Origin of the sequence: Allobosea lupini, assembly GCF_900109525.1 — a bacterium.
GTDB lineage: Bacteria > Pseudomonadota > Alphaproteobacteria > Rhizobiales > Beijerinckiaceae > Allobosea > Allobosea lupini.
In genome coordinates this window covers 1-55916 of sequence record NZ_FOAN01000015.1, presented here as the reverse complement: position 1 = coordinate 55916, position 55916 = coordinate 1, and the positions used below count along the sequence as shown (strand labels likewise).

General features: G+C 65.0%; 56 protein-coding genes and 3 pseudogenes (1 of these 59 running past the window's edge). 34 read left to right on the top strand and 25 right to left on the bottom strand.

All coding sequences use genetic code 11. The features are described 5' to 3' along the window. The 4 genes and pseudogenes from BMZ21_RS28055 to BMZ21_RS28040 form a co-directional block, all read right to left on the bottom strand. Window positions 1–677: the 5' portion of a DUF6282 family protein gene (locus BMZ21_RS28055; RefSeq protein WP_091842682.1), read on the bottom strand. 361 nt of this gene lie to the left of the window's left edge; the window shows 677 of its 1038 coding nt (coding positions 1–677); the start codon lies at window positions 675–677; the stop codon falls past the left edge of the window. A 162-nt stretch (window positions 678–839) separates the two neighbouring features. Then, on the bottom strand, window positions 840–1682 hold the full coding sequence (locus BMZ21_RS28050; protein WP_091842679.1) for a MurR/RpiR family transcriptional regulator: 843 nt from the start codon (window positions 1680–1682) through the stop codon (window positions 840–842). Between the two features lie 239 nt (window positions 1683–1921). Then, window positions 1922–2601: pseudogene (locus BMZ21_RS28045) on the bottom strand (nucleotidyl transferase AbiEii/AbiGii toxin family protein). 108 nt (window positions 2602–2709) lie between these two features. Continuing rightward, entirely contained in the window at window positions 2710–3555 is an 846-nt protein-coding gene (locus BMZ21_RS28040) for a type IV toxin-antitoxin system AbiEi family antitoxin domain-containing protein (protein WP_091842676.1), read from the bottom strand. A gap of 242 nt (window positions 3556–3797) precedes the next feature. Here BMZ21_RS28040 and BMZ21_RS28035 point away from each other — a divergent pair, with 242 nt between their 5' ends. From BMZ21_RS28035 to BMZ21_RS27980, 12 genes are all read left to right on the top strand, one after another. Further along, window positions 3798–4076 carry a hypothetical protein gene (locus tag BMZ21_RS28035; RefSeq protein WP_091842674.1) on the top strand — a complete coding sequence of 93 codons (279 nt, stop codon included), beginning with the start codon at window positions 3798–3800 and terminating at the stop codon, window positions 4074–4076. A 289-nt stretch (window positions 4077–4365) separates the two neighbouring features. Next, window positions 4366–4551 (top strand): hypothetical protein, encoded by a 186-nt coding sequence (locus BMZ21_RS28030; protein WP_091842672.1) that lies wholly within the window; start codon window positions 4366–4368, stop codon window positions 4549–4551. Between the two features lie 219 nt (window positions 4552–4770). Next, complete coding sequence (locus tag BMZ21_RS28025; RefSeq protein ID WP_091842669.1) at window positions 4771–5730, top strand: DUF3991 and toprim domain-containing protein; 960 nt, start codon at window positions 4771–4773, stop codon at window positions 5728–5730. Window positions 5731–5869: 139 nt separating this feature from the next. Continuing rightward, window positions 5870–6478, top strand: coding sequence for a DUF1419 domain-containing protein (locus tag BMZ21_RS28020; protein WP_091842667.1), 609 nt, complete (start codon window positions 5870–5872; stop codon window positions 6476–6478). Window positions 6479–6489: 11 nt separating this feature from the next. Continuing rightward, complete coding sequence (locus BMZ21_RS28015; protein ID WP_091842664.1) at window positions 6490–6888, top strand: DUF3085 domain-containing protein; 399 nt, start codon at window positions 6490–6492, stop codon at window positions 6886–6888. Window positions 6889–6986: 98 nt separating this feature from the next. Beyond that, window positions 6987–12104: a DEAD/DEAH box helicase family protein gene (locus BMZ21_RS28010; RefSeq protein WP_091842662.1), complete on the top strand. Its 5118-nt coding sequence runs from the start codon at window positions 6987–6989 to the stop codon at window positions 12102–12104. A 271-nt stretch (window positions 12105–12375) separates the two neighbouring features. Next, window positions 12376–14091, top strand: a complete 1716-nt coding sequence (locus BMZ21_RS28005) for a ParB/RepB/Spo0J family partition protein (RefSeq protein WP_091842659.1) — start codon at window positions 12376–12378, stop codon at window positions 14089–14091. 90 nt (window positions 14092–14181) lie between these two features. Next, window positions 14182–14652, top strand: coding sequence for a hypothetical protein (locus BMZ21_RS28000; RefSeq protein ID WP_091842657.1), 471 nt, complete (start codon window positions 14182–14184; stop codon window positions 14650–14652). Further along, window positions 14649–15536, top strand: coding sequence for a DUF7007 domain-containing protein (locus BMZ21_RS27995; RefSeq protein ID WP_091842654.1), 888 nt, complete (start codon window positions 14649–14651; stop codon window positions 15534–15536). The genes BMZ21_RS28000 and BMZ21_RS27995 overlap by 4 nt, the downstream gene beginning before the upstream one ends. Next, the gene (locus BMZ21_RS27990) at window positions 15536–15862 is read left to right on the top strand and encodes a hypothetical protein (RefSeq protein ID WP_091842651.1); all 327 of its coding nucleotides are present in this window, start codon (window positions 15536–15538) and stop codon (window positions 15860–15862) included. The genes BMZ21_RS27995 and BMZ21_RS27990 overlap by 1 nt, the downstream gene beginning before the upstream one ends. A 399-nt stretch (window positions 15863–16261) precedes the next feature. Continuing rightward, window positions 16262–16849, top strand: a complete 588-nt coding sequence (locus BMZ21_RS27985; RefSeq protein ID WP_091842648.1) for a hypothetical protein — start codon at window positions 16262–16264, stop codon at window positions 16847–16849. 107 nt (window positions 16850–16956) lie between these two features. Then, window positions 16957–17202, top strand: coding sequence for a type II toxin-antitoxin system VapB family antitoxin (locus BMZ21_RS27980; protein ID WP_091842737.1), 246 nt, complete (start codon window positions 16957–16959; stop codon window positions 17200–17202). 49 nt (window positions 17203–17251) lie between these two features. Here BMZ21_RS27980 and BMZ21_RS27975 read toward each other — a convergent pair whose 3' ends face one another. Together BMZ21_RS27975 and BMZ21_RS27970 are read right to left on the bottom strand one after the other, a co-directional pair. After that, the gene (locus BMZ21_RS27975; RefSeq protein ID WP_091842645.1) at window positions 17252–17728 is read right to left on the bottom strand and encodes a type II toxin-antitoxin system VapC family toxin; all 477 of its coding nucleotides are present in this window, start codon (window positions 17726–17728) and stop codon (window positions 17252–17254) included. Further along, a complete protein-coding gene (locus BMZ21_RS27970) occupies window positions 17725–17991 on the bottom strand; it encodes a type II toxin-antitoxin system Phd/YefM family antitoxin (protein ID WP_091842642.1) in 267 nt (88 codons plus the stop codon). Before BMZ21_RS27970 ends, BMZ21_RS27975 begins: the two co-directional genes overlap by 4 nt. Before the next feature lie 287 nt (window positions 17992–18278). On the opposite strand from BMZ21_RS27970, the gene BMZ21_RS27965 reads away from it, so the two are divergent. The 7 genes from BMZ21_RS27965 (at window position 18279) to BMZ21_RS27935 (ending at window position 24340) form a co-directional block, all read left to right on the top strand. Continuing rightward, complete coding sequence (locus tag BMZ21_RS27965; protein WP_091842640.1) at window positions 18279–19205, top strand: ArdC family protein; 927 nt, start codon at window positions 18279–18281, stop codon at window positions 19203–19205. Between the two features lie 351 nt (window positions 19206–19556). Continuing rightward, on the top strand, window positions 19557–19865 hold the full coding sequence (locus tag BMZ21_RS27960) for a DUF736 domain-containing protein (RefSeq protein ID WP_091842637.1): 309 nt from the start codon (window positions 19557–19559) through the stop codon (window positions 19863–19865). Window positions 19866–20345: 480 nt separating this feature from the next. Further along, window positions 20346–20552, top strand: a complete 207-nt coding sequence (locus tag BMZ21_RS27955) for a hypothetical protein (protein WP_091842635.1) — start codon at window positions 20346–20348, stop codon at window positions 20550–20552. 209 nt (window positions 20553–20761) lie between these two features. Continuing rightward, on the top strand, window positions 20762–21505 hold the full coding sequence (locus BMZ21_RS27950) for a ParA family protein (protein WP_091842632.1): 744 nt from the start codon (window positions 20762–20764) through the stop codon (window positions 21503–21505). Window positions 21506–21509: 4 nt separating this feature from the next. Next, window positions 21510–22460 (top strand): ParB/RepB/Spo0J family partition protein, encoded by a 951-nt coding sequence (locus BMZ21_RS27945; RefSeq protein ID WP_091842630.1) that lies wholly within the window; start codon window positions 21510–21512, stop codon window positions 22458–22460. Window positions 22461–22772: 312 nt separating this feature from the next. Next, complete coding sequence (locus BMZ21_RS27940; protein WP_091842628.1) at window positions 22773–23282, top strand: plasmid mobilization protein; 510 nt, start codon at window positions 22773–22775, stop codon at window positions 23280–23282. Further along, window positions 23282–24340, top strand: a complete 1059-nt coding sequence (locus BMZ21_RS27935) for a relaxase/mobilization nuclease domain-containing protein (RefSeq protein ID WP_091842626.1) — start codon at window positions 23282–23284, stop codon at window positions 24338–24340. The genes BMZ21_RS27940 and BMZ21_RS27935 overlap by 1 nt, the downstream gene beginning before the upstream one ends. A gap of 12 nt (window positions 24341–24352) precedes the next feature. Here BMZ21_RS27935 and BMZ21_RS27930 read toward each other — a convergent pair whose 3' ends face one another. The 3 genes from BMZ21_RS27930 to BMZ21_RS27920 are packed head-to-tail and all read right to left on the bottom strand — an operon-like array spanning window position 24353 to window position 25098. Further along, a complete protein-coding gene (locus tag BMZ21_RS27930) occupies window positions 24353–24598 on the bottom strand; it encodes a hypothetical protein (RefSeq protein ID WP_143079835.1) in 246 nt (81 codons plus the stop codon). Next, a complete protein-coding gene (locus BMZ21_RS27925; protein WP_091842620.1) occupies window positions 24573–24773 on the bottom strand; it encodes a hypothetical protein in 201 nt (66 codons plus the stop codon). Before BMZ21_RS27925 ends, BMZ21_RS27930 begins: the two co-directional genes overlap by 26 nt. Next, complete coding sequence (locus BMZ21_RS27920) at window positions 24763–25098, bottom strand: helix-turn-helix transcriptional regulator (protein WP_091842617.1); 336 nt, start codon at window positions 25096–25098, stop codon at window positions 24763–24765. The genes BMZ21_RS27925 and BMZ21_RS27920 overlap by 11 nt, the downstream gene beginning before the upstream one ends. A 438-nt stretch (window positions 25099–25536) precedes the next feature. Here BMZ21_RS27920 and BMZ21_RS27915 point away from each other — a divergent pair, with 438 nt between their 5' ends. Then, entirely contained in the window at window positions 25537–26214 is a 678-nt protein-coding gene (locus BMZ21_RS27915; RefSeq protein ID WP_244544058.1) for a GntR family transcriptional regulator, read from the top strand. Window positions 26215–26228: 14 nt separating this feature from the next. Here BMZ21_RS27915 and BMZ21_RS27910 read toward each other — a convergent pair whose 3' ends face one another. After that, a complete protein-coding gene (locus tag BMZ21_RS27910; protein WP_143079834.1) occupies window positions 26229–26819 on the bottom strand; it encodes a type III secretion protein in 591 nt (196 codons plus the stop codon). A gap of 347 nt (window positions 26820–27166) precedes the next feature. Here BMZ21_RS27910 and BMZ21_RS27905 point away from each other — a divergent pair, with 347 nt between their 5' ends. The 6 genes from BMZ21_RS27905 to BMZ21_RS27880 all read left to right on the top strand — a co-directional run bounded on the left by BMZ21_RS27905 (window position 27167) and on the right by BMZ21_RS27880 (window position 32812). Beyond that, window positions 27167–28087 (top strand): SctD/MshK family protein, encoded by a 921-nt coding sequence (locus BMZ21_RS27905; protein ID WP_091842612.1) that lies wholly within the window; start codon window positions 27167–27169, stop codon window positions 28085–28087. Window positions 28088–28105: 18 nt separating this feature from the next. Next, a complete protein-coding gene (locus BMZ21_RS27900; RefSeq protein WP_091842610.1) occupies window positions 28106–28480 on the top strand; it encodes a CRISPR-associated endonuclease Cas1 in 375 nt (124 codons plus the stop codon). Then, window positions 28477–28821 carry a type III secretion apparatus assembly chaperone SctY gene (gene sctY / locus BMZ21_RS27895; protein WP_244544057.1) on the top strand — a complete coding sequence of 115 codons (345 nt, stop codon included), beginning with the start codon at window positions 28477–28479 and terminating at the stop codon, window positions 28819–28821. The genes BMZ21_RS27900 and sctY overlap by 4 nt, the downstream gene beginning before the upstream one ends. Continuing rightward, complete coding sequence (gene sctV, locus BMZ21_RS27890) at window positions 28805–30955, top strand: type III secretion system export apparatus subunit SctV (protein ID WP_091842607.1); 2151 nt, start codon at window positions 28805–28807, stop codon at window positions 30953–30955. The genes sctY and sctV overlap by 17 nt, the downstream gene beginning before the upstream one ends. A gap of 89 nt (window positions 30956–31044) precedes the next feature. Continuing rightward, window positions 31045–32361, top strand: a complete 1317-nt coding sequence (locus BMZ21_RS27885; RefSeq protein WP_167561792.1) for a type II and III secretion system protein family protein — start codon at window positions 31045–31047, stop codon at window positions 32359–32361. Between the two features lie 16 nt (window positions 32362–32377). After that, window positions 32378–32812, top strand: coding sequence for a hypothetical protein (locus tag BMZ21_RS27880; protein ID WP_208862391.1), 435 nt, complete (start codon window positions 32378–32380; stop codon window positions 32810–32812). 20 nt (window positions 32813–32832) lie between these two features. Here BMZ21_RS27880 and BMZ21_RS27875 read toward each other — a convergent pair whose 3' ends face one another. Then, the gene (locus tag BMZ21_RS27875) at window positions 32833–33627 is read right to left on the bottom strand and encodes a tetratricopeptide repeat protein (RefSeq protein ID WP_167561791.1); all 795 of its coding nucleotides are present in this window, start codon (window positions 33625–33627) and stop codon (window positions 32833–32835) included. Window positions 33628–33683: 56 nt separating this feature from the next. On the opposite strand from BMZ21_RS27875, the gene BMZ21_RS27870 reads away from it, so the two are divergent. Further along, window positions 33684–34721, top strand: coding sequence for an EscU/YscU/HrcU family type III secretion system export apparatus switch protein (locus tag BMZ21_RS27870; protein WP_167561790.1), 1038 nt, complete (start codon window positions 33684–33686; stop codon window positions 34719–34721). An 11-nt stretch (window positions 34722–34732) separates the two neighbouring features. On the opposite strand, the gene sctT is transcribed toward BMZ21_RS27870, so the two are convergent. The 11 genes from sctT to BMZ21_RS27815 all read right to left on the bottom strand — a co-directional run bounded on the left by sctT (window position 34733) and on the right by BMZ21_RS27815 (window position 42095). Further along, on the bottom strand, window positions 34733–35539 hold the full coding sequence (gene sctT, locus BMZ21_RS27865) for a type III secretion system export apparatus subunit SctT (protein WP_091842597.1): 807 nt from the start codon (window positions 35537–35539) through the stop codon (window positions 34733–34735). Window positions 35540–35548: 9 nt separating this feature from the next. Next, the gene (locus BMZ21_RS27860; RefSeq protein ID WP_091842595.1) at window positions 35549–35821 is read right to left on the bottom strand and encodes an EscS/YscS/HrcS family type III secretion system export apparatus protein; all 273 of its coding nucleotides are present in this window, start codon (window positions 35819–35821) and stop codon (window positions 35549–35551) included. Between the two features lie 38 nt (window positions 35822–35859). Next, on the bottom strand, window positions 35860–36513 hold the full coding sequence (gene sctR, locus BMZ21_RS27855) for a type III secretion system export apparatus subunit SctR (RefSeq protein ID WP_091842592.1): 654 nt from the start codon (window positions 36511–36513) through the stop codon (window positions 35860–35862). Beyond that, the gene (gene sctQ / locus BMZ21_RS27850) at window positions 36506–37534 is read right to left on the bottom strand and encodes a type III secretion system cytoplasmic ring protein SctQ (protein ID WP_167561789.1); all 1029 of its coding nucleotides are present in this window, start codon (window positions 37532–37534) and stop codon (window positions 36506–36508) included. The genes sctR and sctQ overlap by 8 nt, the downstream gene beginning before the upstream one ends. A 32-nt stretch (window positions 37535–37566) precedes the next feature. Then, entirely contained in the window at window positions 37567–38040 is a 474-nt protein-coding gene (locus tag BMZ21_RS27845; RefSeq protein WP_091842587.1) for a hypothetical protein, read from the bottom strand. After that, entirely contained in the window at window positions 38037–39386 is a 1350-nt protein-coding gene (locus tag BMZ21_RS27840; RefSeq protein ID WP_091842584.1) for a FliI/YscN family ATPase, read from the bottom strand. Before BMZ21_RS27840 ends, BMZ21_RS27845 begins: the two co-directional genes overlap by 4 nt. Further along, window positions 39383–39985: a type III secretion system stator protein SctL gene (gene sctL, locus BMZ21_RS27835; protein WP_091842581.1), complete on the bottom strand. Its 603-nt coding sequence runs from the start codon at window positions 39983–39985 to the stop codon at window positions 39383–39385. Before sctL ends, BMZ21_RS27840 begins: the two co-directional genes overlap by 4 nt. After that, window positions 39982–40470, bottom strand: a complete 489-nt coding sequence (locus BMZ21_RS27830; RefSeq protein ID WP_143079832.1) for a hypothetical protein — start codon at window positions 40468–40470, stop codon at window positions 39982–39984. Before BMZ21_RS27830 ends, sctL begins: the two co-directional genes overlap by 4 nt. Window positions 40471–40613: 143 nt before the next feature. Next, window positions 40614–41369, bottom strand: a complete 756-nt coding sequence (sctJ, locus tag BMZ21_RS27825; protein ID WP_091842577.1) for a type III secretion system inner membrane ring lipoprotein SctJ — start codon at window positions 41367–41369, stop codon at window positions 40614–40616. A 17-nt stretch (window positions 41370–41386) separates the two neighbouring features. Beyond that, window positions 41387–41797 (bottom strand): hypothetical protein, encoded by a 411-nt coding sequence (locus BMZ21_RS27820; RefSeq protein ID WP_091842574.1) that lies wholly within the window; start codon window positions 41795–41797, stop codon window positions 41387–41389. Window positions 41798–41837: 40 nt separating this feature from the next. Next, complete coding sequence (locus tag BMZ21_RS27815; protein WP_091842571.1) at window positions 41838–42095, bottom strand: hypothetical protein; 258 nt, start codon at window positions 42093–42095, stop codon at window positions 41838–41840. Window positions 42096–42507: 412 nt separating this feature from the next. On the opposite strand from BMZ21_RS27815, the gene BMZ21_RS30525 reads away from it, so the two are divergent. Continuing rightward, a complete protein-coding gene (locus BMZ21_RS30525; RefSeq protein WP_167561788.1) occupies window positions 42508–42672 on the top strand; it encodes a hypothetical protein in 165 nt (54 codons plus the stop codon). Between the two features lie 665 nt (window positions 42673–43337). Here BMZ21_RS30525 and BMZ21_RS30520 read toward each other — a convergent pair. Both BMZ21_RS30520 and BMZ21_RS30515 read right to left on the bottom strand, forming a co-directional pair. Then, window positions 43338–43991, bottom strand: a complete 654-nt coding sequence (locus BMZ21_RS30520) for a hypothetical protein (protein ID WP_167561787.1) — start codon at window positions 43989–43991, stop codon at window positions 43338–43340. Window positions 43992–44099: 108 nt separating this feature from the next. Then, entirely contained in the window at window positions 44100–44672 is a 573-nt protein-coding gene (locus BMZ21_RS30515) for a hypothetical protein (RefSeq protein ID WP_208862390.1), read from the bottom strand. A 24-nt stretch (window positions 44673–44696) separates the two neighbouring features. On the opposite strand from BMZ21_RS30515, the gene BMZ21_RS30510 reads away from it, so the two are divergent. From BMZ21_RS30510 to BMZ21_RS30905, 6 genes and pseudogenes are all read left to right on the top strand, one after another. After that, a complete protein-coding gene (locus BMZ21_RS30510; RefSeq protein ID WP_208862389.1) occupies window positions 44697–52061 on the top strand; it encodes a hypothetical protein in 7365 nt (2454 codons plus the stop codon). Between the two features lie 528 nt (window positions 52062–52589). Next, a complete protein-coding gene (locus BMZ21_RS27805; protein WP_091842564.1) occupies window positions 52590–53402 on the top strand; it encodes a helix-turn-helix domain-containing protein in 813 nt (270 codons plus the stop codon). Window positions 53403–53430: 28 nt separating this feature from the next. After that, window positions 53431–53622, top strand: a complete 192-nt coding sequence (locus tag BMZ21_RS31185) for a DUF3224 domain-containing protein (RefSeq protein WP_208862388.1) — start codon at window positions 53431–53433, stop codon at window positions 53620–53622. Window positions 53623–53835: 213 nt separating this feature from the next. Beyond that, window positions 53836–54456: a GNAT family N-acetyltransferase gene (locus BMZ21_RS27795; protein WP_167561784.1), complete on the top strand. Its 621-nt coding sequence runs from the start codon at window positions 53836–53838 to the stop codon at window positions 54454–54456. 84 nt (window positions 54457–54540) lie between these two features. Beyond that, window positions 54541–55020 (top strand): annotated as a pseudogene (locus tag BMZ21_RS30910) (zeta toxin family protein). Between the two features lie 69 nt (window positions 55021–55089). After that, window positions 55090–55460, top strand: a pseudogene (locus BMZ21_RS30905) (DDE-type integrase/transposase/recombinase); the annotation flags it as partial. On the opposite strand, the gene BMZ21_RS27780 reads toward BMZ21_RS30905, so the two are convergent. After that, a complete protein-coding gene (locus BMZ21_RS27780) occupies window positions 55363–55878 on the bottom strand; it encodes a MarR family winged helix-turn-helix transcriptional regulator (RefSeq protein WP_091842554.1) in 516 nt (171 codons plus the stop codon). The pseudogene BMZ21_RS30905 and the gene BMZ21_RS27780 sit on opposite strands and share 98 nt — an antisense overlap. Between the last annotated feature and the right edge of the window lie 38 nt (window positions 55879–55916).

Sequence of the window (55916 nt, the reverse complement as noted above, 5' to 3'; positions counted from 1 at the left end):
AGGCTCAGAAGAGCCCGCGCCGGATGGGCCACGACTAGGCGACGAATGCCGAAGTGCTCGGCGAGGTCGGCCAGCCGCATCACCTCGTCCGGCGAGACATGGCCGGTGTTCATGTAGACGTGGGGGTGGTCCGCAATCAGCGCGAGGATCTCCTCGAGCTCGGCCGGAATCGGATCGACCAACGGAATGCGGATGGCGCGCGACAGTTCTTCTTCCGCGAAGCGGGGATAGAGGTCCTTGAACGGCACCGGCCTGCCGTCGACCATCGCGCCTTCGCGGCTCGCCATGTGATGGGTGCAATGTGCGCCGAAATGCACGAACTTGGCCCCTGCCCCGTAATGCAGCGCGGTCTTGACCGCGCGCGGGTTCAACCCGCCCTGCACCGACGTCAGGATGATACCGCCGAAGATGTCGATGTCGGGCACGGCGCGCGCGGCGAGCCAGGCGGTGCCGCAGCTATTGCCGAGCGTGTGGTCGTAGAAGACGACGCCGGCCATCCCTGCAGCCTTGGCCTGCTCCGCGATCTGGAACGGGTCGACGCGCGCCGGGCAGGAGGTCAGCCAGGGGCCGCTATGGATATGCGTGTCGATCGTGCCGACGAGAAGCTCGTCAGGCAGCTCGATGGTACGCCGGATCGGTCGGCCGGAGACGGCCGGAACGGGTTCGTAGCGGTTCATGACAAGAAGTGATCTCTTCTTATTCTGAGAATCACGGAAACATCGTTTCATATCGCACGCAAGCGCAGCCCACGGCGCTGCAAATAATTTGCGCGCCGACCCCATCGAAAGCACAAACAATGATCGGCCCACCGGCCAGAACAGCCTTATTTTTTAGCAGACTTAGGCGTCGTCGAGCGCCTCGTTAATGGCTTCGAAAGCTCTCAGCCGCGCGGCCGCATCCGGCCCTGCCTTCTCGATCACGCCTTCGGCGATGGCATGGCAGGCGGCCAGCACCCCGACATGGCTGAACAGCGGACCGGGCGACGTGGTGGAGCAGCGGACATGCCAGGTCGCGTCCTGATGAAAAGCGACGCCCTCATCGGTGATGTAGAGGATGCGGCAACCGCGCTTGCGGATGGAAGCCAGGATAGCATCCGTCGCGACGACGCGGCGGCGCAGGCCGAAGACGATCGCGACATCGTCCGGCGTGAAGCCCACGACATGCTCGCCCAGCGTCTGGCCGGCAGCCGGGAGAAGTGCGACCTGCTCGACGACCTGCAGGAGCTGCCAGTGCATGTAGGCAGCGAAAGCCTGGCCGGCGCGCAGGCCGATCGTCCAGACGCGCCGCGCCGACAGAAGCGCGCTCGTGACCGAATCCAGCAGCGCCGGGTCGAGCCATTGCAGCGTGCCGTCGAGATTGGCGCGATAGTGGTCGAAGCGATCGTTGAGCGAGGGACCGGCGCCGCTGCGCGTCCGGCTGCCGAGATAGAGACGTGAGCCGCTCTCGCGCTCGAGCCGGACCTGAACCCGCGCCTCTTCATAGGATGCGTAGCCCAATCGCCTGATGAAGCGGGAAACCGTCGGCGTCGAGACATTGGCGAGTTTCGCCAGCTCTACGGTCGAATAGCTGGCGAGGTCGCCCGGGAAATCGCAGAGCATCAGCCCGAGCTTGCGCTCGGCTGGGTGAAGCGTCGGGAGCGCCTCCTGTACCCGGGCAAGAAAGGACGCTTCGCGCGGACTCATGCTGATCCATGGGGGCCTGACTGGGCACGGTCTTACTAGATAGCAGGAGCCCAGCCGATGTCAGCCTGTTGCGGCGGCGGCATTCCAGGTCCGGTTCCTGACAGCAGCCCAATGTCCGGAGCTGGCGCATTTCGCGAACTGCTAGCGAGTTTGGCCCATAGCGAACCTGCAGAACGTCCGCTTTCCGGCCTCCTATTCAGGCGGATTGCTCGCCCGAGGTTCCTCATCAGCGAATTGAATCACCCTCCCGGTCCACAGCCACAAAGGAGTGGATGTTCGCAGGGAGGTAACGCCCATCCTTCGGAGAGTAGCCGAGCCGTGCGAGCAGGTCTTTGGTTAGCCGCGCGCGCGTCCTTCAACTCGCTCAGGCTCACAGGCCTGACAGTCATACCCTCGAACTCCTTGGCAAAGGTGTCGTCGATCTCCGAAATGGACGGCTTGATCAGCTCGTGCGGCGGCCGGCCGGAACTTGCAACATAGATCAGGAAGGTCCGAAACAGAGCGTCGGTCAGCCCCTCGTTCTCATAGCGAAGCTTGACATCGAACAGATCGCGCGGGTGCTGGCGATCGACTGTCGCATGGAGCTTGCCGCCGAACAGATCCTCGAAGGCGACGACCTGCATCTTGGCGAAGCCGAATGTGTCGGCGACGGCGTCGGTGACCGGCCGAAGTTCTATAGGATCCACTGTCCCGCGCGAGACTGGCGAAGTCTCAATCTTGACCTCGGTGCTTCCCTGGCGGACTAGCACGCGTGTGTCGTTGTTGCCGCCGCCGGCGATGCGCTGGACCGTCACGCCTCGGAGGTTTCGCAGAAGGTCCTCGCGGATGCGATCGAGCGCCGCGTCGATACCGGCAAGTGTCGCATCACGATCTCGACCGGGAGATAGGTGAAGTCGATGTCGACCGAGAGGCGAGGCATGTCGCGATAGAACAGACTGATGGCGGTGCCGTCCCTGAGCACAAACACGTCCAGGCGCGCTATAAAGGCAGTGTCGGGACCAGGAGTTCGACCTACCGCATGTATTGCTCACGCGCCATTGGCAGCCTCCTGCGGCAACAGGTCGGCCGGCACGGTGATCCGATAGGTTGGGTGCAGCCGCCCGTTCGCGGCGAGAGCGCGATCGCCTCGCCCCATGTCGATTCGCGACATGTCTATATGCTTGCGCCAGGCGTGAGCGTGTTTGTCGGCATAGACGAAGAACAGGCGTTTGACCTTCACGCTCTGGCATTGGGCGAGCAGCGCCGTTAGCAATTTCGGGCGCATATTGACCAAGCTCTCAAACGTCACGTCGAGGGTGTGAAAGCTCTCTTTGTTTGGCAGTTCATCAAGGGCCTCGAGGATCGCGCGCTCCGCCGACGACATCCGAATCGGCCAACGCCAGGGGCTGAGGGGGAGCTCCGCATCCGGGCCGTCGGACAGGCTGAATTCGCTATCTTCAACACCGGTCAGCTGCTCACCGAACAGCGCGTCGCTTCGCCGGACGAGCCGTGCATCGGTTTGCAGCTCGACCAGCCATGTCGGTATGTCTGAGCCATAGAGATAGATCGCCACGTTGCCGCGCAACTGCAGATAGTGCGAATGACCGTGAAGGCTGAGGGCGCTTGTCCCTCCGACATGGAAGCTATGTCCCATGATCCATTGCGCGGAGAGCAATGGGATTTTCCATCCCGTCGCGGCTTCTCGACTGGCGCCGGTGGAAAAGGGGCGGCGGTAGACGCCTTGTCTCACCCGCTCCAGCCAGCGCTGCTTTACATAGGCTGAAACCGATTGTCGCGAGATGGCGTGGCGCCTCATCCAGGCCATATCCACCAGAAAGCCTGGCGGGATGGCTTGGAGGAGTTGCTTCAGCTTTGATGCACCTTGTCTATTCATATTTGACAATATGATACGCATTCAAAGTGATTGCGAGAGCCGCTTTTGGACTCCAGGCTGATGTCAAATTAAAGTTGACAAATGGATCTATTTTCGAAGCAGGCTGGGATTGCTATCTCAAGGGCCCAGACGGCGTCGCCCTGCGGGCCGGGCTGCCGGCAAAGCTGAAGCCCCTTAGGGTCTTCACCCATGGGGGCTTCCATCCCTGACGCTGGGCCGGCTCCGCCGGAGAGGAAAGCGGGATGATTGGTATGCTCAAATCCTGGCTGGAGCGCCGCCGCGCCATTCGCCGACGTTGGCAGGCCGAAGCGCGTCGCCTCGTGCGAGAGGATGAGCGGTGCGCCTATGATCAGGCGCAGCGCCTGGCGGCTCGGGCGCGAGCCGAAGACAGCGGCAGCAAGTTCGCCCATTGGGCCAAGGCCGCGGCGGAGGTGGCGCGGATCTCGCCGCGGGCGGAGATGGATCTCGCGACCGTGCAGGCGATCGTCGACGCGGAGCTGCGGCGAGGCGGCAGATCGTAGCGGCGTCACGCCGGGCGGCGCGACAGGACCATCAGGGTCGATGCCGCGGCAGCGCCGGGCGAGAATGGTTCGTTCGGGAGAGGCAGGGGACCAACGGAAGCAGCCCAATCCCGCTCTTCTGCGATGTCTCCTGGTCCGGTCCCGGCTCTTCCACGATCAACCCGCTGCGGGGTCGGCTACGCGGAGCGTGCCGCCGCTTTCGTCTTGACTTCGCGGTGATCGCGACCGTGACCGGCCCTTCTGGGGAGCCATCGAGCGGGATTGGCCCGCTCCCGATGGAGCCTCACCCATGTCGAACGACCTTGATCTCGCTCAGAACGCCGCCTTCCAGCTCGCCCGCACGCTGATGGTCCCGGTCTCCCTGTTCGAGGTCGACGGCTCCTATGGTGTCTTGCCGGCCGACGAGCTCGACGGCGACGATGTCACCGTGCTGTTCGAATACGATCCCTTCTCGTGTGGCCGGCCGGTTCATTGAACCGGCCTTTGCCATGCGGGGCGCCGCTTGCGAGCTGGCGCCCGCAAGGGAAGCTGACGCCGCGGGCCGGATCACCCGCAACGACGCTGATGATTTCTCCGGTTACCGGCCCGCGCCCTTGCGGGCTTGGCTCTTCGCAGCCGTTGGGAGCGATCCCGCGAGATGCGGGGATAAGGAAGACGAAGAAAGGGCCGGACGAGAGCGTCCTGGGAGAACGAGATGGTGACGAGCGAGGTCGAATATCTGAAGGAACGCGTATCCTGCGCGGCCGTGCTGGAGAAGGCCGGCTTCGCGATCGACGTGAAGGAGAGCACGCGCCGCGCGGTGAAGCACCGGCGCGGCGATGAGATCGTCATCGTGATCCATGACGGCAAGGGCTGGTTCGACCCGCAGTCGGACGCGAAGGGCGACGTATTCTTGCTGATCCGCCATCTCGACGGCGGCGGCTTCGCTGATGCGCTGGCGTCGGCTGCCGAATTGGTCGGGTTCACGCCGGCAGAACCGGTCTGGACGCGCGCCCCGCGTCAGCAGGCGCCTGTGGCTTCTCTTTCCGAACGCTGGGCCGCCCGCCGCAAGCCGTGGCCGGGTTCCGCGACCTGGCGCTATCTGCGCGACGAACGCTGCCTGCCCGACATCATCATCCGCGCCGCTATCCGGCAAGAACGGCTGCGGGAAGGCCCGTATGGCAGCATGTGGGCCGCTCATGCCGACGACACGGGCGACATCACCGGCTGGGAGGAGCGCGGTCCCGACTGGCGCGGCTTTTCGACGGGAGGTGCGAAGATGCTGTTCCGGCTAGGTGCGCCCGAGTCCTCACGCCTCTGCGTCACCGAGGCGGCGATCGACGCCATGAGCCTAGCCGCCTTCGAGGGGCTGCGCGAGGGCAGCCTCTATCTCAGCACCGGCGGCGGCTGGTCGCCGGCAACGCAAGCGGCGGTGCGGGTGCTCGCCGCGCGTCCCGGAGCGCAACTGGCCGCCGCGACCGATGCCAATGCTCAGGGACAAGCCTTCGCAGCGCGGCTTCGCGATATCGCCGAGGAGACCGGCTGCGACTGGTTCCGGCTGACTCCTCCGGCCGACGACTGGAACGACGCGCTGCGCGCAAAGGGTGCGGAGAAAATGGAGAATGGAAAGGGGAGGCGGGGTCTGCCGCATGCCCGCCGGCCGCGTCAAGGGTGAAGCTTCGCCCGGCTGCGCCGGCCCTTGACCCGTCCGGACGGAGAGGCGGCGGCGGGGAGGGGTCTGAAGGGCTGAAGAGAAGATGGCGACCCGGTGGGTTAGCCGCGCTCCGGCCCGGACGAGGCCAAAGGAGCCCATCATGCGCCTCTCCGCCAATCCCGTCCGCAAGGTCTATCAGGGCGTCGCCGATCGCCGGCAGATGTTCCGCCTGTTCGATCGACATGCCCAGCGCCCCAACCGCTTTGAGGACGGCGACGGCGCGCTCTTCCGCGGTGAATGGTTCGAGATCAGCAAGGCCGAGCATGATTATATGTTCGAGATCCTGCCGCCGCTGTGGATGCGGGCCGGACTGTTCGCCATGCGCGAATACCTTACCGGCTCGATCACCTCGATCTTCTTCGAACTGTCGCTCCACGGGCGCATCCGCCATTTCCACGGCTATTGCGACCTGGGCGACAGGGGCTCGCCCAAGCGCATGCGCGCCGCGATCGTCGAACGGGAATCCCGCGCCGTTCGGGCGATGACACGGGAGGAGCGTCTCGATCATATCTGGAGCGCAACCGAGGACGCCTATCGCGGCTATGCCGACGGGCGCTTCCCCTCGTCCCATCGCGGCAAGCGCATCGTGATGATGTGCGTGTTCTGGCAGGCGCGGGCCTTCGGGCTGCTCGACCAGCTTTCGGATGCGGAAATCTCGGCGAAGCTGCCGGTGCATCTGCGCTACCTGCCCGATGCGGTGGCAGCGTGAGGACGGCGGCGATGTTCACCTTCTCCGTGACGCATGTCCACGCCGTCATCACGCGCGGGCGGATCGACGCCTTCCTCAATGGCGGCTTCTGCAATCCCTATTACGGCATCCGTCCGGGCGAGGGCGAACAGCCCGGCGCCTGGCTGGTCGGTGACGAGGGCGTATCCCTGATGGCCAACGGCAAGCTCGCCGATGGGCAGCGTCCCTTCGTGATTTACGCCGAGGAGTGCGATCTGAAGACCAATCCGGCTCATTGGCACTACAAGCGCCGGCACTTTGGGGCCGATGACGGGATCGAGTTCCTTGATGCCGCGATGCTGGTCCGGCTGATCAAGACCGCTCCAGCGGCCACGCACATTACCATCGCAACGACCGACCACAGCATGTCGATCACGCCGTTCCGCCGCTGACTCTCGCGGTCATCCCTTCCACCACATAGCGCCCTTCCGACCGCCTGGCTCGCCCAGCGGGCCGATGGCGCGCGCCTTCAGCACAGGAGCACGTCGCAGTGGCGCATGACGACCCCTTCACAGTCGACCTGTTTGGCAATACCGCGCTCTCGTCCGGCCTCGGGCTTGGCGTGACCGCTTTCGCCGGCGATTTCGATGCCGGTCCCGGGAATGATGACGATCCCGATCCGACCACGCCGGCGCCAGCCCAGGCGCCGGCGCCCCGCGCGGCCCGGCCCATCGCTCGCGCGAAGCCGCCGCGTGAGCCTCAACGCGATTTCCATCTCGATGGCGACCGTGACCTCGCCCGCGGCTGGAAGGAGCGCGCCCGCGACAATATCGCGGCAATCCGCCTGGCGGCGGCGATCGAGGCCGAGGAGCGCCCGGCCACGCGGGCGGAGCAGCACACGCTGATCCGCTTCACCGGCTTCGGCGCGTCAGGTCTGGCGAACGGCGTCTTCCGCCATCCGGGCGAGGCGACCTTCCGCGCTGGCTGGGAGGAGATCGGCGCTGACTTGCAGGATGCCGTCGACGAGGCCGCTTACGCCTCGCTGGCGCGATGCACACAGTATGCCCATTTCACGCCGGAGTTCATCATCCGGGCGATCTGGTCAGGGCTGCAACGCCTCGGCTGGCGCGGCGGCCGGGTGCTGGAACCGGGCATCGGCACGGGGCTGTTTCCGGCACTGATGCCAGGATGTTTGCGCGACGTCGCCCACGTCACCGGGGTCGAGCTCGATCCGGTGACGGCACGCATCGCCCGCCTGCTGCAGCCGCAGGGGCGGATCGTCACCGGGGACTTCGCCCGCACCGAGCTGCCGGCGAGTTTCGACCTCGCGATCGGCAATCCGCCCTTTTCCGACCGCACGGTCCGCTCGGACCGGGCCTATCGTGCGCTGGGCCTGTGCCTGCACGACTATTTTCTGGCGCGGTCGATCGATCTGCTGAAGCCCGGGGCGCTCGCGGCCTTCGTGACCTCGCACGGCACGATGGACAAGGCTGACAGTTCTGCCCGCGAGTATATCGCGAAGTCGGCCGACCTGATTGCAGCGATCCGCCTGCCCGAGGGCAGCTTCCGCACTGACGCCGGCACGGATGCGGTCGTTGACATCCTGTTCTTCCGGAAGCGCAAGGTCGGCGAGCCCGAAGGCGGCCAGAGCTGGCTCGACCTCGACGATATCCGCCCTGCCGATGGCGAAAGCGTCGCCATTCGCGTAAACCGCTGGTTCGCACGCCATCCGGCGTTCGTGCTGGGCGAGCACGCCACGACCTCGGGTCCGTTCGGCGAGACCTATACCTGCCTGCCGCGCGTGGGCGCGGATCTCGCCCCCGCGCTCGACGCCGCCATCTCCCTTCTTCCGGAAGCCCTCTATGATGGCGAGCCTACCGTCATCGACTCCGACATGGCGGATGAGGCGGGCGGCCCGGTAGTCGATCTCCCATCGCATCGCCATGTTCGCGAGGGCAGCTTCATCTTCGACGCTTCGCATGGCTTGATGCAGGTCATCGACGGTGTGCCCGTTGCAGTGAAGGTCCGACAGGGTCGCAGCGCGGAAGGCATGCCGGAGAAGCATGTCCGGATCATCCGCAAGCTGATCCCGGTCCGCGACGCCCTGCGCGAGGTGTTGAAGAGCCAAGAGCAGGACCGCCCTTGGAAGGACGCGCAGGTGAAGCTGCGCATCGCCTGGTCGAGCTTCATCCGCGACTTCGGGCCCATCAACCACACGACGGTCTCGATCAGCGAGGACGAGGAAAGCGGCGAGGTGCGCGAGACGCATCGCCGGCCGAATCTGCTTCCCTTCCTCGACGATCCCGACTGCTGGCTCGTCGCCTCTATCGAGGATTACGACCTCGAGACCGATACGGCGAAGCCTGGTCCAATCTTTTCCGAGCGCGTGATCGCACCGCCGTCGGCGCCGGTGATTGCTAGCGGCCCGGATGCGCTAGCCGTGGTGCTGAACGAGCGCGGCCATGTCGATCTCGACCACATCGCCGAGCTGCTGCACGCAAATACCGACGCCGTCATCGCTGAGCTTGGCGACGCAATCTTCCGTGATCCCGAGACCGGCGCCTGGCAGATGGCGGACGCTTATCTCTCCGGTCATGTTCGCGACAAGTTGAAGGCGGCGGAAGCCGCCGCCGCTCTCGATCCCGCGTTCGAACGCAATGTCCGCGCCCTGGTCGAGGTCCAGCCCGCCGACCTGCGCCCCCCCGACATCACGGCTCGTCTGGGCGCACCATGGATCCCGGCATCGGATGTGGTCGCGTTCGTCACGGAAACGATGGGCGCGGAGATCCGCATCCACCATATGCCGGAACTGGCCTCCTGGACGGTCGAGGCCCGTCAACTCGGCTGGATTGCCGCCGGCACGTCGGAATGGGGCACAGAACGCCGGGATGCCGGCGAGCTGCTCGCCGATGCCTTGAACAGCCGCGTGCCGCAGATATTCGACACCTTCGAGGAGGACGGCAGGGAACGCCGCGTGCTCAACGTTGTCGACACCGAAGCTGCGAAGGAGAAGCTCCAGAAGATCAAGACCGCCTTCCAGGCCTGGGTCTGGTCCGACCCCGACCGGACCGACCGGCTGGCGCGCTTCTATAACGACCGCTTCAACAACATCGCCCCGCGAGGCTTCAACGGCGATCATCTCCAGCTTCCGGGCGCCTCAGGCGCCTTTTCGCTTTATAGCCACCAAAAGCGCGGCATTTGGCGCATCGTCTCGGCCGGCTCGACCTATCTCGCCCACGCCGTCGGCGCGGGAAAGACCATGACCATGGCCGCCGCCGTCATGGAACAACGCCGGCTCGGCCTGATCGCCAAGGCGATGATGGTCGTCCCCGGCCATTGCCTGGCACAGGCGGCGCGCGAGTTCCTGGCGCTCTACCCGAACGCCCGCATCCTCGTCGCCGACGAGACCAATTTCGTGAAAGAGAAGCGGGCTCGCTTTCTGTCGCGCGCGGCGACAGCGACCTGGGATGCGATCATCATCACGCATTCGGCCTTCCGGTTCATCGGCATCCCCTCGGCCTTCGAGCAGCAGATGATCCAGGACGAGCTCGAGCTCTACGAGACCCTGCTGACCAAGGTGGAGAGCGACGACCGCGTCTCGCGCAAGCGGCTCAAGCGGTTGAAAGAGGGGCTCAAGGAACGGCTGGAAGCGTTGTCGACGCGCAAGGACGATCTGCTGACCATCGCCGAGATCGGTGTCGACCAGATCATCGTCGATGAGGCGCAGGAGTTCAGGAAGCTCTCCTTCGCCACTAACATGTCGACGCTGAAGGGCGTCGATCCGAACGGGTCGCAGCGGGCATGGGACCTCTATGTCAAATCCCGCTTCGTCGAGACGAGGAATCCCGGCAGGGCGCTCGTGCTTGCGTCGGGTACGCCGATCACCAACACGCTCGGCGAGATGTTCTCGGTGCAGCGGCTCATGGGCCATGCCGCGCTGACGGAGCGAGGCCTGCACGAGTTCGACGCTTGGGCCTCGACCTTCGGCGACACCACGAGCGAGCTCGAGCTTCAGCCGTCTGGAAAATACAAGCCGGTCAGCCGGTTTGCGTCCTTCGTCAATGTGCCGGAGCTGATCGCGATGTTCCGCTCGTTCGCGGACGTCGTGATGCCGGAGGATCTGCGGCGCTATGCGAAGGTGCCGGCGATCGCGACGGGGCGTCGCCAGATCGTTACGGCGAAGCCGACAGCGGCCTTCAAGCGCTACCAGATGGTGCTGGACGCCCGCATCAAGGCAATCGAGGAGCGTGAACGGCCGGTGGAGCCGGGTGACGACATCCTGCTCTCGATCATCACCGATGGCCGCCATGCGGCGATCGACTTGCGCCTGGTCGATGCGGACAACGACAACGAGCCCGACAACAAGCTGAACCTGCTCGTTCGCAACGCCTTCCGTATCTGGGAGGCGACGGCCGGCAACAGCTACATCCGCCCGGACGGCAAGCCGTTCGAGTTGGAGGGCGCCGCGCAGATGATCTTTTCCGACCTTGGCACGATCAATGTCGAGAAGAGCCGCGGCTTCTCGGCTTATCGCTGGATCCGTGATGAGTTGATCCGCATGGGCGTGCCGGCCTCCGAGATCACCTTCATGCAAGACTTCAAGAAATCCGAGGCGAAGCAGCGCCTGTTCGGCGATGTCCGCGCGGGCAAGGTACGGTTTCTGATCGGCTCGTCCGAGACGATGGGCACCGGCGTCAACGCGCAGCTCCGGCTGAAAGCGCTGCATCATCTCGATGTGCCCTGGCTGCCCTCGCACATCGAGCAGCGGGAAGGCCGGATCGTCCGGCAGGGGAACCAGCATGATGAGGTCGACATCTACGCCTACGCTACCGAAGGCAGTCTCGACGCCACGATGTGGCAGAACAACGAGCGCAAGGCCCGCTTCATTGCGGCGGCGCTCTCCGGCGACACCTCGATCCGCAGGCTGGAAGATCTCGGCGAGGGGCAGGCCAATCAGTTCGCTATGGCCAAGGCGATCGCGTCCGGCGACCAGCGCCTGGTGCAAAAGGCGGGACTGGAGGCCGATGTCGCCCGGTTGGAGCGCCTGCGCGCCGCGCATGAGGACGACCAGTTCGCCATCCGTCGGCAGATTCGCGATGCCGAGCGCGACATCGCGCATGTGACCCGTCGCATCGAGGAAATCGGACAGGACCTCGCTCGCCTCGTGCCGACCGCAGGCGAGGCCTTCGCATTGACCATAGGCGGCATGTCCCATTCCGAACGAAAGGCCGCCGGCCGAGCGCTTATGAAGGAGATCCTGACCCTGGTTCAGCTACAGCACGAGGGCGAGGCCGTGATCGCCTCGATCGGCGGCTTTGATCTGGAGTATTCCGGAGAGCGGTTTGGCAAGGACGGCTATCGCTACGACACCGGCCTGCGACGCACCGGCACCGATCATGAAATCGAGCTGTCGGTCACGGTGACGCCACTCGGCGCGGTTGCACGCCTCGAGCATGCGCTGGCGGATTTCGAGGGCGAGCGGGAGCGCTATCGCCAGCACCTGGCCGATGCCCGGTGCCGCCTTGCCTCCTATCTGTTGCGCGATGGCGGCGAGTTCGTCTTCGCCGGTGATTTGGCCGACAAGCGCAGGCAACTCGCCGAGGTGGAGAAGGCGCTCGCGGCCGATGTCGAGGGTCTCCATGGGGATGGAGAGCGGCAGGCCGTATAGAAGGGACGGAGGGATGGGGAAAAAGAGGAGGGGGAAAAGCCACTTCGCGGATCGGCCATGCCGGTGGCGCTGTCGCTCAACCTCCGTTTGCGCGATCCCGGCCCGTCGGCCTGCGCAGGGCTGTCGGCCCCGCTCGTCCCGCCGGGCAAGGATGCTCGCCGGCGGTTGCACCGGCCTGTCCGCTCCGCCGGCCGGAGGGGGTCTTCGGCAAGAAGACCGGACAGGAGCGGGGAAGCCCCCGCGTCCGCAACCCTCTGGAAGGAGCATTCCCATGCACATCGTGAAGGTCGACCCGCGCGCGCTGAAGGACAATCCCGACCGCACGCGCCAGACGAAGTCGACGCCGCAGGCCGACGCGCTGCTGCTCGCCACCATCAAGGCGGTCGGCATCGTGCAGCCGCCGGTGATCGCGCCAGAGAGCGGCGGCGGCAATGGCTACATCATCGATGCCGGCCATCGACGGGTGAAGCAGGCGATCAAGGCCGGGCTCGAGGAGATCGAGGTGCTGGTCGTGGACGCGGCCAACGACAATGGCGCCATGCGCTCCATGGTCGAGAACATCGCCCGCGAGCCGCTGAACCCGGTCGACCAGTGGCGCGCCATCGAGCGTCTGGTCGCGCTTGGCTGGACCGAGGAGGCGATCGCGGTCGCGCTGTCGCTGCCCGTACGCCAGATCCGCAAGCTCCGGCTTCTCGCAAATGTGTTTCCGGCGATGCTGGACCAAATGGCAAAGGGCGACATGCCGAATGAGCAGCAGCTGCGCACCATCGCGGCCGCCTCGCTCGACGAGCAGAAGGAGGTGTGGAAGGCGCACAAGCCGAAAAAGGGCGACCCGCAGGTGTCCTGGTGGAGCGTCGCCAACGCCCTGACCAGGAAGCGCATGTATGCGCGCGATGCTTCCTTCGGCGACGAACTGGCGCAGGCCTATGGCATCGAATGGGTCGAGGACCTGTTCGCGCCGGCCGACGAGGACTCGCGCTACACCACCCAGGTAGAGGCCTTTCTCGGCGCTCAGCAGGAGTGGATGACGCAGAACCTGCCGAAGAAGGGCATCATCACCGAGTCCAACAACTGGGGCCAAGTCGAGCTACCGAAGAGGGCGGAGCGCGTCTACGGCAAGCCCGGCAAGGGCGATTGCACGGCGATGTATCTCGACCGCGAGGGCAAGGTGCAGACTGTGCACTACCGCATGCCGGAGGAGAAGAAGGCGAAGGACAAGGATGTGGTTGGGTCCGATGATGTCGGCACGCTTGCGAAGCCGCGTCCCGACGTGACCCGCAAGGGTATCGAGATGGTCGGCGACCTGCGCACCGACGCCCTGCACGAGGCGCTGTCGCGCGCGCCGGTCGAGAACGACACGCTGATGGCGCTGCTTGTGCTCGCCTTCGCCGGACAGAATGTCCGGGTCGACTCCGGCGCGAGCGGCGACTTCCGTTGGGGCCGGCGCTTCGGGCGTCATGCGGCGGCGCTGTTCGACCAGCAGGGCAAGCTCGCCTTCGACAGCGACACGCTGCGCATAACGGTCCGCAGCGTGCTGATCGACGTGCTGTCGTGCCGGGAGAACGCCACGAAGTCGGGGATCCTCGCTCTCGTCGCCGGCGATGTCATCGGCGCGGACGGCTTCCTCCCCAACATGGGCACCGACGACTTCCTGTCGTGCCTGTCGCGTCCGGCTTTGGAGGCTGCCTGCAAGGATACGCCGGTCCTGCCGCGCCAGCGCGTCAAGGACACCCGTGCCGCCCTGGTCGAGCATTTCAAGGAAGGCCGGTTAGTCCACGCCTCGGCGCTGTTCGCACCGGACGCTGCCGCGCTCGGCGCCTGGCTGACGGAGAACAGCGCCGTCGAGGCGGAGGGTGACGGTACGCCGGCTGATCAGGACGAGCTCGACGGCGACGGTCCCGTCGAGCCGGCCCACGACTTCGACGCTGATGAGGAGAGCTTCGAAGAGGGCGATATCCCCGACAGCTTCCGCGAGGCCGCCGAGTAGGCCGCTCATCCCCTTCCTGCAAATGCACTTCCCCGCCGCCGGTCATCCCGGCGGCGGCTTCGTTTCCACGACCACGAACAGGAGGATACTATGTCCGCAATTCTTGCTTTCCATGCACCCATCGGCTCGACCATCGCCTGGTCCGACGGCACACCGCGGCCGCTTGAGCGCTTCACCAAGAAACTTGCGGCCTGGCTGACCAACAACGGCACGGGCCGCCTGATCCGAAAGCAGCCTGGCAGGTGCATGGGCAATCTCAGCCTGTCCGCCAGCTTCACCCTGCATGAGACCGATTTCGGCGCTCGCGGCGTGGTCGCCATCCGGGTCCATCGCACCTTCTCGCTGGAATCGAGCCTGCACTTCAGCGTGATCGAGCGCCCGGCGATTGGGTCCGTGCGTGTCTTCGATCGGGCCGGCGAGGATGCCGAGCTCGTGTGTCTCGCGCCGCATCGGCAGGCGGCGGAGGAATGGCTCTCCCGCCATGGCTATCCGCGCGCGGTGCTGGAAGAGGTCACAGCCGACGAGGTTGGCGCCGCCGTCGTCGAGGGGAGGGCGGCATGAAAAGCGCCTTCGATTGCGACACCGCGACCGATGCGGCTGCTACAAATCCACAGATCGAGTTCGGGCGGTCGGCTGACGGTTTCCCGGTCGCCCGGGTCGGCGACAGCGCCTTCGCCATGCTGTCGGCGCGCGACGGGCGGCACTATCTCGCGGCTGGCTGGCGGATCGCGCGGCCACTCGCGGAATGGCGTCAGTCCGATTTTTACGTCCATTCCAGCGGACTGACGGATGGGGCAGCGTTTCGCGCCAGGGTCCTGGAGCAAGCAGAGCATCAGCGCGAAAAGAGGGCGCTCGGTCGCCGCGAGGTCCATAGCCGGGCGCAGACGCCATGGGGCGTCTCGCAGTGCGCGACAGTCTACACCGAGGGCGTCGAATCTCATTCGACCGCCGGCCATGGCGGCTTCAAGCTCTCTGCCGAGCGGAACGAACATGTCCACCCACTCCTGCGAGCGATGGACGGCTGGTACGAGGAGGATTGCGCCTGGGCGGTCGTCGCCATCACCTTTCCCGACCTCTTCACCGGTTTCGAGCGGCGCTGCGCCGAGCGCTCGGTCAAGGATAGTTGGCCTGATGCGTGGGAGACGATCTTCGGCGTCGTGCTGGGACCAGGCGAATCCTATGAGAAGGACCGGCGGGCCTTTCATGAGGCACATGCCGGCGACTGGATCGTGGTCTCCGCGATCTCATCCGGTCATCAGCAAGGGTTCGTCGAGTGCGTCGCGACGCCCGGTGGCCGGCGCGGCGTGGACACCGAAGAGCGCCGCTTTCTCGTTGCTGCGGACGAGTACGCAGTCGGTCGGTTCGGCTTCGTCATCGATCCGAGCCGTCATGTTGTCTATGGCGGTCCTTCCAGCTTTATCGACTGGCAGCGCGGAGCGTCATGATGACGATCCTTCCCGAGACGTTGGCGCAGCTCTCGCGCATGGAGGGGGCGCGCCGGCAGGTCCAGCGCCAGCTTGAGCTGATCGACCGGCAGATCGCGCGCCGGGCGGCCGCGCTGGTCCCGCAGCAGCGCAGACGCCATGGCGATCGCCGAGGGACATCGTCCGACATGTGCATGGTGCTGGAACGCTACCGCTCGACACTTGCCGCGCTGACAGCCGAGCGTCAGCCGGAGATCGACGCGCTGTCGCGCAAACTTTCGCGGCAAGACCAGGCCATCGCCGCCCATCACGCGCGTCAGCAGATTGCGCTTTCGCCCGCGGCGTGACCGAGCGATGCGGGCGGGCGTTGCAGGTCCGTCAGATCCGAGGCATTCGGCGGCGCATGGCTGCGAGGCCCCGAATGTCCGTATCGGTCGCGTCACTGACGCAAGACGGGCTGGCCCTCGTCCTCTCGGTTTTGCTGCGGTCTAAACCGTCGGCCAGGCGCTTCAAGGCCGCGTGCCGCGCCGCGTGGCGGCCGGCCTTCGCCGATCTTGCGGACGAGGCCCGGCGCCCTTCGCAAGGGCTTGTGCCCTGCTTGGCCGCAAGCCTCGTCCGCTCGCCTGGCAAAGGCCGGACCTGTGAAGCGCCAGGGCTTTCGACGGTTCGGGTCGACCGCACCCGAGGGGACGACGGCCAAGCGCCGATCCGGCTCCGAGGGCGCAACCGAAGAAAGGACTTTTTCCATGGCCAAGACCGCACATTCACCCCGCCAGACCGCCCGCGTCGTGCCGCTCCGCAAAAGCACGACCATCGAAGTGACACGGCTCGCCTGCCCCGACACGCAGCAGGCGATCCTGATCTCCGAGAGTTTTGGGCTCCCGGTCCTCGACGGCGAGGGCATCCGCGACCTGCACCAGCGGCTGATCGTGGAGACGGCAGCCAGCCTGCAGGAAGGGCTCGGTGAGAGGGCGATGCAGATTCACCTGCAGCGCATCGTCGGGGCTTATGTCGGTTCGGCCCATGGCGCCGGACAGTTCTACTCCCGCGCTGTCACCGAGGCCCGCGACGCCACTGCCAAATCGGCCTGCGATGCTCGCGACGAGGATGTCGATGGCCCGGTCGGCTTCGACGGCCCTGCCCAGCGCAAGCGAGAATTCGCGGCCGACATGGGCGTCCAGGCCCACGCGCTGCTGATGGCGGCCGAGGGCGCTGTCGCGGCTTACGAGCAGGTCATCGGCGAACGGTGGAAGCCCTTCGAGCGAGCGGCTGAGACGACAGGTCCATCCGTCGATCGCAAGGCGGCAGCAGCTCAAATGGCGGCGTTCGGTTGAGCTTCAGGTGAGCGGGGCGCGCAGCCCCGCTCGCCATTCTCATTCGGTCGCGACCTCTGCGCTCAGATGCTGATGGCCATTTGCAGACACCCCAGATAGAGTTCAGCATGTCCATTACGATTGATGATCCCGAAACCGAGGCACTGACGACCCAGCTCGCGAAGATGACGGGCTTGAGCGTCAACGATGCCGTGGCGTTAGCCGTGGGGGAAGCCATTGCGCGGCGGCGCACAGCGGAATCGCCTCGCCAAGCTGCCGAGCGGCTACGGGAACAGCACGGCATCGCGATGAGCGATACGGCGAGAACGCCGCTTGCACGCGAGGCTTTTGACGAGATGTGGAGACCGGGCTGAACCCGATCCTTCGCCGGTCGCGTATCGCTGCTTGAGCGCAGCCGCTGAATTAACGCACCGACCTTTGTCCGCGAGGTGTAAGCGGAAACCGTTCCGGGTCATCGTTCCACGGATCGAACACCACCGCGCCGGTTGCGCCGAAATCCTTGGCATTGCGTGTCACGAGATAGAGATCGTGCTCAATTGCGGTCGCGGCCAGCATCGTGTCGATGACCGGCGGCGGATGACCGCTCGTCCGCCTGATCTCTCCCGAGATCCGCCCCCAGGCCAGCACAACAGGGTTGCTGACCGGAAGCATCCGATCATTGAATCGTTGCGCGAGGGCGTCGCGAGCGGCCTTGTATCTCGGCCGGTCGCGATGATCGTGGCCCAAATTGAAAATCCCCTTGTCGTATTCGGCCAAAGTCAGGACGCTGATAAAGAAGCTTTCCTCTTGCTGGTTGCGCGCCCACTTCTTGACTGACGGCGCGCCGTTGGGATTGATCAGCGCAGCGACGACGTTGGTGTCGAGAAGCCAGCCCTTCAAAGTTCGACGTCCCGCCCGAAATCCGCTTCGCGGCGCAGGTCGAGCCCATCGAGATGCAGGCTCTCCATGAATTCGACGAAGGGCGCCTGCGGTTTCTGCGGAACCAGACGGTCGAACTCCTCGACGCTCACGACCACAACCGCGTCATGTCCGCGTACGCTGACGCGCTGGGGACCATCCGTGCGGGCGTGACGCACGACTTCGCTGAAGCGCGCCTTGGCGTCTTCGAGCTTCCATCGTCCCTTGGGCAATGCCTTGACCATTCGCGCAGCTCTTCTCGCGACGATATTCGACCTAGTCAGATAGTCAGAATATAGCGGCTATCGCCCGTCGGCGCCAGTCCTCTTAAGCGAAATATGATGCCGGTTGCGATTGGCCGACCGCGACCCGTCTCGGCCGACGGTCTTGGCCGGTATGGCGTCGGCTGCAACGGCTTTGCCGTCTTCCACTTCGTTCCAGCCCTTCGGGTGCAGCCATCGCCTGTTCCCCGGCTTTTCGACCTCCGTGACGGGGTCGCGATCGGCGCGACCTCCACGATGGAGGTTGGATCATGAGCAGGTCAGCAGAAAAGCCGCGCGCGGACATCTATGCGCGGATCACCGACAGGATCGTCGCCGATCTGGAGAAAGGCGTGCGTCCCTGGATGCAACCATGGCGCTCAGGCAACGGCAGCGGAAGCGTGACGCGGCCGCTGCGGCATAACGGCCTGCCTTATAGCGGGATGAATATGCTTTTGCTCTGGTCGGAAGCCGCGGCGCGTGGATACGCCTCGCCAGTCTGGATGACGTTCAAGCAGGCGCTCGAACTCGGCGGCGCAGTCCGCAAGGGCGAGACCGGCGCGACGGTTGTCTTCGCCAGCCGCTTCAAGAAGACCGAAACCGATGCATCGGGCGATGCGGTCAATCGTGAGATCCCGTTCCTCAAATCCTACACGGTCTTCAACGCCGAGCAGATCGACTGCTTGCCGGCCCAGGAACGCGGGCAATCAGAACCGTCGCGCGATCCGATCGAGCGGATCGACCAGGCCGATCGTTTCTTCGCCGCGACCGGCGCCGTCATCCGACATGGAGGCGACCGCGCCTACTACTCCCCAGCGACCGACCATATTCAGATGCCGCACGTCTTTACGTTTCGCGATGGGGGTTCCTATATCGCGACGCTCAGCCATGAGGCGACGCATTGGACGGCCGCAGGGCATCGCGCGAACCGTGATCTCAGCCGCTACGGCAAGGATCGGAGCGCGCGGGCGCGTGAGGAGCTGATCGCGGAACTCGGAAGCTGCTTCCTCTGCGCCGATCTTGGCATTACGCCGGAGCTGGAGCCGCGTCCAGATCACGCCAGCTATCTCGCTTCCTGGCTCGCGGTTCTGTCCAGCGACAAGCGCTTCATCTTTGCGGCTGCGGCGCATGCGCAGCGAGCCGTCGCCTATCTACACGGGCTTCAGCCGCAGACCAGCTCGATCGCGGAGGCTGCGTGAGTGGTCGAGCTCGATGTGCCGGATGCAGTTCGGGATCAATGCAGGGCGCTACCACCATGCGTTCCATGGCTGCTTACAAGCGCCTTGCGTCCACTGCGTCCTCGTTGGGCATGTCTGACCGGAGGCCGTCGTCGCTGGCGCGCCGTCTCGCTCTTACACCAGCAACGGCCATCCGCGACTTTCTTCCCCTGGGCCCTGCGGTCCCATTCCTCGCGGGACAAGAAAGCCGCTCCTGGCCGTCCTCCACAGCGTTACGGTCCTTTCAGGATGCAGGTCGAGCGCCTCCGGTCTTTCGACTGCCATCGAGGCCGCGATGGGCGATAGCCTCGAGCAACCAGAAGGAACTACGACATGGCGATCATCGGCAGCTTCACCTCGAACGGCGACGGCTTCAACGGCACGATCAAGACCCTCAACCTCAACGTCAAAGCCAAGATGGTGCGCCCGGAGCGGTCATCGGAGAAGGGCCCGGCCTTCCGCATCCTCGCAGGCGCTGTCGAGTTTGGCGCGGCCTGGCAGAAGACCTCGGATGAGGGGCGCGACTATCTCTCGGTCAAGCTCGACGATCCGAGCTTTCCCGCTCCCATCTACGCAAACCTGATCGAGGTCGAAGGCACGGAAGGCCTCCAGCTCATCTGGTCTCGCCCGAACCGCAACTGACCCCAGTGCAAGATGGCCCCGCCGTGAGGCGGGGCCAATCCACCCGCTCCGCGACCGTTTGGCGAAAACCACCTCGCCCTTCCACTACGTCAGTCCCCTTGTTGGTTCGAACCACAGCCGATCCTTAGGTGCCGTCAGCGCACGGATTGTGATTCAAACAACCGCCGCCTCGCTGAACGTGCGGGCAGCGGCTCGTGGTTCAACCACATCCGGGAGCTGTTGGTTCAAACCACACTTCGGCCTTCGCGCGATCTGAACGGTGCAGCCGCCCTGGTGCTTCCCGCGTGAACTGGAGGGGCTCTCTGGTTGTGCCATGGTACGGCCGGCGGAGCCCGCCTCAAGGACGCGCGGTACCCCCAAAATGCTTCGCATTTCGGCTCCCCCACGCGCCGCCTCTGGCGGTCGGCTTACGCCGATCCTTGACCTGGTCTCCACCGACGCGTGGCGCGCCTTTGTCCATTCGAGACGAAGGAGGTTCTCATGACCATGCCGATCGATCAGCAGATTGCCGAGCTCAAGGCCGAGCTGGCCAATGCCTGCCTGACAACGCGCGAGCGCCGCGAGGCGAAGCGCGAGCTTGAATTCCTGATCGAGCAAGACCGCAGCGATGCGGAGACGGGGTACTTCGCGGATGTCGAGGGTTGCGCCGCAGTCCACGCCGCGGAGCTCGCCGCTCTGCCATTCTGAAAATCACGATCCGAGACGGTCGGTCTGACGCCATGCGCGTCGGGCCGGCCTTTTTATGTGTCGCCTGGCCTGCGCTTGCTGCGCTGCGCGCCGGCCCGGGCGTCTTTGACCTCTCGCCGATTTGGTTTGAACCACACCGTCACGTCATCGCCGCGATCTCCGCCCACAACACGCTCTGATTGAATTTGTCGGGACACTATCGCGTTCGCATGAAGACCATCGTGATCAATAACCAGAAGGGCGGCGTCGGCAAGACCACGCTGGCCGTGCATCTCGCCTGGCACCTGTCCGAAGCTGGCGGCCGCGTGCTGCTAATTGACGCCGATGCTCAGGGCAACGCCACCGATACGATGAAGCGTCATCGTGGTGAGGTAACTGCTGCCGCGTTGTTTCGACAGGGCAGGGCGCCAGTCACTGGCGGCGTCGACGGGATCACGCTCGCGGCTTCTGACAGCTCCCTCACCGATGTCGATCGCGGCGATGCCGCGGGCATCCAGCAGTTCCGCGACAACCTACAGGCTGGCAGCGCGGCGTTCGATGTCTGCGTCATCGATACGCCGCCATCTCTGGGCTTGCGCAGCGTGGCCGCGCTGGTTGCAGCGAGCCATGTGCTGTCGCCTATCTATCTCGAGGATTATTCCGTGAAGGGCGTGAAGGGCCTGCTCCAGACCGTGATCGGCGTGCAGAAGCGCTATGGCCGATCCGACTTGAAGTTTCTCGGACTGCTGCCGTCGAACTTCAACACGAAGTCGCCGCGTCAGCGAGCGCATCTCGACCAGCTCTTGCGCGAGGCCGGCAGATACGTTTTTCCAGGCCACATCGTTGCACGTGACGGCTATGCGGAAGCGGTCGCCGAGGGCGTGCCCGTCTGGAAGCTGAAGAAGCGCTCGGCGCAGGACGCCGGTCGCGAAATCCGTCTCGTGCTGTCGCGCATCGTCGAGCAGATGGGTTGATGGCATGGCGCTGGATCTGAGCTTCAAGGACCTGGCGGATGTCGCCGCGGATGGGATGTCAGATGGCCGGCCGCTCAAGGTGGCTCTGGGCCTGATCGACGAGGATCCCGATCAACCGCGTCGGGAGTTTCCAGAAGACGAATTGCAGCAGCTTGCTGCGTCGATCAGAATCGACGGCATCCTTCAGCCGATCGTGGTCAGGCACTCGGATCAGGCCGGCCGGTTCATCATCGTTATGGGCGCGCGGCGTTACCGGGCGGCGAAGATTGCTGACCTGCCCGAGGCGCCCGTCTTCGTTCAGGACGGCGCTGACGCGAGCCCTTACGCCCAGATGGTGGAGAACATTCAGCGCGATGATCTCAAGCCCAGCGAGATCGCGCGCTTCATCACGGCGCGGCTCGAAGCCGGCGAAAAGCAGACCGAGATTGCACGGCGACTGGGCAAACCGCGTGACTGGGTGTCGCGCTATGCGGCCGTACCGAAGATGCCGAGCTTCTTGCAGGACAAGCTCGCCGCCAGTTCGATCCGTGCGGTCTACGAGCTGTATCAGGCGTGGCGAAAGGAGCCATCCGACGTAGAGCAAGCCGTCAACGAGCGCGGCGCCTTCACCGACGCACAAGCGCGAGAGTTGGCATCCGCTGTCCGGTCGCACGTCGCGCCAGCTGCAGCGCCCGACAGAGCAGTAGGGGATGGGGCCAAAGATGCCCGGGCGCCGGAGAAAGATCGCGCATCGGCTCGCGAGAAGCCATCCTCAAGTTCAGCCACAGCGCCGACCCTCCCAGGCACAGGAGGCACTGCCATCGTGCGGGTCCGCGCTGGCAAGCGCGTCGGCCAGTTGGTCCTCGATGCAATTGCGGATGCCGAACAAGGGAGCGCCCGCGTCGCCTTCGATGATGGCAGCAGCGAAGACGTGTCGGTTCGTGAGCTTCGGATCGACGCCGTGCTGATTGGCTGAGCAGCGCGGGTCTGCCCACTGCCAGTGTGTGGTTTGAACCACGCTTCTTCCCCAACCCGGTCGATCCTCGAGACCGCTACGTGACGGTTCGCTGAGAGCAGTTCCCATCCGGCAGCGGTGACGTCTTCTCGAAGCGTTAACCGAGGCGGGTAGTTGAGAGCTATTTTGGGTTTCCTAGTGCGGGTAGTAGAGAGCTATTTTGGGTTTCCTAGTGCAGGATAGGCTTGCCGCCAGCGATTTATTACATCACTTTGGCCCATCGACGTGCTTCGCCGCGTCCATGGTTCTCGTCACTGCCGAGAGGAAGGCTAGATGCCGACGCTGACGTTGCGGGTTTCGGACGAGCTGGCGCTGCAGTTCGCGGCTTTAGCGGCGACTGAGGGCGGCAAGTCGGCGCTGATACGCCGGTTACTAGAGAGCGCCGTCGGCGCGCCGGAAACGAAGCGCGGACCGGTCGCCGTCGGCACGCCTCAGAAGGTAACCGTGCGCTTCCGTGAGAGCGAACTTCGTCAACTCGGCGAGCTCGCAGCGGCGCGAGGGATGACGCGGACGCAGTGGATCACGTCACTGGTGCGATCGCGCTTGGGCGCGCCATTGCAGCAGTCGGATGGCGAGCGCGAGGAACTGCGCACGATCGCCCGTGAGCTGAATCGGATCGGCGGCAACATCAACCAGATCGCGCGGGCTGCGAACACCGGGGAGAGCGGAAATGCGGGGGACTCCATGCCTGGGCTGGACGAAGCTCGCCTAGCGCTCGAAGCGCTGCAAGGTGAACTGAAAGGCGTGGTGGATCGGACGAGCACCTATTGGGAGGGCCGGTGATGAGCGGGAAGCATGCACAAGAGCTGCTCGATGATTTGCCGCCGATCTCCTATGTCTGGCAGACGCCGGTTCGGCGGCCGCGCGTGTCGGAGGCGGATATTCCTGATCCGGTCGCGCCGCAGCGCGTCACGCCTGCGATGCGGGCGCGGCTCGAACGGATCGTCGGGCGCGCGCCGGAGGTCATGGTCAAGATCACCGGGCGCACCAAGGACGCCGGGCACCTCAAGTCGCATCTGGAATACATCATGCGCAATGGCGAGCTGACAGCGGAGACCGAGCAGGGATCGCTCATGCAGGGCAGGGTAGGTCTGAAGGACCTGCAGTCGCGCTGGACCGAGGACGCGGTGCTGGACGACAAGCGGCGTCGCGACGGCTCAGTCTCGGTCAATATCATCCTGTCGATGCCGCCGGGAACTGATCCTATCGCGGTGAAGGACGCCGTGCGGGCGTTTGCGATCGAGACCTTTGGAGCGAACCACGACTACGTTTTCGTCCAGCATCTCGACGACAAGCATCCTCATGTGCATCTGACAGTCCGGTCACAGGGCTACAATGGTAAACGGCTAAACCCGCGAAAGCCCGATTTGGCGACCTGGCGCGAGCGGTTCGCTGCTGAGCTTCGATTGCGGGGCGTAGCGGCCGAGGCGACGCCGCGGCGGACGAGAGGCAAGGTGCGCAAGCACGACAAGGGGACGGTGGTGGCGCTTCGGCGTCGCGGTGTGGTGCCGGAAGCCGACAAGGGAGCGCGGGACGATGTTGTTCAAGCTGCCAAAGTCGGTGCCTCGGGCCCGCGACCTTGGGAACTCAAAGTGCGCGAGCGGCAGGCGAAGATCAGGGCCAGATATCTCGCTCACGCGAAGGAACTTGACCAGAGCGGAAAGGGCAGCGATCGGGCGCTGGCGACGAAGGTGCGGGAGTTCGTTGCCAAGATGCCCGACCCGGAAACGCGGCGGGAACAGCTGAAGCGTGAGTTAGCTGCCACTGCCGTAAGAGGGCGGTTGAGCCGGGATCAGGCAGCGGATCGCCAAGGCCAAGGTGAACCCGTGAAGCGGCGATAAGCCAAGCGACATCTATCTTAATGCGGAGGCGTAGCGCGACACGGCATCGGCAACGATGATCTTGTCGGTGCCGACAACGAACATCGTTGCCCCGCGCGCGAGCCAGTCGTTGCGTTGGCGGCCGGCTTCGACTGGGTCGGGATTGAACACCGGGTCCATCACCGGCACGCGGTTGGCCCGAGCGGCGGCGAGCATTCGGTCAATCGCCGCGCGCGCCGCGGCGTGGAGATAGTCACCCGAAAGGACGTCTGCGCGCAAAGGGCAGCTCTGGCTCGTAGAGCGAGACCGCCTCTTCGCGGGCGAGATAGCTGCGGCCGTAGTTAAACAGGAAGCTTCTGCCCTCGCGGGCGAGGCGACCCGCGACCACAGGCTGCGTCTGTCCCGGCAACAAGGCCCAGACATAGGCCTCCGCATAGCGCTGTTCAGAAGTCATCCTTCACCTTCCCCGAGGGGCGCACTGATTTGGGTAGCAAGGTGAGCGTGGCAGCGTTCGCGGTCAGATGAGCGGCCATCGTCGGTTGATCGGCATCGAACAGGCGAACTCCAACAATGGCGGCGGTCTCAAATACGGCGCCGATTGCGCAGCCTGGGTCGCCGCGCTCGATTCTCTGTACGAGACCGCGTGAGATTCCCGCGCGGTCAGCGAGATCCTGAGTGGTCAGCTTCCGCTCGATCCGCGCGCGCCGGATCATCTGGCCCAGCAGCTTCAGCGCGTCGTGGCTGTAGGAGGAATATATCCGTGTCCCTGGCTTTGCCATTGATTTGGTCCATAAACAGATCGCGAATTAGCTCCGCGGCCCGTTAATGGATCATGACGCGCGCGGTAGAGTGAAACCCAATAGGCCCTTTTTAAAGGCCGAGACATCGACGTGTTGTATGGATGGCTCCCGCCTTGCAGGGGGTCTGCGACGGTTTGGCGTGCTGGTCGGGGCAGTCTTGTGTCCCGCCTGTTGCGACGGCCTGTTCCACACCTGTACTGACGCAATCTGACAGGGCACGCGATGAATGATCCTCGGCTGGAACCACGTGCATCCGGCCGGGGCTAACGATGGGCTGGTTAGAATATTAAACTACCTCGCAAGTAGTCACGAATCTTGCCGAGGGGTGCTATTGTTTTGGGGGATGAACAAGAATTAGAGTCGATTTGCTTCGATTTGTTTCAATCAGTCAGGTTTGACGGCTTTTGGGAGGTCATGGTGAATAGCCTTGTTCGTCGCCAAACTTTGCACGAAGAATTGTCCGCCGAAATACGCCAAATGATTTTGTCGTCCGAACTCATCCCCGGTGACAAGGTCTTCGAGCCCGAGTTGTGCGAACGCTTCCAGGTGTCCCGCACGCCTTTGCGCGAGGCACTCAAGGTCCTTGCGGCCGAAGGGCTTGTCCAGCTGTTGCCGAACCGTGGCGCGCGTATAGCCCTGATCACGCGCGAGGAGGCGATGCAGATCTTCCCGATCATCGGGGGGCTGGAGGCTCTCGCGGGCGAACTGGCCTGCCAGGCATTGGAAGATCGGGAGATCGCACGAATCCAGGAACTCCACGACGTGATGGTCAGCCACTACCATCGCCAGGAGGACGAGGCGTACATTACCCTCAACCGCACGATCCACGAATTCTTTATCGACGGCGCCCGCAATCCGCGGCTCTCCGATGTCTATCGGCGCGAACATGGCCGGCTTTCGACTCTGCGCTACTTCGCCCCGAAATCGCCGAGCCAATGGGACGAGGCGGTGGAGGAGCACGCGCAGATGATGTCGGCCCTGCATCGACGCGACGGGCAGCGCTTCGCCCGGATCGCGCGCGACCATATGCGTCACAAGGCTGACGTGGTCCTGCAGACGATCGATGCCTTGCAATCGCGCAGTCGCGCCGCCTAGCCGGGATCGCGCTTTCAGGAACCGTCCTGCGGACCGCCGCGAAAGACGCGCACCTTTGCCGCCGCTTCGGCAGGCGTGGCCGCCGGGCGACTGGCGGCGGCCATGTCGGACCCACCTTTGAGCTTGTTCAACGCCTCCCGCACCAAGTTGCGGTAAGCCGGGGGCCCGGACACCGAGATGATGCCGCGTGCACCGCCGGAGCGCAGCGGAAAGCGGGAATCGGCGACACCGAGGCGCCGCAGCATCTGGTCGAGCTGCGTGGGGCTGGTGCCGTCGAGGGCCACAAGTTCGGTTTGGATTGCCGACTGCCCGTCGACATGCAGGGTCGTGCCGTCGAAATACCAAATCAGGCCATGCGCCTGGGCCATGCGCTCAAGGAACGCCTTAGCGTCACCGTTGGCCGGCATGGCGCGCAGCCGTCCCTTCACCTCCTCGCCTAACTTGACCGGGATGCGCAGATTCCGCCCGAACTCAAGCAGGGCGTTCCGTACATCCTGATCGATCGCGACATAGTGGTAGGGCTTCTGCTGCCAGTCGCCGTCCGCTGCCTGCAACGGCATGTCGCTCAGCGCGAGGCACGCTAGCCCCGAGCTGATCAGCCGCACGATCCATGGGGCGCTTCTTCGATGGACGATAGACGATCGCGCGGCCACCTGAGGGGCTCCTGATCTTGTTGTCGGACGATGATAATTATTGGCCTGACAGCATCGCTGTCAAAGCATTACCGGCTATCCGCGCCAGTATAAAATCAATCTGTAATAATGCATTATGAATTCATAATGTTTGAAATGCATATCAATGTCTAACTAAATAGGTATGCCGCTGTTTCTAAGCCTCGAATTGCCAACAAGACTTGCATGAAAGCGCATATTGGCCTTGTATCGTCTCGAATCTGCTGACTCGAAATCGAGCCGCTGCGCGGCAGGCCACGCAGCGGCTTCGGGAGCAAATCATGACTACGGCATCATTGGCGTCGCAGCCGGGACGAGAGCTGGCGTCGATACCGGCCCGGGAGATAGGGCTGTTCATCGAAGGAGGGCTTCACCAAGGCGCGCGCCTCACGCTCGATTCCGGCAGCTATCGGGTCGGGTCGGCTGCGGACTGCGACATCATCCTCCATGATGACGGCGTCGCCCCCCAGCATGCGACCCTGCGCATCGTCGATGGCGAGATGCGGCTGGAGGCGGTCGGAGCTGCGATTGCGCTCGATCTCCAACGTCGGCGCATCCTGCCCGCCGGCAGCGGCGTCAAGCCGATCTTGCCGGCGACGATCTGGATCGGCCAGGCACGGTTGAAACTGACCTCTGGCGCCAAGACGAAGGGCCAGGGCGGCCCGATGATGGCCCTCGCCATTGCGGGCGTCGTCGCCGCGACCGGTCTCATGGCCGCCTACGCGATGGCGTCGCGCCAGTCTCCAGCTGCGTTTGTATCCGAGGATCGCGGGGCCACGTCGACCACGGCTGCCCGGATCGCCGTGGATCAGGCGCCGATGGCTGCCGAGGGACTGCGCCGCATGCTTGCCGCCTCTGGCCTGTCCGGCATCGTCGTCACCGCGTCGGGCGAGCGCGTGCTGGCGAGCGGTGCGGTCGAGGCGGCGCAGGCACAAGGTTGGGCCGCCGCGCAGCAGGCGTTTGACGCTGCCCATGGCGGCAGGATCCAGCTGGGGTCAGAGGTCAGGGTGACGCAGCGGGAGGATGGACCAAAGGTCGCTTTGCAGGCGGTCTGGCTCGGCGAGAATCCTTATGTGCTAACCGCCGACGGTAGCAGGCATCATCAGGGCGCCTTCCTCGACAATGGCTGGACGATCCGTTCGATCAGCAAGGACGGTGTCACTTTCGCCCGCGGCGAGCGCAATTTCACGCTGACCTTCTAGGAACGGCGAGAGACGACCATGGATGTCAAGAAGGCAGGATGGCAGCGGCTCGACGACGTGTTAGCGAGCCTGCGTGGCGCAAGCCCGGAGGCAGCGACCCGCGCCCAGCTCAAGGAGTTCGAGGCGCTGCTGAGGGCTCGCCAGCGGCGCCAGCAACGCGCCAGTGGTCCGACGCTGACCGAGGATCTCGCCGAGCTGGTTATGCCGCAGATCGCTGATCCGGCGATCTTCCAGAGCGCGCAATACACTGCGATCCTCGATGAGCTCGTCAGCGATGTTCTGCCCGAGATCGAGGAGGACGTCGAAGTTCGCGGACTCGTCGCCGTCCTGCTGATGGAAGAGCTCGACCGGCATCGGTCCCTGCAGCGACGCTTGCGGGAGCGCGACCTTTGACAACCAAGATCGAGGCCAAGGTCCAGCTTCTGCATGCGCTCGGCTATCTCTATTGCCGGCATGGCCAGGTGAAAAGAGCCCTGGTGCTGCTGCTGCTCGCCGGCCGTCTCGCCCCGCGCGACGCAGGCCTGCTCCGGACGCTGGCTTACGCCTTCATCTGCGATGGGGCCGGGCTGAGCGCGCTGCGCGTGCTCGATCATCTTAGCACCTTGAGCGGCGGCGATCGGAGGATCGAGTTGCTGCGTAGCCGGGCCCTCTGGCTCGCCGGCAAGGAGGCGGAGGCGCGCGAATCGTTACGCGCCTTCACGACGGATCGGGCGGCCCATGTCGATGCGGGCTGAGCTGCTGCGGGTGCTGCTGGCGCTGTCGCGCCGGAGCGATCTCGTCCTGGCGCTGATCGTCATCGTGGCGGTGCTGATGATGATCATCCCGCTGCCGCCGCTGGCGATCGACATGCTGATCGCGATGAACATCGCTGCCAGCGTTCTGATCACGCTCGTCGCTTTCTACGTGACGCGGCCGGTCGAGCTCTCTGCCTTGCCGGCGATCATCCTGCTCGCGACCCTGTTCCGCCTGACGCTGACGATCAGCACGACGAGGCTGATCCTGCTCGACGGCGACGCCGGCGAAGTGGTCGCAACCTTCGGCAGCTTCGTGATCGGCGGCAATGTCGCGGTCGGCCTGGTGATTTTCCTGGTGATCACGATCTCTCAGTTCGTGGTCATCACCAAAGGCGCCGAACGCGTTGCCGAGGTCGCAGCGCGCTTCAGCCTCGATGCGCTGCCCGGCAAGCAGATGGCGATCGACAACGACCTGCGCAACGGCGACATCGAGCAGGACGAGGCCCGACGGCGGCGGCGGGACCTGGAGCGGGAGAGCCAGCTCTACGGCGCGATGGACGGCGCCATGAAGTTTGTGAAGGGCGATGCGATCGCCGGGCTCGTCATCGTGCTCGTCGCCCTCATTGGTGGTCTCACCATCGGCACGTTCCAGCGCGGCATGTCGTTCGGCGACGCCGCCTCGCTCTATTCCGTGCTCACGGTCGGCGACGGCCTCGTCGCCCAGATCCCGGCGCTGCTGATTTCGGTCGCGGCCGGCATGGTGGTAACGCGCGTCGCGTCCGAGACGCAGCGCGACATCGGCTCCGAGATCGGCCTGCAGTTGATGCGCGAGCCGCGCGCGCTCGCACTCGCTGCGCTGGTCGTCGCCAGCCTCGGCTTCGTGCCGGGCTTCCCGACATTGGTCTTCCTCGTCCTAGCGCTGGGCCTAGCCGGCGGCGCCGTGCTGCGATCGGGTCGGCCCTCTGCCGGGAGCCAGGTCACAGGCTTCGAGGAGAGGCAGCATATCGACCCGGCCGGGCCCGCGGAGCCGGCAATGGCTGCGGCACCGGCACGTGCGCGTTACCGGGTCACAGTCTTGCTGGGCCCCGAGCTGGAACGGGCGATCCCTACCGACCTGTTTCGCGAGCAGGCCGAGCGCATTCGTGGCGAGATGCAGGCCGAACTCGGCGTTGTTGCACCTGTGCTGGAGCGCCGCAGCGACAAGAAGCTCGCCGACAGCCAGTTTCGCCTGGATTTCGAGGGAGTTCCGATCGCCCAGGGCGAGATTCCGGCGAATAGCCTGCTACTGCAGGACGAGCGGACCCATCTTTCCATGCTCGCCATCCCGTTCCGTGAGGGACCGCCATTGCTCGGCCGTGGTCCCTCGTCCTGGATCGAGGCCAGTCATGCCAGGGCGCTTACCCAAGCCGGCATTGGCTTCCTCGAGCCGGCCGGAGCGCTATCTGCTCGCATCGCCGCGGCGCTGCACAGGCATGCGCACTATTTCGTCGGTATCCAGGAGACGCGCGATCTGCTCCAGCAGGTCGAGGCCGACTATCCCGATCTCGTCGCCGAGGCGGGGGCCGGCGTCAGCCTGCAGCGGACGGCGGATATTCTGCGTCGCCTGGTCGAGGAGGGCGTGGTTATCGCTAATCTGCGGCTGATCCTGGAGGCGCTGGTCGAGTGGGGTGGGCGTGAATCCGATCCGGCCCGGCTCGCCGACTATGCCCGCATCGCACTGCGTCGCCAGCTCTGTCACCGTCATGCCGACGCCAACCGCGTCATTCCGGGGTATATGCTCGATCCCGAGGCGGAAGCGGTGCTGCGCGCGGGCCTACGCGATATCGGCGGCAATCGCATCCTCCACCTCTCGGAGGAGACCGCGACAGCTCTGGTCGGTCAGCTGCACCAAGCCATGGCCGGGCTAGAGGACGTTCATCCCGTGATCTTCACGACGATCGAGCTGCGCCGCCATCTGCGCGAGCTTTTGATCCGTCACGATCTCGATCTGCCGGTGATGGCCTTCCCGGAGCTGGCGCCCGAATTCTTCATCCAGCCGCTGGCTTCGCTCACGCTGGGTGCGGGGCAGTCCGCAGCTCCGCAAGCGCCGGAGACAACACGCCTGGCCGGGCCGGTCGCCGATCCACTTTCCTGACGCACAGACCGCAGACGAGGACAGGTAGAGTGCCATCACGCATGATCCGCAACGGCGACCTTGCAAAGCGATTACGCAGGTTCTTCGGCTTGGCAGCACTTGCGAGCGCGCTCTGGCCGGGAGCGCTCTCGTCGAACCTGGCGGCGGCGAACGAAGTCTCGCCGCTATCGAATGCCCGCCCGATCGAACTGCCGACGGGTCAGGGGCGCATCATCCGGTTCGACCAGCCGGTCGAATCCGTAATGCTCGCCGACCCGACCGTCGCCAATATTCAGGTGGTCGCGCCGGACGTCGTCTATGTCTACGGGTTGAAGAGCGGCTCGACCAATCTGCTGGCGCTCGACGAGCAGAAGCGGATGAAGGGCGCGATCAGGCTCGAGGTTCTCACGCCGTCCCGTTCCGCCAATCAGGCGAAGCGCACCCTGCAGCCGACTTCGACGGTCGATCTGCAGTTCTTCGGCGAGCGCCTCGTCGTCAGGGGAGCAACCCGCTCGGTCGACGAGGCGATCGACGTCGCCAATGTCGCGCGGACCTATTCACCGCCGGACCAGCCGCCGCTCAACAATGCGACGATCCCATCCTCGCATCAGATCAATATCCGCGTGCGGTTCGCCGAAATGTCGCGCAAGGACCTGACCGCCTTCGGCATCAATTGGAAGGTGATGGTCGACACCGGCAATTTCTCCTTCGGGGTCGGCAGCTCGGGTGGCAACCTCGCCAGCGGCGGGCGGGGTCTCGGCCTGAATTTCAGCAACAACCGGGTCAATGTCGACGCTCTGGTCGAGGCGATGCAGCAGAATGGGCTGTTGACGATCCTCGCCGAGCCGAATCTGACCGCCACCACCGGACAGACCGCAAGTTTCCTCGCCGGTGGCGAAGTCCCGGTGCCGGTGCCGCAGGATCGCGACCGCATCACTGCCGACTATAAACCTTTCGGCGTCTCGCTGTCGTTCACGCCGACCCTGCTGCAGAACAACCGCATCGGACTCAGGGTCCGGCCCGAGGTCAGCGCCATCTCGATGGCAGGCGCAGTCCGGGTCAGCGGCTTCGAGCTTCCAGCCTTCACTGTTCGGCGGGCCGATACCAATGTCGAGCTGGCCAGCGGGCAGACCTTCGCGATCGCCGGCCTGTTCCAGCGCAATCTCTCCCAGGAGGTCGACAAATTTCCATTTCTCGGTGACGTGCCGATCCTGGGAACGCTCTTCACCTCGACGCGCTATCGCCGCGATGAGACTGAGCTAGTGATCCTGATCACGGCCCATCTGGTGAAGCCTTCGAGTGATCGGTTGTCGGCGACGCCGCTGGACCGCCCTGTGCGGGTGGCGCGCCGGCAACCGGTGGCGACGGCCGTGCCGGTGGAAAAAGGCCCGAAGGCCCCGTCCGGCGCCGGCCTGATCTTCAAGTGAGATGCGAGAAGCGGTCATGACAACGGTTCGAGCCGGTCGATTTCTCGCTCTCGCACTTGCCGCGCTCGTCGCGGGCTGCGCAAACCCGCCGCCCGACGTGTCGGCGAACTATCAGGTCCTCTATCTGCCTGCCGAGGCCCCTGGAGCTCGCCCAACCGCCATCGTCGCGCCCGAAGCCTGCCTGCAGCCCGATCCGACGCGATATCCCTTCGATATGGATCCGCATTTGCCGCCAGGCTGCGCCAATGCCTACAATCTGGAGCGCATGGTCGAGCGCAAAGCCGATCTGTTTCAGGGGCGCAGGCCGGGCCCGGCTGCGGCAGCTCCCGTCGCGCGAGCGGCACGGCGCTATCTCGACGGTGACGAAAATCCACTCGGCGGTGCGTTCGACCGCGACGGGCGCCGCAACACGAATCGTGCGCCGGCGCAGGTGCGGACGGAGCAGAAGTGAAATGCGCGAGCCAGCGGGGCTCAGCCGGCGAGGATCGTGCCGACGATCCTCGCCCGGGCTCGCGCATCACCTGCTGCCTCCAGCGTGCGCAGGCGACGCAGGAAGGCTGGCCGCTCGGTAACGGGCACATTGGTTTGGACGAGGCTCTGGGCCTCGGCGCTGGCGCCCGACAGCGCCAGCACCAGTGCGAGGGTACGCCGATGCGTGGCTTTGGCGCTTTCGGAGCGCACCACGCCGCGAATCCGATCGATCGCCTGTTCCTTGCGACCGGCGAGCGCTTCGGCCAAAGCGAGGTTGGCGGCGATGTCGAGATCGTCCGAGGCGCGGCTATGCGACTTCTCGAAGGCGGTGACAGCCTCGGGTGCCTGGCCGGCGAGCGTCAGGGCGATTCCGAGCCGATTAAAGCTGGCGGCGCTGTCGACGATTGGCGCGACCTTCGCGAGCGTTGCGAGCGCAGCATCGACCTCGCCGCGCCGCAGCGCCGCCGAACCAAGCCCGAGCTGCGCCGGGCCATTGTTCGGCTCGCGCTCCAGCGCCAGGCGGAACGCGCGCTCGGCACCGATGCCATCGCCGCTTCGCAGATAGGCTTCGCCGAGCTGCACCGCCGCGGCGGCGTCGCCGGTCGCCGCTGCACTTTCGTACACGGCGAGCGCGGTCGCCATCTCGCCGCTGTCCTCCAGTGTCGATGCGAGGACCTGTGCGCCGCGCTGCTGCACCTGCGGCCTATCCGCTTCGCTCGCCGCCTGCTGCGTCAGCGTGCACGCCGGCAGCCAGGCGACGAGAAGCAGCGAGGCCAAGCGGTTGGATCTGGTCATCATCGCGAAGCGCTCCGTGTCACGAGGGTGCGGATGGATGGCGAGGAGCTCGGGCGGTGAGCGAGCCCTCCGAAGAGAAAGCGCTTCCGGCGAGCGAGAAGAAGCTGCGCGAGGCGCGGCGTAAGGGGCAGGTACCCCAGAGCCGCGATCTGATCATCGGCTTCACGTTCATCGCCGCATTCATCTATCTGGTTCTGATCAAGGACCGGGTGCTGCTGCAGTTCGACGAGCTCGTCGGTCTGGTGATCAATCGCGAGAATGAGGCATTCCCGATCGTCCTGGAGCGCGCCTTGCGACATGCGGGCAGCATGCTGCTGCAGCTGACAGCGCCGCTTGTCGCCGCCACGGTCGCGACCGCTGCGCTGACGGCGATGGTCGGAAGCTTCGGACCGGTCTTCTCCTTCGAGATCATCAAGCCGAAATTCGAGCATGTGAATCCGGCAAAGGGTCTCAAGCGGCTGGTCTCGCTGAAGAGCGTCAGCGAGTTCCTCAAGAGCCTGGTCAAGATCGCGGTGCTCGGGGCTGCTTTCATCCTGATCCTCGGCAGTCAGTTGCAACCGCTTCTCGAGACACCTGTCTGCGGCGAGCGCTGTGCCGGCAGCGCGATCACTGTCCTGCTGCTGCCGCTCTTCCTGATCGTCGTGCTGGCCTATGTCGTGGTCGGCCTTGCCGATCTGCTGCTGCAGCGCTTCATCTTCCTGCGCGAGATGCGAATGACGCGCTCCGAGATGAAACGCGAGACCAAGGACACCGAAGGCGACCCGCAAATCCGCAGCGCCAGGCGCCAGCATTACCGGCTGATCGGGCGCTCGAGCGGCCTCGGCATCGCACGCGCGACATTGGTGATTGCCTATCGCGGCGACGTCGTCGGCTTGCGCTACCAGCGCGGTGAGACCCCGGTGCCGCTCATCGTTTGCAAGGCCAATGGAGCCTCCGGTGCCGCGATGCTGCTGGACGCACGCGAACGCGACGTCCCGGTAGTTCTCGACGAAATCGCGCAGGCGCTTCACAAGCGCCACGCTCAGGGCGATCCGGTCCGGCAGGACCTGTTCCAGCCGGTCGCCGACGCGCTCGTCAAAGCAGGGGTGCTCTAGCGCGAGGCTGGTCATGGCTGGCGCGGCGCCAGCTGGCGCAGGAACGGCTCGGCGTCGAACAAGCGGCTGATATCCTGACGCATGTATTCGAGCATGAACGCCGAATAGATCAGCAGCAGCACCGAGAAGACCAGGCTCTTGGCCGAGAGCGAGAGCTCGAAGATGTTGAGCTGCGGCGCGGTGCGGGCGAGCAGCGCCATGGCGAGGTCCGTGAAGAGCAGCGCGATCACGATCGGAGCGGCGAGGCGGAGCGCAAAGCGCATGATCTCGTCGAGCAGCTTCAACAGCAGCTGGGCCGCGCCGGAATCGAACACGGGCCCCAGGCTCGCCACCGGCCAGAGCCGGTAGCTGGTGTAAAGGCCCTTCACCAGAAGATCGAATCCCCCCGCCGCGAAGAACAGCATCAGCAGGCTGATCGCAAAAAAGGTCGCGGTGATGCTGGATTCGGCGATGGCGGAGGGGTCGAGCAGGGCAGCCGCGGTCGAACCGCGCTGGAGGTCGAGCAGGTCGCCCGCGAGCTCGGCCGCCCAGATCGGCACGCCGAACAGCAGGCCGATAGCGATGCCGAGCACCAGTTCCTTGAGCAGGATGGCGGTGACGAGCGCTGGCGAGAGCGGCGGGCCGTTCTGCAGCGCCTCGGTCAGTACCGGGGTGAGCGGGAGGGTCAATGCCAGCGCCACGCCACCGCGGATGATGCCGGCGAGGCCGAGGCGGGTGAAGGCTGGCGTGACGAGGATGGCGCCGGTGATACGGGTCACGGCGAGCGCCGTCGCCACCATGAACGGCAGGACAAGCTGAAGCAGGAGATCGCCCGACATTGCCTTCGCTCAACGGGTCAAGGCCGGGAAATCCTCGAACAGGGAGACCGCCTGCTCGTAGACCTGCAGCGACAGCAGCGGGCCGATCAGCAGGAGCAGTAGCAGCAGGACGACGATGAGCTTGATCGCCTGCGGCAGCGACTGGTCCTGGATCTGGGTCAATGCCTGGAGCAGGCCGACGCCGAAGCCGATCAGCACGGCGGCGAGCAGCGCCGGCCCCGAGACGGTCAGCACGGTCATCAGCGCCGCGTTGATCTTGGTCAGGATCACCTCGTTGGTCACGGGCGCTTACCCTGATCGCGAGTCCGATCCATCGCGGCTCAGCCATAGCTCAGGATCAGGCCGTGCATCAGCTTGGTCCAGCCGTCGATGCTGACGAAGAGCAGCAGCTTCAGCGGGATCGAGATCAGCGTTGGCGAGACCATCATCATGCCCATCGCCATCAGCACGTTGGCGACGATGAAATCGATGACCAGGAACGGCAGGTAGAGCAGGAAGCCGATCTGGAAGGCGCGGGTCAGCTCCGAGCTGACGAAAGCCGGCACGAGGACGATGAGGTCGTCCGATTTCAGTGCCGCGGCGGCGTTCTCCGGCCAGACGCGGACGGCCGCGGTGCGGAAGAATTCGCGTTCGCGCTCATGCGTGAAGCGAGAGAGATGGTCGCGCAGCGGCTGGCGGGCCGTATCCGCCGCCTCGGTCAGGCCCTGGACCGAGTTGAGATCAAGCTGGCGCGCCGAGACCCGCTCATAGAGATCGGCCATAAGCGGCGCCGTGACATAGACGGTCAGCACCAGAGCGATCGCATGCAGCACCAAGTTCGGCGGCGACTGCTGGATGCCGAGTGCGTTGCGGATCAGGAAGAGGACCACCGAGATCTTGAGGAAGGCGGTCATGGTCACCACGCCGAGCGGGATCAGCCCGATCAGCGAGACGAAGGCAATGATCCCGACGAGATTGGGACTGAGATCAGGCATCGAACAGCCGGGTGATGCGTACGCCCAGCGCGTCGCCGATCCGCACCGGCTCGCCCTGGCCGATCCGGCGGCCGTTGACGAGCAGGGAGAGTGGCTGGCCCGGCGGGCTAGCAAGCGCGACGACGCTTCCGGCGCCAAGACCGGCCAGTTCCTTGAGCGACATCTCGCTGCGGCCGAACTCGAAAACAACGCGCATCGGCAGATCGTCGAGAACCTCCGCCTCGTCGGCGCCGGCGGCGTCCTGCAAGTCGTCCATGAGCCACTCCCATTGTGATGATCGCGCCCGAACCAGCGGCGCGCGCAAATGCGCCATGTCGCTCTCCATTGCGACCGGAGCGATCAACCGCCCGCCGGCAAGGAGGCAGGCCTGCCCCGCCGGCAGATAGCGATCGAACAACAATGCGTCTCCCGGCCGGGCGCGCCGCAGATCGCGCAGCTCGATCCTGGTTTCGGCATGGCGCAGGCTGAGCGGAACGGGGATCGGATCAATCCACCCGGGCGGCTCGCCATCTGCCGGCAGCAGGGCGACGAGGCGCGCCAGAAGGTGGGCGGGCCCGGCGATCGCGCCGATCTCCAGCGCGGCATCCGCCAGCGCGACGCTCACGGCCAAACGCAGACCATCGCTGCCGGCCGTGCTGGATGGCGCGCGCAACTCGGCTGCCTCGCCCAGATGCGCCTCCAGCCCGGCGAAGGCATCGGCAAAGACCGCCTCGATCAACAGTGCGGCCCGGTCCGGCCCGAGCTTTGCCGTGACTGCCTGCGGTCCAAAGCTCGTCAGCGCGGCCTCGACTAGCCGGGGCGGCACAAGCAACTGCGCCTCCTCACTGCCGATCGCCAGTGAAAGCCGGAGGCAATCGCGCTCCGTGGTCCGGGGCAGGCGCGTGGCCGCCGCAAGCAAGAGTTCACGGCCCGCGAGCTGGAGTGAGAGCCGCCAGCGCGAACCATGAAAGCGATTGATCGGCCCAACGTCCCGCAAGGCCACGGCTGGGTAAGCGAGCGCATGCGCGTCGTCGCGTGCCATTGCGGATCGGCCCGCCAGGGGGACATCCGCCTTCATGCCCGGCGTCCGCTGATGTCGTCGAGTGCGATATCGAGGCGCGACTCGCGTCGTAGCCGCACCTGCCTCGCCCGCTCCTCGCAGGCCTGTTCGAGCCGGATCCGGCTGTGCCGGCGCTCGCGATGCAGCGCCTGCGCCTCGTGAAATTCGCGCCGCCGCGAAGAAAGGGCTTCTCCCGCGGCTTGGGTCGCCGCTTCGAGATCGAGCCGCGCGGCGGCTGCGACCATGACCTCACGCCGAAGCCATTCGAGTGCCGCAAGCGAGAATGGCTGATCGACCAGGCCGAGATGATGCGAACGCTGCAGCGCAAGCGTCGCATCGTCATGCCTTGCAAGAGCTGCCGTAGTCTGCTCCACCGCGATTGCGGCGCTGGCCGCGGCGGCGCGCCGCCGGCCCGCGACTTCACCGGCGCGCTGTTCGCGTCGGCGCCGAAGCTCGAGCAGTGTTCGCAGGGCGTCGAGGTCGCTCACGTCAGGACCTCCCGCATCCGCTGCCGTGTCCGCTCCAGCGTGTCCTGCTCGCCGGATGGTTGACGAAGGAAGGCGCGAATCCCGTCGACCCGCGCGAGCGCCTCGTCTGCCAGGCTGTCCGACCCTGGCTCGTACTCGCCGACACGCACCAGGAGTTCGACCTCCGCATGGCGCGTCAGCAGCTCGCGCATGCGCTGCGCATCAGCGAGCTGCTGCTGCGGCGCAACCGTGCTCATCAGGCGCGAGCGGCTCTTGAGGACATCGATGGCAGGGAAATGGTTCTGCTGGGCGAGTTCGCTCGACAGGACGATATGGCCATCGAGCAGCGCCATGACTTCTTCTGCAATCGGGTCGATCTCCGCCTCGCCCTCGGTCAGCACGGTATAGATGCCAGTGATCGAGCCGCCTTGTCCTGGGCCTGCCCGCTCCAGCAATCTCGGAAGCGCTGCGAACAGGGAGGGTGGGAAGCCGCGCCGCGTCGGAGGCTCTCCGGCGGCCAGGCCGAGCTCGCGCTGGGCCCGAGCAAAGCGGGTGACGCTGTCCATCAGCAGCAGGACGTGCTGGCCGGTATCGCGAAAATATTCGGCGATGGTCGTCGCCACATGGGCCGCCTTGACCCGTTCGAGCGCCGGGCGATCGGAGGTGGCGACGATCGCGACAGTACGCGCCCGCGCCGCAGGCGACAGGCGCCGCTGCAGGGTTTCCCGGACCTCGCGGCCGCGCTCGCCGACCAGTGCCAGCACGATTACATCCGCTTCTGTCCCGGCCACGATGTCGGCCAGCAGCGAAGATTTGCCGGCGCCGGCGGGACCGAAGATGCCGAGGCGCTGGCCGCGCGCGCATCCGAGCAATCCGTCGATGGCGCGCAGTCCAAGCTGAAGCGGGGCTTCGATCAGGTCGCGCGCAAGCGGCGGCGGGGGCGGGGCATGGACCGGGCGAAAGCCCGCAAGCGCGCCGCGGGGCCAGCCGGCGCCGTCCAAAGGCGTCCCGGTCGCATCGATGACGCGGCCGAGCAGGCCCTGCCCGACGGGGGCAAGCAGGACCTCGCCGGTCGACACGACTTCGGTCTCGGTCGAAAGACCATCGAGGTCGCCTATCGGCGTCAGTATCGCGCAGCCATCCTGCAGGCCGACGACTTCGGCAAGGACGACAAAGCCACTCGCTGGATCGCGCAGCTCGCAGATCTCGCCGAGCCGGACATCGCGCAGACTGGCGTGGATGGTGACGCCCAAGGCCCGCTGGACCTTACCCTTGGGCGGCCGCGGCTGCACCTGCCCCAGCCGATCGCGCAGCGACAGCAAAGCGCCGTCCAGGCGCTCCAGTCCAGTTGTCGGCACCGTTGTCATGGCGTCGACCGGCGTAGCAGCCCGCGGCGGAGCGCCTCGATCTGGCTGTCGATACCAGCGTCTATGGTGGTGATGTCGCTCGTCAGCAGGCAACCGTCGCGAGCGAGACCCGGATCGCCGCTGACCTCCAGCGCAAGCTCGAGGCCGCCGGTCCTGATCGCGTCCTGCAGCGTTTCGGTCACCGCCTCGACATGTTCGGGATGGACGCGAACGGTCAGCGTTCGACTGCGGCGGAAAGCCGAAAGCGCCTTCAGCGCAGCCATGGCCACGATGTCGCGGCGGTCGAACTGGTCGATAACGTCGCGCACGATCTCGAAGGCGATATCGGCAAGGGAACCGGACAGGCCGGCAAAATAGGCGTCGATGTCCGCGATGGCCCGGCCGGTTCGCTCCGCGGCCTCAGCCTCGCCACGCTCGCGCCCTGCAGCCGCGGCCTGAGACAGCATCCGCGCGGCCTCTTCACGGGCCGCGGCCTCGATCGCACGCGCAGTCTGCCGCGCGGCGTCGAGAAAGATGAAGCCGTCCCCCCAGGCGGCCGCCTGCTCCGCCGGGACGAGCCCGCGCGGCGGCCGGCTCGGCAGGTCGGCCGCTGCAGTCATGCCGCCTCGGCGCGATGCGCCGCCTCGATGATCGATCTTCCAAGATCGGGCGTGATCGCGTCCAGCGGCAGGACCTGTCCGGGCATCCGCAGGCGCAATCGCGCACCGATCTCTGTCGGCAATTGAGCCGCCCAGGCCAGCAGGCAGCTCCAGCCTGCACGGTCGATCTGCTCGACCAGTTCCGAAACGGCCGATGGCGTAGGCGCATTGGCCGGATCGCCGAGATCTCGCCTCGCCATGGCGCGAGCAAAGACACCTGGCCCGAGCGCCTTGTCGAGCGCACGCACATCGTTTGCGAGCACGATCTGTGACAGCGCGCCGGACAAGTAAATCGCGCCGGCCCGGCGAACCAGCCCGTGCAGCAGGGCCGGGGTCAGCAGCAGGACGCTGCGGTCGGAATCGGACACGACCTCCGGTGCGAGCCCCGCCGAGAGCCCGTTCCGGGCGCAGAGCAATTCGGAAAGCCGGGCCTCCAGGCGCGGCAAGGCGAGGAGCCTGCAGCAAGCTTCTGGCGTGATCGCATCGTCGAATGCGGCCGCCAGTCGCTCGGGTGCCACGTAACCAGCTGGGCTGGCGGCGAAGCGTGGCCAAGCGACAGATGCGTCTTTGGATCGTGCCAGCGCGCCGGTCATCGCTCACCCGTTCCCTCCGAGAGCCGATAGTAGCGACGGCGGCGCAACAGCAACGCCCCGCCGACGATCACGGCGCAGCCGGCGACCGCTCCGGTGATGGCCGGCCAGGGCAAGTTGGTGTGCGACGAGACGGTCTCTCCGCCCGGCGCGGCCTGCAGCACTGCGGCATTGCGCTCGGCCGGCACCACCACGACGGAGACTCGGTCATAGCTCAGCCCCGCGACGCCGTTGGCGATCAGCATCTTGATCGAAGCCAGCTTGCCGTCGATCGCGATCTTGGGATCGTGCCGAATGAAGACCGCGGCTGAGGACGGCAAGAGATTCTGCCGCAGCGCGTCGTTCTCTGGAAGCACGAGATGGACACGGGCGGTCAGCACGCCGTCGATCGCGGCGACGGTGCGTGACAATTCCTGGCTCAGGGCAAATATCATCCGCGCCCGGTCCTGGACCGGCGAGGAAACAAGGCCGTCCTTCTTGAAGACGTCGCCGAGCGTTTGGAACTCTTGCCGCGGGAGGCCGCTGCGGCTGAGGATCGTGACGGCATCAGCGAAGCGTGCCTCCTCGACCGTCACGGTCAACCTTCCGCCCTTCTGCACGCTGCGGCCGGCCGGAATGCCACTCTGCAGCAAAATCGCCACCATCTCATTGGCCTGCGGCTCGTCGAGATTCGTGTAGAGATCGACCTTGCAGCCGGTCAGCAGCGCGGCGCAGCAAAGCAGAGCCAGGATACGGCTGCGACGAGCCTTCGACATGATGGGCACCGACCCGTTTACTGCCCCTTGAGCACGGTATTGGCTGAACCGGTCGTCTGCGTTGCGCCACGGACGACGAGCTGCGTCTGCACGGCGAACTCGAAGGAGCGATTCATCGATTCGATCACGCGATCGAGCTGCCGGCTGTCCAATGCGGTGCGCTCCGTTGCCTCTGGTAGAGAGGTGGTCGACAAGGCCTGCTCACGCGCGCTCTCACCAGCCCGGCGCAGGAAGCCGTCCATCCGGTTCGTCAGCTCAGAGGCGAGCTGGCCGGGATCGGCCAAGGCTCCGGCCCGCGCCGGCCAGCTCTGCTGGCGCGCTGCCGCTTCCGCAGCATGGTCAAAGGCAGGCTGCTGCTCGGCGCCGGCCTGAATGATCAGCGTGGAGCTAGACAACGAGGTTGTCGGCAGCCCGTTTGCGATCGTCATCTGTGCCTCCGGAAAATGGATTTGTGCGAACTGGTTACGGTCAACCCTCCTCGTCGGCCATGACCTCGCCCAGCATGTCGGTCATGCGAGGCATCAGCAGCATGGACATGATCTGGGACCCGTATTGGCCGACCATCCGGGCGAGCTCGTCCTGGCTGATCTCATCCTGCTGATCGGCGCCTTCGGCGCCGGTGTTGCGCTGCTGTGCTGCTGCGATCGCATCATCGAAGCCGGCGCTGCTGCCGTTGTTGTCGACCGACCCGCTCGCCAGAGCGGTATTGACCGGTTGCACGCTCATCGCTGCTCTCCTCGGGATTCACGGAACGGCACAGTCGCGTCGCCGGGTTGACGCTGCCGGCAAGGTTAGGGGTGGGGTTTTCCCGATGTCAACGCCTATTGCAGTCTAAATTCCAGTGGCGATCAGTTAATGCCTTTCTGAATTATGAATTCATAAGGCAATACCTAGTTGGTTCGAATTTCGTAGAATTATAGTTGCCAATTTAGTTCCATTCGGATCTAATGGGAACTTTATATTTGCATTCATAATCTGGAATAATGTCAGGTTCTTTGATTTGAGTGCTTGACGAATCCTTTATCGATATTAACGTTTCCCTGCCTTGAGCGACTTTCTGGTCGCTCGGGTGCCGGAGCCGGGGCATCGAAGATCCCGCACCGGTCCGATCCAGAGCACGTCAAAAACGGAGTCTGCGATGTCCGGAACCTCGTCCGTCCAGAATACAACCACGCCGGAGAATGCGATCCAGCAGATGGAAGCCGCCTTCAACCGCGCCATCGTGAAGTCGGCGGAAATCACCACCAAGACGACTGAGAAGAAGGTCAGTCTCGACGCAGCCAAGCAGCGTCCGAACGCCTGATCGCGCTCTTGCAGCGCCCTGGCGTGGCCGACCGGCCACCGCCCTCCAAGCCATCAACGCTCGCCGCCGCATGGTGGCGCGCGTCATCTCCGGCTGCGCTCCGGCTTTCTCCGCCATCGACCTGGCGCGCGAGATAGCCAGGGTGCAGCCGGCGGCAGCGTCGGGAGGCCTTCATGAACATGCGCGTGAACAAGCCGGACGGCGGCCTCGTTGGCCAGACCACGAGCGCGCAGTCGACGAGCCCGCTCGGGTCGCTGCTCAAGGCTCTCGCCGACGCCGTTCGCAAGGTTCTCCAGAGGCTGGCGCCCGTCCTGTCGCGCGTGAACTACTCCGCCTCCATGACCAATGCGGCAGGCCGCAATCCCAAGATCATCTGGGCCGGAGACCTGAAGCCGGGCCAGGCGAACACGCCCCAGGGGCAGGCGCTCATCGCCAAGCAAGAGCGTGTTTTGATATTGCTGGCGCAGCTGCTGGCGAACTCGCTGGCCAACAGCGATCCGGCGAAGGCGAAGGAAAACCAGGTCCTCGTCGCCCAGATCAATGCGATTATCCTCAATGACGAGTCGACGGTCGCAGGCCAGGAGGCGCATGACCGCGGCGTCGAGACGGCGGCTGCCGAGCAGAAATATGGCCCTGGCACCGCGCAGAAGCCGCAGATGATGCCGTCAGGCGGCGGCGACTGGATTCAGTCGAATGGCCAGTGGGTCCATCCGGAAGTCGCCCGCGCCCGTGCCGCGCAAGGCTCTGCCGAAGGCCGCGCTGTCGAGGCCCGCGCCAAATCCGACGAAGCGACCGCCCAGCTCGCGGTCTACGCCGCCGACCCGGAGTACCGCTCGGCGGTCGCCGGCGCCAACCGCACACTGGCCAAGACGCTCGCGCCGGAAGGCATCACCTTCGAGATCAAGGCAACCAAGCCGCTCGCCCAGGCGCAGTCCGACCTCAAGGATTCGCAGGAAGTTGCCGGCAAGGCGACGCAGAGCCGCCAGAAACGCGAGCAGGCGGAAACCGTTCTTGTCGATGCGTTGGAGGACAAGATCAAAGTGCGCGGGCCGCAAGGGCCCAACCCCCAGCAGGTCAGGGCGGCGAATAGCCCCGAGAGCAGCAAGGTCTCGGATCGCAGATCCGACCATGGGGACAAGAGTGTCAGGGCCGGGTTCGCCGAATATGGCCAGCTCTCTGCTGAGGCCGACCTGCTCGATGTCGAGATCAGCGAGCTGGTCGCAAAGCAGCTGGTACGGACGACCCAGCCCAATACGCCCGAGCGCGCCGAGGCCGACCGGATGCTCGAAACGGCCGGCAACCAGCGCAAGGTGGCGCAAGCCAACCGCGACGTCGCGGTCAAGGCCAGCGATCTCGCAGATGCCGAACGAGACCTTGCTGGCGCGCAGCTCGAGGCTGCGCCGGTCGAGGACGCGGCGCTGAACAACCTACGGAGCAAGAGCCCGCATCTCTTCGAGCAGGACGGTTTCACCGACGGTAAGCGCAAGTATTCCGGCACGCTGCAGAGCGTCTCGGTCGACGACGATCCAAAGGACGGGCAGCTCTACGCAACCTTCGTCTACGAGCACAAGACGCTGGTCATCCCGCTGACCTTTCAGCCCGGCGCCAAGAATGTCCGGCGCAGCGATCACGAGCGCGACATCGATATTGTTTGGAGCAATGTCGCCGGATGCGGTCCCAACGGCCTGCTCGGTGCGCAGCAGCGCAAGCAGGCAGCGGAAAAGGCGTACACTTCGAGTACAATTACGCAGATCGACGTCAATATCGCGATCGCAGGCAAGACCATCCCGACGCTCGAGAAAGCGCTCGACACCGCGCTCACAACGACAAGGCCGGCGATCCCGGTTGGCGGTCCCGGCGAGGTCGCGCCTTTCGCCGGCGCGGTCAAGTCGACCATGAACGGCGTGGAGGTCTGGGTTCATCCAGAGGTCGCGCTGATCCTGTCGGCGCTCGACGCGACGCGGGAGCTCGACAAGGATCTTCGGGTGCAACGCGAGCATGCGGTTGCCTGGCACGATTATGCGGTGTTCACCGCGGCCCAGCCGACCAAGCTGCTCAACGACGATTCGAGTCAGCACCAGAGCAACATGCAGGCGGCTTATTATCGCGGCAGGCAAACCGAGGCGACGCGTCAGATCGAGCTGACCTTCGGTGCGATGGCGCAGCAGAGCCTACCGGACGGCAAGGCCCTTTTTGGGGCCGAGCACCTGCTGGGAGGCAGAAATCTCAAATCGGCGTTGCAGTCGGCCGGCGCCGGTGCCGACGAGGCCGATAGGATGGTCGGCAAGATTCAGGTCGTCGGTGGCGACCAGGCACAGGTCACCTTCGTGCCGTTCCAGTACATCGATGCCAGCGTCGGCTCGCAGCAGATGCTGTTCGCGATCGTGCGCGGAACCGACGGGAAGGACCATGTCGTCGATGGTCGTGGTTCCGACTACGCCCTCGATGGACGCAAGCCGGAAAACATCAAGTCCTTCATCGAGACTTACCAGAACGACAACGACCTGTTGGACAGCGGCACCATCGTCGTTCCGCAGAACCTCGCCTTCACGGCTAAGGGTGACAAGGTCGAGACCGAGGCCTACCAGGCCCACGTCAAGACCTTCGTCGAGAAATACGTCGACCCGATCGCGACCGGCGTGGCCGCGGGTGCACCGCTGTTGATGCTGATCCCCGGCGTCAATGTCGTCGCGGCTCCACTTGCTATCGTCGCCGGTACCTATGTCGGCGGCAGGCAGCTGCAGGAATTCGGAGAAGACATCTACTACGGGCGCGAGATCACGCCGGGACGCCTGATCATGGAGACGCTCTCGGCGGGAGCGACGATCTTCCCGGCCACCGCTTCAGTCTCACGTGCGATCGGGCTCAGAAACGCAGGTATGACCACCGTCGCGTCGCTGCGCACCTCGATCGGGGCGACCTACAGCCGAACCCCCTATTGCCGCCATGCCGGCGAGATCATGCAGAGCGCCACCGGCGGAACGATCGGATTTGCCCGCACGCTCGATCTTGCCTCGATCGCGGCCGGCTCGCCGCTCCTCGCCGTCTCGGCCTTCAACTTGATGGCTCATGGCGATGATCCCGGCATGAACCCGCTGATGGAGCTGATGAGCTTCGCCTCGGGCGTCTACGGCACGGTGTCGGGCCTGCATGCCGGGATCGAGCAAGGACGGGCGGCACCGCAACCCGCAACGTACAGGACACGACATGTAGCGAACGCAACGACATTCGCTCATCACGCGCCAGGGACGGCCGCCTTGCCAGGCGGCCTTGGGGGGTTGGGAACAGCGCGTGGCGGCGGCTCGCATGGCGGAACAATCGTTGTGCAGACGCAGCCGACATCAGGGCCACAGGCCGGTCGGAACGGAGGCAGCGGGCCGGCCGGATCTGCCAAGCCGAACAAGAGCGGCGTCGATCCGGTGATCGGCGCCGAGGGGTCGCCAGCGCCTCTGGCCGCAGCCGCCGCTCTGCCGAATGTCGCCGACGCCGTGGCGGCAAGTCAGATCGCTAATGTCAGCAGTACCGGGCACGGCGACACTGGCAACGGCAACGCGGATCAGCAGGCACGCCCAGGGCGCTCAGCAGAAGAAGGGGCCGTAAACGGTCCGCGGCAAGGCGAAGCCGACGACCGGCCGTTCATGCCCCTGTGGCAGCAGACCCGGCAATCGCCGGATGGCTTGGCGCTTCCGGCGGATCGTCGTGCCGAGATGGAGGCTGCCGGCAAGGATATTCCGCCAAGCGGTTGGCAGGCGGCAAAGCCCTGGAAATGGCAGGAGAATGCGCCCGACATCCGGTTCTCGTTGCTGGGCCGGGTCAGGATCAATCCCGGCCCGGCTGGCGACGCAGTCAAGGCGGCGCTCGGTGCCCAGGTCGATTCGACGCCGGTCGGCTCGCCGACCTGGCGCTCGTACATGGCCGGTGTCGGCGTGCGCAGCAATATCAGGGCGATCGGCGCCGCCATGGGCCAAGGCCCGGGGGCGGTGCGCGACGCCTTGCAGTCAGAGGCAGGTCTCTCGATCCGGCCGAACGAACACCGCAACGTCACGGGCGCGCAACTCGGGCTTCCGATTTCGCACCAGACGGCCTTCCAGTTCAAGGGAGCGGATTTGATAGCAGCTGGAGAACAGCTGATCTACGGCGACCCCTCGCAATCCGCATTCGACCTGATGCCGAAAGCCGGGCGCGTCATGCCCGCCGCCAAGGGATCGGATCAGCCGCAAGGCCATGTGGTCGAGATCGTCTACGGCCTGTCATTGCGTTCGGAAGCGGTCACGCTGAAACCCGGCGAGACCGATGTGTTCGGTGCACCAGCGAGCAACGCTGCCGGTTTCGTGCGTTTCCAGGACGGTGTGCCCTACAAGAAGGTGATGCTAGAGGACAAGCTCTACCTGCACCCCGCCTGGGTCACCGAACTGCCCACCTCGATCTCCAAATTCGTCCCGCGCGTGGCGCTGGAGCGCCGCTACGAAGTCGCGATGGACGCGACGTTCCATCAGGACTTCACGGTTTCGCGCGAATTCCTGGATCTCAACCAGGTCGTGCTCGGCAAGCTGCGGCTGCGCACGCAGGTCGTCGTCAACAATGCCGACGATGCCGCCGCGCTGGCTGCGGCGCCATCGACTGATAAGCTCCAGGAGCTGCTGGCGAAGGGCGCAGTCGATCAGGACCAGCGCCTGACCTATGTGCGCGGATCCGGCAGTGGCTTGCGTCAGTCGGCGGTCCCCGGTCTGCCGCTCAAGGAGACGATCGTCGACCTCGCCGGCAATAAGCGGCGCGTCTGGTCGCCGGGTTCGAGCCGGCTGGAAGTGATCGTCAACGAAAAGTTCGAGCCTCGCGGGCTGATCAATCCCGACCGCCCGCTGCTTGCCAAGGCGCCCACGACATTCAGCCACTACATTCCGTCCGACGGGCCGATCTTCTGGGGGCTGTTCGGCGATACGCAGAATGTCGCGCTGACGGTGGACCGAACCGTTGCATGGTCGGTGCCGGCACTGCCGGTTGGAGTTCCAGGCGTTCGCTGGCTGCAATTGCCGCTGTCGGCGAGCATTGAGGGCCGGTTGTTCTACCGGACCAAGCTGCCGGAGACAGCTCCGGCTGTCGCTGCCGAGCGGACGACGAGCTGGGAGTTCCCCCAAGGCGATGGCTTGACCCTCGCGGTCGAGGGGCCCCGTTGGCTGAAGCGGCTCGACGCGCGAGCCGAGACGGGACGCGTTGCGGTCTTCCCGCGCGGCGGCAACGAGGCGGTCGGCAAATGGCTGAGCCAGCTCGAATCGGTTGCGAGCCCGAGCCAGAAGCAGGCCGTCGCCGATTTCAGGCGCGACGTTCTACCTGGCCTCAAAGACGAATCCTTCCTGACGCCAGCGCAGGTGTCAGCCGTGCACGATTTCATCGCCGGGCAGGCGCGGCCGAAAACCGGCAGGCCGGAAGACGGCGTCGTCGTGCTTCGTCCCGGCGCGCTCGAGCTGCCGCTCAAGGCTTGGTACGAGACGCATGGGTTCACGGTCGAGATTTCCCGGCGCGATCCGATGCCGCTCTGGGACACGGCGCGACAGAATCCCGAGACGCTGAGGGTAAGCAGCGAGCAAGATGGCGAGAGCACCGGCCGGCCGGCGAAGCCTGCCACTGAAATCCCCGATGCTTTGAAGCCATATCTCTGGTCAGTCGGATCGTCGCACGCACTCGATGCAGCCTCCGGGCCCGGAGACCTTCGCCATCTGACCGACGGCACAGGCGCCACGCCCGAAGACATCATGGCGCGCATTCGCGACAGGCTGGAGCAGGAGGCGAACAAGCCGGAGCCACGCGATCTGAGCGCCGCGGCCCAGCCGTCGGGCGGGCCCACCCACCAGCTGATCGCCAAGGGCCGCGGGCTGGTCGGCCAGTCGCCGGACAAGAAGGTCGACGGTTCGCTGAATCGCGTGCTCGACTATCTGGCCGGCGCGCGCGAGAGCACACCGGGCTATCGCCAGGCCATCGTCGACCTCGGACATATCGTCCGTCACATCGAGAACCCCGGCCAGGGGGCCTTCGATGCACGGCTGCAGGCTGCGTTGGACCGCGCCGATTCCTTTGCGCTCAGTCGGGCGCTGGGTTCCGGGGCCGAGTGGCCGGTGACCGTATCGCTGCAACCGGCGGCCCCGAAACCAGCTGCTGGGCAACAGACCGCCAGTGTCCCACCGAGCGCTTCCGCCATGCCGGTGCGGACGGCGGGCTCGGACGCGTTGCTCGCGCCCGACGCCGTATCGGTGATCGGCCAGCATGGCGTCTCGCTGATGCCGAACCTGTCTGCCACGGTGAGATCGGCCAAAGCCTTCAAGCCGACTCCGGATGACGTTCTTGCGGTCGGGCAGTTTCCACTGCCTTCCACCGATCCCGCCATCCAAACCAGATTCGCGCTAACGATGCAGCTGCCGGTCGACGTCTACGGACAGCAGGTTGGCGCTCCCGGCCCAGGACTGCGTACGGCCGACACCCAGTTCTTCGACACCTATGCCGCCGCCGCCGTCGCGGTCGCCACTCTGCCGCCGCCGAAAGGAAGCTTGCGCGGCGGTTTCGTCTATAAAGTCCAAGCCGATGCGAAGGACATTGCCGGCATCGGAACGCTGGCCGAGATTCCTGTCGACTGGCTACCAGCGGCTCAGTTCATTTATCGAAGCGGAGACGTCTTTCCGGCGATCGCCCTTCGGCCGGTGGCGGGCGCTAGCGCCACAAACCAGCCGGCAATCGTTACGCAGACGCCGGCTATACCGACGGCCCAGCCGCATGTCGGCCAAGCTGGAATCGCCAACAAGGCTTCAACCGACCCGATCGCCGAAGCCCGGCAATCGCCCGACATCACGGCGCGGCCGGCTTATGCCGGGCCGGACAGCGGCTTGCGGAAGAGCTTCGTCGACCCTGCAAACGCGTATTGGCGCAAGAAGACTGCGAACGGGAAGCTGCCCGAACCCGACGATCAGATGAAGGCGCAGACGGCGTATCTGGCTATCGCTCAATCGCCGGACGACCACGCCCTCAAGGGCCGTCCCCTGCACAAGAAGGTAACGGACTATGCGACGAGGCGAGTGCCGCACCTGTTAGGCTCGCACGACTACACGGCAATCCGTTACATCGAGGGGCCGGTGCCGCCGCAGCAGATCATGGGCGGGGGAGGGCCTCACCCGGCGCTTAACCTGTCGGAGTTCACGCTACATTCGACGTTCGAAGGCGCGCGCGAGGCAGTGCAGCAGCGCCCTGCTTCGGCGAATAGGAAAGGGCGCAAGCAGGCGGCGCCGGGCGGTTATGTCTACCGGCTCGTCGGCCCCAAAGACAAGCTGACCGAGGCGATCGCCTCGGGCGTCATCGATCCGAAACTCGTCGAAGGCGGATTGCGCATCTTCGATGACGGCAGCGTCTACCCCTACAGCGTCGCCAATCGCGATGCCACCTATGCGCCCAAGCCCGGCGAAACCTTCGTCAAGGCGGACCGTCCGCTCGAAGGCAAGGACAAGCGGCGTATCATGCTGACCAGTGTCGGCTATGTCGGCGGAGCCGCCTTTGGCGCCTATACGACCGCCAGGATCGGTACCGGAAGCCATATCGGCGCGCGCGACCTTCTGTCATCGCTCGCGATCTATGCCTGGCTCTTCCGCGGCGGCGTCGCCGGCATCAGGCAGGGCGCCAAGATTCGGCTGCAGAAGCGGCAGGACAGTGCCGCCCTCGTTTCGAACGTCGCGCATGACAATTTCAAGCCCGGAGAGGCCGTCCTCGACCAGCTCAATCGCCAGGTCACCGGTGGCCGCGGGCGGCGGCTCGGAATCGCCAAGCCCGATCGCGAACGATATGCCGACGCGATCGAGACGGCCCAGCAGGCGATCGCGAAGGGCAAGGCGCCGGAACCCGACACGATGAAGGTCGTGCGCGAAGCGGTCGTCGACGTCGCGACGCAGCCGCTGCTCGGCAGGCGCGGTTACATTCATCGCGTGGGGAACAAGTCCGAGATCGAGACTGCGGCTGCCGAACTGCATCAGGATCCGACACAGTCGACCCCTTGGCTCACGATCGCCGACGCCCATCTCGATATCCTGGCGCGGCGGACCACCGGCTGGCGCGGCGCCGTCTGGGGTCATAGCCGTGCCGACCGGATGAATTATCTCCTCGCCTTCGAGACGCTGCGCGCGAACCGTCTGGATGCGGAGGCGATGAAGGTGCTGGAAACCGCGCCGGGCCGGCTGATCTCGCCGAATACGCCGACCGGGCGCATTCTGGAATTTGCGCGCTATGCTAGCTTCGGCATCAGCAACGCGAACACCACGCGTCTGGTGACCAACCCGTTCCTCGATCCCGCTGCCTATCGCTATCTTGGCGTGCTCGACACCTTTGGCGGCGCGGCCGACCTTGCCAGCAATTCCGCAAGTGCGGCATTCCTTTTCGGCAACATGCCCGGCGTCATCGGAACGGCTTCCAAGCGTGGCGTCGGCGATGCCGACTTCAACGCTTCCAAGAAGGCAGCTGATGAACTCCACGCGGCGTCGACCGGCGGCAATGTGCCGGCGACCGCTGCTCAGCCAAAATCAGCACCGCCGACACAGGGCACCGGGAGCGGCTCTGCCGGAAAGAACAAGAAGCCGCATCCAACCTATCCAGCGACAAGTGGTGGAGGCAAGATCATCGGCCCGATCCGCCGCTTCTTCGTCGGCGGCGGCGATCCGAGAGCCGTGTACCATGACGGCCGGCTGCCCGACGGCCCGCCGGAGGCGGACGGTACGCAAAAGTACAAGCCGATGCACAAGCCGTCGTTGATCCAGCGCTGGCCGCAATACGCCTCCGCCGGCGATACTTATGGCATGGTGCCGTTCTTCGTCGCCGATAGCATCCATGCGGCGAATGCGTTTGCAGCGGGGCAGCCGGTGCTTGGTGGTATCGAGCTCCTCAAGGTCGCCGCCGACTGGTACGTCTTCCGCGGCGCGCAGAAGGACTACATCGACGAATATCGCTCCAATCGCGGCATGGGACCGATCGTCTGGCACAGCCGCGTTACGGATATGTTCAATGCACCGTTGAACGGTGCCGAGCGGAATCCATCGAGCATCGACAAGCCATGGCTACGTTACGGCCTGCCGCCGCTGGTGCTGCTCGGCGCGGCGGTCGCCGTTCGCGTCGGCCTCAGCCTGGTGTTCCCCTGGGAGCCGATCGAGGAGCCGCCTCAGCCCGTGCCTACTCCAGACCCAGCACCGGCGCCAGATCCCATGCAGACGCCACCATTGTACGGGCCGGGCGGACCCAATCGACCGATTGCGAACCTGCATGGCGACGCAGGAGAAGAACCGATTGATTCAAACGTGCCGGTGGTGAAGTCATTGATGCGGTTCGTCACGACCGAGGAGAAGAGCGGATCGACCCTGGCTGCCTGAGCGGGGTCTGGCAGGCGGCTTCTGGAGCTGGTCTGCGACTTCATCGGCCTGGACGAATTTGGCTACCTGCACTTTGCCCAGTCCCGTGATCAGCTGCTCGTCCACCTGGTCAGCAGGCTCCAAGAATGACTATAGCCCGTAGCGCCTGTCTCACTCTGAAGCTAACCCGAATTTGGTTCGCGCTCACTGGGGCGCGGCTCGCGCGGACAGCCGATACGATTAGCAGCCGGCAGGCATCCGGGAGAGTAGGGACGCCTGCAATCGGGACCTGCGCCGGATCCGGCTCGGCGCCAGCGCGCCACCGGCGGCCGCGGCCATCAAAGCCAACGCGAAACGAAGGTTGACAGGGGACATGCTGGGCTCTCGAAGCGCGGTGCGGCGGCGCTGGCTATTTGTTGGGAATCTTGCATCGACTACCTCGCAGGTAGCTGCTTTACGGCGGCGCGAAGACAATAAGGTCCGCCGCAATTAGTGGTATCCATACGCGGTGTATGGTTCTGACGATCGCAGCCGAAGCGGAACGAGGCCATGTCGAAGGCGCAGATCGGTGGTCTTCTCGCGCAGAGGCGACGCGCGCGGGGCATCTCGCAGCTAGATCTGGCGCTGCGTCTGGGCATTTCGCAGCGCCATCTCGGCTTCGTCGAGACCGGGCGGGCGGGCGTCAGTAAGTCCCTGATGATCGGCTGGATGGAAGCGCTCGAGTTCGAGCCGTCCGAGGCGAACGGTCTCCTGATACGATCGGGCTTCACCGCGATCGAGCTCGACATCGACGGTGATCGCGATCCGATGCACGACCTGGCGCGCGTGCTCGAGGCGCACGAGCCCTTTCCGGCCTTCTTGTTCGACGCCTCCTGGAGAATGCGGCGCATCAATCACGGCGGACAGAGACTTTGTGCACTCCTGATGCCGCAATTCTGGCGGGGAACCGTGGAGCCTGAGGCGGGCGTCGACATGATCGCGGCGATGATCGACCCGGGAGGCTTGTTCTCGCAGATGATCAATGCCGCCAGTGTTGGCGACGCATTGCTGCACCAGCTGCGGATTGAGCAGGTTTTGCATCCCGAAATCGGTGAGCGGGTAGACCGGCTAGAAAAGCGGCTCCGGCATGAGTTCAACCTCGATGGAAGGAGGGAGAGGCGCCAAACGCTGCGCTCGCTGGAGATGGTCTTCGTGAGCGCAGCCGGAAGGCTCAGCTTCGTCACAGCTCAGTTTATGGCCGGGCTACCGCAGGATGCCCGGCCATCCTCACTTCGGATGGAAGTCTGGTTTCCGACCGACGAACTGACTAGGCGCGTCATGTCCCGGCTCGCCGGCGCAGGTGCATGGCCATGCGCGACATAGGCGCGCTGTTGCATAGCTCATCGGCAGCTTGAACGAGCTCGAAGGTGCGTTCAATTTCATCCACTGCGCCTCGACCAAAGGTGGCGATCCAGCAAACGAATTCTGCCTAATCGTCGATGGGAGCGGAACAGGCGGATTGGGTGCCATATCCGGCTCAGGCGGAATAAGGGTCTGCGAGGCAGGAAAGCATCATATTTGGTTCGACGACGAAATCTCGTGACGCGATCGTTCACTCGCAGCCGTCGAGGGGCGAAGATCACGTAAACAGAACGATATGGTGCTCGGCAAGTCGAGGGCAGAGGCTTGCCTTCCTGACGGCTGGGAGGACGGCTGCTCGCGATCCTGCCCCAACGTCGACAACTGCAGGCACCGAGCAGAAAGCCGTGGCTCGGGGCACTGCAGTCAAAATCCATTTAGAGGTGAGTTGCAGGGGATGCCTGTCAAGCCTAGTGAAAGATTCAAATATTCCTTAAATGAGGTTATTGTTATGATGCTAATCTCAAGAAGATACACGCTTCGGGATTTCACAGAAGAAGATCGTTCGGCCTTTGTCTCGTATCAGGACGACCCGCGGTATCGCGAATTGTATGACATCGCAACAGGTGATGACGAGAAGGCTCAGTCGCTTTTTTCGATGTTTCTCGATTGGCAGCTTGACCGGCCTAGACTGAATTTCCAGCTTGGTATCTTCGATAAGTCCAGCGGCAAGTTGTGCGGATGCGGCGGTGTCAGGGTCAAAGCCGAAGATCGGAAAGTTGCGGTGTTGGGCCTGGAACTGGCTCCCGAATTATGGGGCCGCCACAAAGTTGCGATCGAGGTTGGAGAATGTCTCGTCCGCTTCGGTTTTGAAACGATCGGTTTGGACGCTTTTGTGAGTGACACGTCGAGTGGCAATAGCCGTGTCATCAAAATTGCAAAGCGGTATGGCGCGGTTCAGGTGGCGGAAAGGCCTGGGCCCGCCTGGATGGAAGCTCGGGGATGGAAAGAGGTCGATTGGTTGCTTACGCGGCAACAATGGAATCAACGAACCTTCGGCGCCACCGCAAAAAAATGACACGCAGGGCTGAGGCCTTATCCCTTGTCGGGCATGTTCAACAAGGATTTCATCATCTGGTCTGCGAGGAATGGGCAGAATCGCATGAAGCGCGGAGATGAAGTGCTCATTTTGACGGGCGCTCCGGGGTCCGGGAAAAGCGCGGCCGCGAAGACACTTGCGCGAGAATCCGGATCATCGAAGGTCCACCTTCATTGAGATGACTTCTGGCATTTCATCAAGACTGGAGCGATCCCACCGCACCAGCCGGAAGCACATGATCAGAACACGGTCGTTTAGAGGTTGTCGCGCAGGCTGCCGGAGGTTACGCGGAATGTGGTTACTTCGTCATTGTGGACGGCATCGTCGCGGCACGCCGCCCTCGACGTGACGATTCTTCGCTGCCAGGAGCGCGGGGGGAGCACATTGACCGATCCCGGTCCAATCACGGAAATCCACGACCAGTTCTCATCGCTTGGGCACCTTGAGCGGCACGCCCTGCCGGTCGAAGCTCATTCAAGGCAAGACACTCTGGCGGCGGTCATCGAGCCCGTACGAAGCGGAACCTATCTCCTGTTGGATTGACAAGGACACCGGCAAGCGGCCCAGTCGGACAAGCAGAGTCGGTATTTATGCGCGTGGGCTATCACTGAGCTTCGCCGGCGCGGCGGCCGCAAAAGGGCATTGGACACGCGCAGACCCATGCTCGTACCTGATCGGGCCATTGCGCGTTGGAGCCTCGATTTCCTCTCCGCCACGATCACGGACGGCGGAGCGTCCGGTTCGTCGCCATCATGGACTACACGAGCGAGTGCCTGACGCTCGTTGCCGACACCTCGCTCTCGGGCCTGCGCGTGGCTCGAGAACTCGATGGCGTCATTCTGCTGCTCGGCCGGCCGGACACCGTCGTGTCCGACGGCACGGAGTTCACCTCGATGGCGATCTTGCGCTGGTGCCAGGAGACCGGCGTCGCGTGGCACTATATCGCCCCCGGAAAGCCGATGCAGAACGCTTTAGTCGAAGCTGCCTGACCAGGCGATTGAGCTCGGCGAGGTGGCCGGGCGTCTCTCCGGAGGCCAGGAGCAGTTTTTCGTTCAGGCAGCCCGTACGGAAGCGAAGGCTGTCGCCGTCCGGGGTGAGCGCGATGATCACCTGGCGCTCGTTCTCGGGATTGCGGGTGCGATGCAGCAGGCCGGCTGCTTCCATCCGCTTGAGCAGCGGCGTCAGCGTGCTGGACTCCAGGGCCAGCTGCTGCGCGATGCCGCCGACGGTCTGGGCATCCTCGCGCCAGAGCACGTTGAGCACGAGATACTGCGGGTAGGTCAGGCCGAGGTCATCCAGCAGAGGCTTATAGGCCCGCTGGATCGCGATCTCCGCGGAGTAGATCGAGAAGCAGAGCTGATCCTCCAGCGGTACTGGCGGAGCGGTGGTGGCTTCGGTCATCGGCGGGCCTCCCGTTGCGGTTCACGGAACCGTGATCT

Coding starts and splice junctions, on each gene's coding strand:
- BMZ21_RS28050 (WP_091842679.1), bottom strand. CDS start 1,682: ATGAGTCCGCGCGAAGCGTCCTTTCTTGCCCGGGTACAGGAGGCGCTC.
- BMZ21_RS28040 (WP_091842676.1), bottom strand. CDS start 3,555: ATGAATAGACAAGGTGCATCAAAGCTGAAGCAACTCCTCCAAGCCATC.
- BMZ21_RS28035 (WP_091842674.1), top strand. CDS start 3,798: ATGATTGGTATGCTCAAATCCTGGCTGGAGCGCCGCCGCGCCATTCGC.
- BMZ21_RS28030 (WP_091842672.1), top strand. CDS start 4,366: ATGTCGAACGACCTTGATCTCGCTCAGAACGCCGCCTTCCAGCTCGCC.
- BMZ21_RS28025 (WP_091842669.1), top strand. CDS start 4,771: ATGGTGACGAGCGAGGTCGAATATCTGAAGGAACGCGTATCCTGCGCG.
- BMZ21_RS28020 (WP_091842667.1), top strand. CDS start 5,870: ATGCGCCTCTCCGCCAATCCCGTCCGCAAGGTCTATCAGGGCGTCGCC.
- BMZ21_RS28015 (WP_091842664.1), top strand. CDS start 6,490: ATGTTCACCTTCTCCGTGACGCATGTCCACGCCGTCATCACGCGCGGG.
- BMZ21_RS28005 (WP_091842659.1), top strand. CDS start 12,376: ATGCACATCGTGAAGGTCGACCCGCGCGCGCTGAAGGACAATCCCGAC.
- BMZ21_RS28000 (WP_091842657.1), top strand. CDS start 14,182: ATGTCCGCAATTCTTGCTTTCCATGCACCCATCGGCTCGACCATCGCC.
- BMZ21_RS27995 (WP_091842654.1), top strand. CDS start 14,649: ATGAAAAGCGCCTTCGATTGCGACACCGCGACCGATGCGGCTGCTACA.
- BMZ21_RS27990 (WP_091842651.1), top strand. CDS start 15,536: ATGACGATCCTTCCCGAGACGTTGGCGCAGCTCTCGCGCATGGAGGGG.
- BMZ21_RS27985 (WP_091842648.1), top strand. CDS start 16,262: ATGGCCAAGACCGCACATTCACCCCGCCAGACCGCCCGCGTCGTGCCG.
- BMZ21_RS27980 (WP_091842737.1), top strand. CDS start 16,957: ATGTCCATTACGATTGATGATCCCGAAACCGAGGCACTGACGACCCAG.
- BMZ21_RS27970 (WP_091842642.1), bottom strand. CDS start 17,991: ATGGTCAAGGCATTGCCCAAGGGACGATGGAAGCTCGAAGACGCCAAG.
- BMZ21_RS27965 (WP_091842640.1), top strand. CDS start 18,279: ATGAGCAGGTCAGCAGAAAAGCCGCGCGCGGACATCTATGCGCGGATC.
- BMZ21_RS27960 (WP_091842637.1), top strand. CDS start 19,557: ATGGCGATCATCGGCAGCTTCACCTCGAACGGCGACGGCTTCAACGGC.
- BMZ21_RS27955 (WP_091842635.1), top strand. CDS start 20,346: ATGACCATGCCGATCGATCAGCAGATTGCCGAGCTCAAGGCCGAGCTG.
- BMZ21_RS27950 (WP_091842632.1), top strand. CDS start 20,762: ATGAAGACCATCGTGATCAATAACCAGAAGGGCGGCGTCGGCAAGACC.
- BMZ21_RS27945 (WP_091842630.1), top strand. CDS start 21,510: ATGGCGCTGGATCTGAGCTTCAAGGACCTGGCGGATGTCGCCGCGGAT.
- BMZ21_RS27940 (WP_091842628.1), top strand. CDS start 22,773: ATGCCGACGCTGACGTTGCGGGTTTCGGACGAGCTGGCGCTGCAGTTC.
- BMZ21_RS27935 (WP_091842626.1), top strand. CDS start 23,282: ATGAGCGGGAAGCATGCACAAGAGCTGCTCGATGATTTGCCGCCGATC.
- BMZ21_RS27925 (WP_091842620.1), bottom strand. CDS start 24,773: ATGACTTCTGAACAGCGCTATGCGGAGGCCTATGTCTGGGCCTTGTTG.
- BMZ21_RS27920 (WP_091842617.1), bottom strand. CDS start 25,098: ATGGCAAAGCCAGGGACACGGATATATTCCTCCTACAGCCACGACGCG.
- BMZ21_RS27905 (WP_091842612.1), top strand. CDS start 27,167: ATGACTACGGCATCATTGGCGTCGCAGCCGGGACGAGAGCTGGCGTCG.
- BMZ21_RS27900 (WP_091842610.1), top strand. CDS start 28,106: ATGGATGTCAAGAAGGCAGGATGGCAGCGGCTCGACGACGTGTTAGCG.
- sctV (WP_091842607.1), top strand. CDS start 28,805: ATGTCGATGCGGGCTGAGCTGCTGCGGGTGCTGCTGGCGCTGTCGCGC.
- BMZ21_RS27880 (WP_208862391.1), top strand. CDS start 32,378: ATGACAACGGTTCGAGCCGGTCGATTTCTCGCTCTCGCACTTGCCGCG.
- BMZ21_RS27875 (WP_167561791.1), bottom strand. CDS start 33,627: ATGACCAGATCCAACCGCTTGGCCTCGCTGCTTCTCGTCGCCTGGCTG.
- sctT (WP_091842597.1), bottom strand. CDS start 35,539: ATGTCGGGCGATCTCCTGCTTCAGCTTGTCCTGCCGTTCATGGTGGCG.
- sctR (WP_091842592.1), bottom strand. CDS start 36,513: ATGCCTGATCTCAGTCCCAATCTCGTCGGGATCATTGCCTTCGTCTCG.
- sctQ (WP_167561789.1), bottom strand. CDS start 37,534: ATGGCACGCGACGACGCGCATGCGCTCGCTTACCCAGCCGTGGCCTTG.
- BMZ21_RS27840 (WP_091842584.1), bottom strand. CDS start 39,386: ATGACAACGGTGCCGACAACTGGACTGGAGCGCCTGGACGGCGCTTTG.
- sctL (WP_091842581.1), bottom strand. CDS start 39,985: ATGACTGCAGCGGCCGACCTGCCGAGCCGGCCGCCGCGCGGGCTCGTC.
- sctJ (WP_091842577.1), bottom strand. CDS start 41,369: ATGTCGAAGGCTCGTCGCAGCCGTATCCTGGCTCTGCTTTGCTGCGCC.
- BMZ21_RS27820 (WP_091842574.1), bottom strand. CDS start 41,797: ATGACGATCGCAAACGGGCTGCCGACAACCTCGTTGTCTAGCTCCACG.
- BMZ21_RS27815 (WP_091842571.1), bottom strand. CDS start 42,095: ATGAGCGTGCAACCGGTCAATACCGCTCTGGCGAGCGGGTCGGTCGAC.
- BMZ21_RS30525 (WP_167561788.1), top strand. CDS start 42,508: ATGTCCGGAACCTCGTCCGTCCAGAATACAACCACGCCGGAGAATGCG.
- BMZ21_RS30515 (WP_208862390.1), bottom strand. CDS start 44,672: ATGCTCGCGTTGCACCCGAAGATCCTTGTCGAGCTCCCGCGTCGCGTC.
- BMZ21_RS27805 (WP_091842564.1), top strand. CDS start 52,590: ATGTCGAAGGCGCAGATCGGTGGTCTTCTCGCGCAGAGGCGACGCGCG.
- BMZ21_RS27795 (WP_167561784.1), top strand. CDS start 53,836: ATGCCTGTCAAGCCTAGTGAAAGATTCAAATATTCCTTAAATGAGGTT.
- BMZ21_RS27780 (WP_091842554.1), bottom strand. CDS start 55,878: ATGACCGAAGCCACCACCGCTCCGCCAGTACCGCTGGAGGATCAGCTC.